The sequence below is a fragment of the Rhodococcus sp. C1 genome (assembly GCF_020809065.1).
Classification (GTDB): Bacteria; Actinomycetota; Actinomycetes; order Mycobacteriales; family Mycobacteriaceae; genus Rhodococcus_F; species Rhodococcus_F qingshengii.
The window spans coordinates 3,851,685-3,909,355 of the sequence record NZ_CP078080.1; the positions used below are offsets into that span (position 1 = coordinate 3,851,685).

The following is a 57,671-nucleotide window of genomic DNA, read 5'->3' on the forward strand; positions in this document are numbered from 1 at the left end:
AGGGTCTGGAAGATTTTGTCGATCACGTGATTCCGGTGCTGCAGGCGCGTGGGTTGTTCCGTCGCGAATACGAGGGAGCGACTCTGCGAGAAAACCTCACCTAGTCCGGCAGTAGCGGCACCGACAGGTCCGGATCGCGTCCCAGGAGCACTCCCCTCGTGAGGGCCGCGGAGCCGAACTTCTTCCGGACACTGTCCATTGCCGAGTCGAGGGCGGCAGTGTCCGGACCCGCGAATCCTGGACCGTCGAAGGGCAATTCGAGTTGTTCGGCGCCGTCCCGATCCAGGTTGGAGACAGCGACACCGATCAACGTGATGCCCTTGTCCGCGATCATCGGTATCGCTTCGTCCAGCAGCACCATCGAGGCGCTCAGCAATTCCGCTGTGTCGGCGGTGGACCGGCGCAGCGTGTGAGATCGAGTTGCCCGCGTGAAATCCGCGAAGCGGAGCCGGAGCGTGACCGTGCGCCCCGTCCGCTGCGCCGAACGCATGCGTCGACTGACACGGTCGACAAGGGACATCAACGACGCATCGAGTTCTGCGCGGGGATGGAATCCGCGACCCAGCGCATGCTGAGCACCCATCGAACTGCGGCCACGATAGGCGCGGACGGGGCGCGGATCTCGATTGTGTGAGAGTGCGTAGAGATGGCGACCGGCGCCGCCCCCGAGAATCGAGACGATCGAGGATTCGTCGTGCCGAGCGATGTCACCCACCGTCACGATGTCGAAGTTTCGCAGCTTCTGGGCCGTGATCTTGCCGACGCCCCACAGCTTCTCGACCGGCAAGGGATGCAGGAACTCGGTCTCGCCCTCCGGCGGCACTCGCAGCAATCCGTCGGGTTTCGCGAATGCACTGGCGACCTTGGCCAGGAACTTGGTGCGTGCGATTCCGACCGTGATCGGTAGTCCGACCTGCTCGGCCACATCGCGTCTGAGGTTGGCTCCGATCTGCAGCGGGTTTCCCACGATCTTGGCGAGCCCGCCGACCTCGAGAAAGGCCTCGTCTATGGAGATTCCTTCGACCAGCGGCGACGTGTCGTGAAAGACGTCGAACACGTCTTTGCTCGCCTGCGAGTACGCCGACATTCGCGGAGGGACGACTATCGCCTGAGGACACAGTGATCGGGCCTGACCACCGCTCATGGCTGTGCGAACCCCGAACGCCTTGGCCTCGTAGCTTGCCGCCAAGACCACCCCACCACCGACGATGACCGGCCTGCCGGCCAGAGTCGGGTCGTCGCGTTGCTCGACTGATGCGTAGAACGAATCGAGGTCCGCATGCAGGATTGTTGCGTCACCTGTGGACCGACTACCGCCAGAATGATTACCGCCGGAACGAGCACCGCCAGGGTGATTACCTGGCGTTTCTTGATCCAGCGGTTCATGCGACACGAACATATGTTCCCATGCGCCACCGACACAATGAAAGGCCGCAAATAGATTCCATGGAATTAATCACGAATCGGGCGTACGGTGAGAAAATGATTCCACGGAATGCATATCGGTTCGGAGTCTGCTCGTGACCAGATCAGCCCTGAGCAGGCACTTCGACAACCTCGTCCGCTTCGAAACCGAACTGTGGACGGCCGTCGACCAGCGACTCCGAATCGAGCACGACCTGCCACTGAGTCGATTCGAGCCGATGCAGATCATCGACAGGCTCGGCTCCTGTCGGGTCTTCGACATCGCCGAGGCCCTCGCGATCACCGTCGGTGGCACGAGCAAGCTGGTGGATCGAATCGAAGCGGCTGGACACTGCCGTCGAAAATCCAATCCCACCGACAAACGATCCTCACTCATCGAGTTGACTCCCGAGGGCAATGAGCTGTTGCGGCGGGCGAAGGCAACGTTCGACGGCGAATTGGAGCGCCGTCTCGGTTCCGTGCTGACGCCCGACGCTCTCGATCGATTCGGCGCCACACTGGCCACGCTGCGTGAAGCCAATCGAAACCTGACACCGACCACGAAGGAAAAAGCATGACCGACACAATGCGCGCAATCGTGCTCGACGCCCCCGGCCCGCCAGAAGCATTGACTATCAAAGTGATTCCGATACCCGTGCCGATTGCGGGCTGGGTACTGGTCCGGGTGAAGGCTTTCGGCCTCAATCGATCCGAACTTCACACCCGCCTCGGCCTCGCCGAAGGCGTGACATTCCCGAGGGTGCTGGGCATCGAGGCCGTCGGCGAAGTGGTGAACTGCCCCGGCGGGGAGCTCACCGAAGGCCGGCAAGTCGCCGCCATGATGGGTGGGATGGGGAGGACGTTCGACGGCGGTTATGCCGAGTACACGTGCGTTCCCGTCAGTCAGGTCGTTCCCTTCTCGAGCGAACTGGACTGGTCGACAGTGGGAGCTGTTCCCGAGATGCTGCAGACGTCCTGCGGCTCGCTGACGGTAGGACTGGACGCGAAATCCGGTCAATCCCTGTTGATCCGGGGAGGAACCTCCTCGGTCGGCATGGCAACCGCAGTCCTGGCGAAGCAGTGGGGACTCACTGTCCTTGCGACCACCCGAGATGCGAACAAAGCGTCGTCGTTGACCGCGATCGGGGTTGACCACGTTATCGTCGACGACGGTGCTGTGGCCGGCCAGGTTCGAGACATCCTCCCGGGCGGTGTTGATCTGGCCCTCGAATTGGTCGGAACACCAACACTTCCCGACACGTTGCGCGCGACCCGCGTTCACGGCACCGTGTGTTTCACGGGAATGCTGTCCAACGAGTGGACAGTCAAAGACTTTTATCCGATCGACTACATTCCACGCGGAGTGCGATTGACCTCGTACGGTGGGGACGCGTCCGACCTGCCTGCCGGCGTACTGCAAGACTTCCTCTCCGCTGTGGCGTCAGGCGAGGCGGTGGTACCGATCGACGAGGTGTTCGCGTTCGAGGACGTCGCGCGAGCACATGCCAAGATGGAAGCCGGTACGGCACGTGGCAAATTGGTAGTTGTGCTCTGACCTGGCTTCTCACACCACGAATCGATAACCCATTCCTGCCTCGGTGATCAGATGCTTGGGGTTCGCCGGGTCATCCTCGAGCTTCCGACGAAGTTGAGCCAGGTAGACACGTAGATAGTGGGTCTCGGTGTCGTACGCCGGTCCCCACACTTCCCGAAGCAACTCCTTCTGCCCGACCAGCTTTCCGCGGTTGCGCACAAGCATCTCGAGCATGCCCCACTCGGTCGGAGTCAGGTGCACCTGTTCACCGCGCCGACTCACTGTTTTCGCAGCCAAGTCCACCGTGAAGGACGCGGTCTCGACCGACGGTTCCGAAGTGTCCGCCGCGGAGGTTCCCCGCCTCGCCGCAGCGCGCACGCGGGCCAGAAACTCGTCCATCCCGAAGGGCTTGGTGACGTAGTCGTCCGCACCGGCGTCGAGAGCCTCGACCTTGTCCGCGGAATCCGTGCGCGCCGACAGCACGATGACCGGCGCCGTGCACCAGCCACGCAGGCCGGCAAGCACTTCGGTGCCGTCCATGTCGGGCAGTCCGAGATCGAGTACCACGACGTCCGGTGGACGCTCGGCAGCAGCCCGCAAGGCACCGGCGCCCGTCGACGCGGTCACCACCTCGTACCCGCGCACCGAAAGATTGATACGCAGAGCTCGCAGAATCTGCGGTTCGTCGTCCACTACCAGGATTCGACTCATGATCCATTCCCATTCGTACCGGCCGCAGCCAACTCCACGATCATCGTCAATCCCCCACCAGGTGTGTCTGTGGCGCTGACCGTTCCGCCCATCGCATCGACAAATCCGCGCACCACGGAAAGTCCGAGGCCCACTCCGCCGGTGTTGTCGCGATCTCCCATCCGTTGGAACGGCTGGAACATCGTTTCGGCCTCACCTCGCGGAACACCTGGGCCCGTATCGGCAACACTGATCACCACACGATCACCGAGTTGCGCCGCCCCGACGCGCACCGGGGTTTCTCCCCCGTAGCGCAGAGCGTTGTCGACGATGTTCGCAATCACCCGCTCGAGCAGACCTTGATCTGCCTGCACTGCAACGGTACCCACGTCGACGACTACACTTCGAGCCCGCGAATCCGAGCGTCCACCGATGCCGAGGCCCAGCAACGCGCGGTGAACCACCTCGTCCAGATACACCGGCCGCAGCGTGGGTTTCACCACCCCGGCGGCAAGTCGGGACGAGTCGAGCAAGTTCCCGACCAGCGCCGTCAACTGATCCGCCGACTCCTCGATGGTTGCCAACAATTCAGCGGTGTCTTCGGGCGAGAACTCGATGTCGTCGCTGCGCAGACTCGACACCGCCGCCTTCACTCCGGCGAGAGGCGTTCGCAGGTCATGGCTTACCGCTGACAGCAGGGCTCGACGCAGTTGATCAGCCTCGGTGAGCGCGGCAGCCTTGCTCGCCTCGACTGTCAGTTTCTCCTGGCGGATCATCCCAACTGCTTGGTGAGCCACCACCGTCAGCACTCGTCGATCCCGCGCACTCAGGTCGGGCCCAGCCAACAACAGCGCGTATTCCCCGTCGTTGACCTCACAGACCGTATCCGCTTCGTCGTCCGTGGTCGGCGGCTGCGTACCCACGGCGGCGATGACTCCGTCGTCGTGATGAATGACGGAAACCCCTCGCTGGCGATAGATTTCGAGTGCCTTCGCCAGAAGTGTCGACAGATCCGCTCCGCGGAGAACTGATCCCGCGAACAGTGTGAGCAGTTCGGCTTCCTCGGATGCGCGCTTCGCCTCGCGGGCGCGCTTTGCTGCGGCGTCGACCAGAACGGCAACTGCCACAGCCACGATCAACAGCACGACAGTGGTGATGAAGTTGTCAGGTTCGGCGATGGTGAAGCTGTACCGCGGATCGGTGAAGAAGTAATTGAGCAGCAGTCCCGAGATCAGGGCCGACAATATCGCCGGGCCGACGCCGCCGAGGAGGGCGACCAGAACGACCACGACGAAGAACAGCGCGTTCTCGCCGTTGACCCCGGAGATTCGGTCGACGAGACCCATGATCGCGGCCGCGAGCGAAGGCACGACGATCGCCGCAATCCACGACAGGACCCGGCGCTCCGAGCGCCCCAGCACCGAAATGCGTCGTCGCGCCGTCGCTTCCTCGTGCGTGACCATGTGAACGTCGATACCACCGGACTGCTGAACCACCGCAGCGCCGATCCCCTCGTCGAGGATGCGAGCCAGGCGGGAACGCCGCGACGTTCCCAGCACCAACTGTGTGGCGTTCTCCTCACGCGCGAACTCGAGGAGCGTCGACGGTACGTCGTCACCGACAACGGTGTGAAGCGTGGCGCCGACTCCGACAGCCAACGCGCGCACCTTGCCCATCTCGGGGGCCGAGACGCCGGTGAGTCCGTCACCGCGTACGACGTGGACCACCATCAGCTCGGCGCTCGACTTCGACGCGATTCGAGATGCGCGTCGTACCAGGGTTTCCGACTCCGGTCCCCCGGTCACGGCAACGACGACACGCTCGCGCGCTTCCCAGGTATCGGTGATCTTGTTCTCGGCCCGGTATTTCGCCAGTGCGGCGTCCACCTGATCGGCCACCCACAGCAGAGCCAGTTCGCGTAGCGCCGTGAGGTTTCCGCGTCTGAAGTAATTGCCCAAGGCCGCATCGACCCGTTCTGGTGAATACACGTTTCCGTGAGAAAGTCTGCGGCGCAGCGCCTCCGGGGTGATGTCGACCAGCTCGACCTGCGCCGCACTACGCACTACCGCGTCCGGAACCGTCTCCTGCTGAACCACGCCGGTGATGTGCGCGACAACGTCGTTGAGGCTTTCGAGGTGTTGCACGTTGACCGTGGACAGAACGTCGATCCCGGCTTCGAGCAGTTCCTGTACGTCCTGCCAGCGCTTGTGATTCTTGCTCCCTGGCGTGTTGGTATGTGCCAACTCGTCCACCAGGACAAGGGCCGGACGCCGAGCCAACACGGCCTCGACGTCCAGTTCCGGCATCCGTGTTCCGCGATAATCCACCAGCTTGGGCGGCACTGTTTCGAGGTCTCCGATCTGCGCCGCGGTGCGGGCGCGGCCGTGTGTCTCCACGACGGCCGCGACCACGTCACAGCCACGATCTCGACGCCGATGAGCCTCACCGAGCATCGCGAAGGTCTTTCCGACGCCGGGCGCAGCGCCGAGGTAGATACGCAATTCACCACGTTTGCGTGCCCTACCGAAAGATTGACCGACCTTCTCCGAAGAACTCACGTGACAATCATCCACCAGTCGTCGGTGCAGCACACGTAGGTGCCGTCAATCCGAGTGCCAGGTTCAATTCCAGTACGTTGACTCGCTCGGCTCCGAGAAATCCGAGTTGCCGACCGTCGGTGTGCTCGGCCACCAAGTCCCGCACCTGGTCTTCCGAGATGCCGTTGTTGGCCGCCACCCTCGCGACCTGCAGTTCGGCGTACGCCGGACTGATGTGGGGATCGATACCCGAGCCCGAACCGGTGACTGCGTCGACGGGAACCGATGCCGGGTCGACACCCTCACGTGCCGCGATGGCTGCCCGGCGCTCGATGACGAATCCGGCCAGAATCTCGCTGCTCGGCCCCTGGTTGGACGGCAGTGCCGCAGCGGGATCACCGGTGGCAAACGGATCCTCGTCCGAAACGGATCCGACAACACGATTGTGGAAGAACGGGTCCTGCTGCCCTTCGGCGACCTGCGGATCGACACCCACCCAGGCACTGCCGACCACGCAACCGGCGGCATCGGTGACCGGTGAGCCTTCGGCAGATCCGGAGCTGATCCGGCTGACACCCCACACCGCGGCGGGATAGACCACACCGAGAACGACGGTGAGCGCGAGCAATACGAGCAAACCCGCCCACACCTGTTTGGCAAAACCGATAGTGAAACGCATGTCAGGTCACCCAATTCCAGGAATCAAACGTACGACGAGATCGATCAACCAGATACCGACGAACGGTGTGATCACACCGCCGAGACCGTAGACGAGCAGGTTACGTCCGAGCAACTGCGATGCCGTCGACGGTCGGTATCGAACACCCTTGAGTGCCAACGGAATCAAACCGATGATCACCAAGGCGTTGAAGATCACGGCCGAGACGATCGCCGATTCGGGGGTGGCGAGACGCATGATGTTCAACGCGTCCAGCTGCGGGTAGATGCCGCTGAACAAGGCCGGCAGGATTGCGAAATACTTCGCCAGGTCGTTCGCCAACGAGAATGTGGTCAACGCGCCGCGGGTGATCAGCAATTGCTTGCCGATTTCCACCACCTCGATCAGCTTGGTGGGATCGGAATCGAGATCGACCATGTTCCCGGCCTCTTTGGCTGCCGAGGTTCCCGTGTTCATCGCGACCCCGACATCCGCCTGGGCAAGGGCGGGAGCATCATTGGTCCCGTCACCGGTCATCGCGACGAGACGTCCGCCTTCCTGTTCCTTCCGGATCAGGGCCAGTTTGTCTTCCGGGGTGGCCTCCGCCATGAAGTCGTCGACGCCCGCCTCGTCGGCAATCGCCTTCGCGGTCAACGGATTGTCGCCGGTGATCATGATCGTGCGAATACCCATCGCCCGGAGTTCGGCGAACCTGTCAGCCATTCCCGGCTTGACGACGTCGGACAACGCGATCACGCCGAGGATCGAGGTACTCTCACCATGCTTGACGGCAACTACCAGCGGCGTTCCGCCCGCTTGGGCGATGTCGTTCACGGTGTCGGTCACCGCGCTCTCCGCGTGTCCACCGCCACTGACGACCCAGTTCATCACCGCATCTGCTGCACCCTTTCGGATTTGGCGTCCGGAGTGGTCGAGTCCGCTCATCCGGGTTTGTGCCGTGAACGGAACGAACTCTGCGCGTTCCTCGTCCAGCGTCGGCTCGGCAGCGAGACCGAACTCCGCTGCGCACAGCTCGACGATGCTCCGTCCCTCGGGAGTTCCGTCGGCAAGGCTCGACAAGCGAGCTGCCGCAGCAAGATCGTCGGCGGATACACCGGGCGCCGGATGGAGTGCGGTGGCCCGGCGGTTACCGAAAGTGATGGTTCCGGTCTTGTCCATCAACAGGGTGTCGATGTCGCCCGCAGCTTCCACCGCGCGCCCCGACATCGCGAGAACGTTGCGCTGGACGAGGCGGTCCATGCCCGCGATACCGATCGCCGAGAGCAGCGCTCCGATGGTCGTCGGGATCAGGCAGACGAGAAGTGCGATCAGCTTGATCGGATCCTGCTCGTGCCCCGCGTACAAGCCCATCGGGCCGATGGCTACGACGGCGAGGAGGAAGATGACGGTCAACGACGCGAGCAGGATGTTGAGCGCAATCTCGTTGGGTGTCTTCTGACGTGAAGCACCCTCGACGAGCGCGATCATCCGGTCCACGAACGAACTGCCCGGTGCTGCGGTGATTTCCACGACGATGCGGTCCGAGAGAACCGTCGTACCACCGGTGACGGCGCACCGGTCACCACCGGATTCACGGACCACCGGCGCGGATTCACCGGTGATCGCCGATTCGTCTACGGAGGCAATACCTTCGACCACGTCGCCGTCGCCGGGGATGACCTCGCCGGCAACCACTATCACCCGATCGCCGACCACCAGTTCGGTGCCGGAAACCGATTCGATCGCACCGCTCATCGTGATCCGATGTGCTGTGGTGTCCTGCTTCACCTTTCGCAGGCTCGCCGCCTGCGCCTTGCCGCGCCCTTCGGCCACGGATTCGGCGAGGTTCGCGAAGATCACCGTGAACCAGAGCCACAGGGTGATCACCCAGGAGAACACCGAGGGATCGGCGATCGCCATGACAGTGGTGATGACGGAACCGACGAACACCACGAACATGACCGGGTTGCGGGCGAGGTGGCGTGGGTCGAGTTTGCGCACGGCCCCCGGCAACGCGGTGATCATCTGCCGCGGGTTGAAAACGCCTGCGTGTACTTGACGGGACTGCCCTGGATCAGCCTTGTCGGCGGCGTCTTGCGCTACCACGGGTTTCTCACTGATACGCACGGTCATTGAAGAGCCTCCGCTAGCGGGCCCAGCGCGAGGGCCGGGAAGAATGTAAGTGCAGCAACAAGAACGACGGTGCCGGTCAACAAACCGGTGAACATCGGTCCGGACGTCGGGAGGGTGCCGGCCGTCGGCGCCACCTTCTTCTGCGAGGCAAGAGCACCGGCCAAAGCGAGAACGAAGATGATCGGCAGGAATCGGCCGAGAAGCATGCAGATTCCGAGAGACGACTGGAACCAGTCGCTGGTGACCGTCAGACCGCCGAAGGCGCTGCCGTTGTTGTTGGAGGCGGAGGCGAAGGCGTAAAGCACCTCACTGAACCCGTGGATCGATCCCGGCGTGCCCGGATCTCCCCCATTGCCTTGATAACCGGTGGTCGAACCGAGGATGACGGTGATGGCGGTACCGATCAAGACCAGCGCGGGCATGACCAGAATCGACAGCGCCGCAAGGGTGATCTCGCGTCGACCCAACTTCTTGCCGAGATATTCGGGCGTGCGACCGACCAGCAGTCCGCCGACGAACACTGCGATCAATGCCAGCACAAGAATCCCGTAGAGGCCGGTTCCGACTCCACCTGGCGCAATTTCGCCGAGCAACATGTTGAGCAGGACCGCGCCGCCGCCAAGGGGTGACATGCTGTCGTGGGCCGAGTTCACCGCGCCCGTCGACGTTCCCGTGGTCGCCACCGCGAACAACGCCGATCCGGGGATTCCGAAGCGAACTTCCTTGCCCTCCATCATCGAACCAGCTGCTGTGGCGGCAACACCGCGTGCGCCGGATTCGGCAGCGAGCGTGACTGCGAGCAGCCCGCTCCACAGGATTCCCATCACTGCCAGCAAGGTGAGGCCTTGCCTACGATCCCCGACGAGAGTTCCGAACGTTCGGGTGAGGCAGACCGGAATCAACAGGATCGCCAGGATCTCGACGACATTGCTCAACGGGGTGGGGTTCTCGAACGGGTGCGCCGAGTTGGCAGCCAAGATCCCGCCACCGTTGGTGCCGAGTTCCTTGATCGCTTCCTGGGACGCGACGGGGGCCAGTGCATTGGTCACCGCATTGCCGTCGAGGCCGGTGGAGGCGAAACCGCTGTGGAACGACTGGATCACACCCTGGCTCAACAGGATCAGGGCGATCACGAAGGCGAACGGGAGGAGGATGCGCAGAGAACCACGCGTCAGATCGACCCAGAAGTTGCCGATCTCGCCGCCCCTGGCCACCCGAATGAAGCCGCGAACCAATGCGATGGCCACCGCCATGCCGACCGCTGCCGAGACGAAGTTCTGCACCGCCAGACCGACGGGCTGAACGAAGTTGCTCATCGTCGTTTCCGGCGTGTACGACTGCCAGTTGGTGTTCGCCACAAACGAAATCGCGGTGTTGAACGCTACGGCGGGACTGACCCCGGACAGACCGTCACTGAGCGGCAGTACTCCCTGAATCCGTTGCAGGAAGTACAGGAACAATGCGCTGGCCAGCGAGAATCCGAGAACGCTTGCGGCGTAGCCGTACCACGTCTGCTCGGCCCTGGAGTCGATCCGACCGACGCGGTAGATCACACTCTCGACCCGAAGATCTCGCGTCGACGAGTAAACACGCGCCATGTAGTCGCCCACCGGGACGTAGGCGATTGCCAGAACGACGAGGACAAAAGCGATCTGCAGGCCGGCTGCAATAGCGGGCGACATCAGAACCTCTCAGGATCTACGAGTGCAACGAGCAGGTAAATGACCAATGCCGCGGCGACGGCGATCAGAACCACGCTGACCACACCGGCAACCGTCATTTGGGAGCGCTCGCCTGTAGGGCGCGCAGTACCAGCGCGCACACGAGAAAACCGCCGAGAATCAGAGCAACGTAGGCCAGATCGGCCATGAGCTTCCCTCTTCGAAATCTTTTGCCGTGCTGCTGTGCATCGCAGCCATGACGCGCGGTCGCCCTCGACCGGATGCGCTCTCTCAGCTTCGACCTCCGGAAAGGCCGATTCCGCGTCTCTGACGATCCGCTTACGCACTGACCTGGCGTCTTGACGCGATCTTGACGCGAAACCGAAGTTCACTAATACTGAAACAAGTTACTGTTCGTTCGAACGAACAGTTTTGCGAAGGGAACCTGATGACTTCTCGAACCGACCACGATCTCGCCCCCGGTCTTGTCGACCAGGTTGCGAGCCTGGCCTCGGGCGCTACCTCGTCCGTCGCGGCCACCGAGGCAACGCTGAGCCGGATCGAGGCCACTCAGCCTCACCTCAATGCGTTCAAGATCGTGCGGCGAGAGAAGGCACTCGAGGAAGCTGCCGAGGCCGACAGACGTCTCGCACGCGGCGAGCGTCTGCCGCTGCTCGGTGTGCCGATCGCAGTAAAGGACGACGTCGACATCACCGGCGAACCCACGGCCTTCGGTTGCCCTGGCGATTTCCCGGCCAAGACCGAGGACTCGGAGATGATTCGACGCCTCCGCGACGCCGGCGCAGTGATCGTGGGCAAGACCAACAGCCCGGAATTGGGCCAGTGGCCGCTCACGAGCGGTTCAGCCTTCGGTTACACGCGCAATCCGTGGTCGCGTCACCACACTCCAGGCGGATCGTCGGGCGGCACCGCCGCGGCCGTCGCCGCCGGATTGGTCAGCGCCGGAATCGGTTCCGACGGAGCCGGTTCCATCCGAATCCCCGCGGCCTGGACCAACCTCGTCGGAATCAAACCGCAGCGCGGGCGCATCTCAACCTGGCCCGACGCCGAAGCGTTCTACGGCCTGACGGTCAACGGACCGCTCGCTCGCACCGTCGCCGACGCGGCACTGTTGCTCGACGTCGCTGCCGGCAACCACGACGGCGACCTCCACAAGCCGACACCGGTGACGGTCAGCGACGCGGTGGGACGCGACCCCGGAAAGCTGAAAATCGCTCTTTCCCTTCGTAATCCGTTCACCGCCACTCCCGTGAAGCTGGACCCGGAAGTGCGCCTGGCCGTGCATTCGATCGCCGAAACGCTGCGGGAGCTCGGACACCACGTCGTCGTCGACGATCCCGCATACGGCCTGATCTTCGGCCTGAACTTTCTGCCCCGCTCGCTCGTCGGGGTCCACGACTGGCTCGGACGCGTTCCCGACCCGAAACTGGTCGATGCCAGAACACGCGGAAATGCCCAGAACGGCAAGCTACTTCGCGGCGCACCTCTGCGCGCGGCCCGCGCGGCCGAGCCGCGGATGCGAAAGCGGATCGGAGCGATCTTCGACACCTACGACGTCGTCCTGGCACCCACGACGGCAACTCCACCGATCATGGCGACCGCGATCGACGGCATCGGTGGCTGGGACACCGACAAGGTCATGACCGGCGCCTGCCCCTACGCGTGGCCGTGGAACGTCCTCGGCTGGCCCTCGGTCAACGTGCCGGCCGGATTCAGCAAGGCCGGCCTGCCCATCGGTGCGCAGTTGATGGGCAACGAGAACACCGAACCTCTGTTGGTCTCCCTCGCTTCACAGTTGGAATCGGTCCTGCGTTGGGATCAGGTCCGACCCGAGCCGTGGTGGTGACCCGATGAGTAACCGGGACGTTCGCGAGCGAATACTCGACGCCGTTCTGCACGTCGTCGGTACCGACGGCATCCCGGGTGTGAGCAACCGGCGCATCGCCGCGCAGGCCGGCGTCTCACTCGGATCGATCACGTATCACTTCGCCAGCCAGTCGGACATGCTGCGGGCCGCGCTGTCTCGTTTCGTGACCGACGAGACGACGCGCCTGCGCGCCTTGGCCGAGGAGTACCGCGACAAAGGTCTGAGCGTCGAGGACGCCGCGGCAATAGCCGAAAAGGTGACGCGAGATCTTTCGTTCTCGGCCGAGCGGATCGCGCCGTTCGAGATGTACATCGCCGCCGGGCGCGACCACGAACTCCACGAAGTCGCCGTCGAATGCTTCGCCGCCTACGACGATTTGACCGTCACGATTCTGACGGCACTCGGTGTACCTGATCCGGAGTCGATTGCATCGACGCTCGTCGCCGTCATCACCGGCCTCCAACTCCGACGCCTGGCCACCGGCGTCGACGAGCAGGACATCGGCGCGGCAATCCTCAGGGTCCTCCGGCCCTAGAAGCCCAGCCGGCCGAGCTGCTTCGGGTCGCGCTGCCAGTCCTTGGCGACCTTGACGTGCAGCTCCAGGAAGATCCGCACACCGAGCAGCTTCTCGATCTGCAGGCGCGCACTGGTACCGACTTCCCGCAGACGCGCTCCGCCCTTACCGATGACGATGCCCTTCTGACTGGGCCGCTCGACGTAGAGCAGTGCATGCACGTCGAGCATCTCGCCCTGCTTCTCGGTGCGTCCCTCGCGCGGGATGACCTCCTCGATCACCACAGCCAGGGAGTGCGGCAATTCTTCGCCGAGCCCCTCGAGCGCAGCCTCACGGATCAGTTCGGCCATGAGCACCTCTTCGGGCTCGTCCGTCAGTTCCCCGTCCGGGTAGAAGGCCGGGCCCTCGTCCATCAGACCGGCGAGGACGTCGACCAGGATCTCGACCTGTTCACCCGACTTCGCGGACACCGGAACGACCTCGGATTCGGGGCCGAGCAGGGTGGACAGCGCGAGCAACTGCTTTCCGACGGCGTCGCGGCTGACCTTGTCGATCTTGGTCACGATGCCGACAAGCTTGGTCTTGGGCGCCATCTGACGGACCTGCTGCACGATCCAGCGGTCTCCGGGCCCGATGGCCTCGTCGGCCGGGATGCACAGGCAGATGACGTCGACCTCGGAGTACGTGTCGCGAACCAGGTCATTGAGGCGCTGCCCGAGCAAAGTGCGGGGCTTGTGCAGTCCAGGGGTGTCCACCAGGATCAGCTGCGCATGCTCGCGGTGAACGATGCCGCGAATCGTGTGGCGCGTCGTCTGCGGGCGCGAGGACGTGATCGCGATCTTGCTGCCGACCAACGCGTTGGTCAGCGTGGACTTGCCCGTATTGGGTCGACCCACGAAACACACGAAGCCTGACCGGAATTCGTTCTTGCTCATAACTGCTCCTCGCTGAACTCTCGCTCAGTCATCGGTGTCTTCTGTCTCTTCGTCTTCGGACGGCGGGATGCGCTGCACGAACACCGTGCTGATGCGTACCCGGCCTCGGCCCGTATTGGTTCCCTCGCCGCGCAGGATCAAACCGTCGTACTCCACTTCGGAACCGGGAAGTGGCACTCGGCCGAGTACGTATCCGATCAGCCCGCCGACGGTCTCCACCTCGTCGAGTTCGAGTTCGAGATCGAACAATTCACCGAGGTCTTCGATGGGAAGTCTCGCGGATACGCGGAACATTCCGTCACCGAGATCCTCGATGGGCGGCGTCTCGTCCTCGTCGTACTCGTCGGCGATCTCACCGACGATCTCTTCGATGACGTCCTCGATCGTGACGAGCCCGGCGATTCCGCCGTACTCGTCGACGAGTATCGCCATGTGGTTGCGGTCGCGCTGCATCTCGGCCAGCAAGCTGTCGAGCGGCTTCGAGTCGGGAACGAAGACGGCGGGCCGCATGACGTCGCAGACGTTGACGTTCCGGCCGCCGTCGGGCAGGTGGTAGGTCTGCTTGACCAGATCCTTGAGGTAGACGACACCGAGCACGTCGTCGACGTTCTCCCCGATGACCGGCAGGCGCGAGTGACCACTGCGGACGGCCAACGACGTCGCCTGCCCGGCATTTTTGTCGTTCTCGATCCACACCATGTCGGTGCGCGGCACCATCACCTCGCGTGCCGACGTGTCTCCGAGCTCGAAGACGGACTGGATCATTCGGCGTTCTTCGTCGGCCACGACGCCACGTTCCTGCGCCATGTCCACGAGTTCACGCAACTCGATTTCCGACGCGAACGGGCCGTTGCGGAAGCCCTTACCCGGGGTCAATGCGTTACCCACGAGGATCAGGACGCGACTGATCGGCCCGAGCAGAACCCCGATCCACAGCAGTGGCAGCGACGCGGCCATCGCGATGGAGTACGCATGTTGGCGCCCAAGCGTTCTCGGTCCGACGCCGATGACCACGTACGAGACGAGAACCATGATCACCGCGGTGACGGTCAGTGCCCAGCCCAGCGAGAGGACGTCGATCAGGCCGCCCACGAGTACGACGGTGGCCGTGATCTCGCACAAAATGCGAAGCAGGACCATCAGATTCACGTATCGCGGACGATCGGTCAGGATGCGTTGCACTCGCGCGGCGCCGGCTCGCTCTTCCTTTGCCATCTCGTCGATCCGCGCCGACGAAATGGTGTTGAGCGCCGAGTCGACGGCCGCGAACACACCACCGACCGGGACAAGAGCAATCGCCAGAACAAAGAGCGCTATGGCGCTACTCACTACAGAACCCCCGGATAACTGTTATCGGTCCACTCCGTCGACGAAACCGGTCTTACCGAGCAGCTTCTGATCGCGTTCGGCCAGTGCTGCTTCGCGGTCGATACGGCGAAGGTCTTCGTACCACTCTTCGAGGAGGCTGTTCTGCAAGCCGAACATCTCCTTCTCCTCTTCCGGCTCCGCATGGTCGTAGCCGAGAAGGTGCAACACACCGTGGACGGTCAGGAGGGCAAGTTCGTGAGCCAGTGAATGCCCGGCCTTGTCAGCCTGATCCGCGGCAAAAGACGGACACAGCACGATGTCGCCGAGCATCGACGGCCCCGGCTCGGGGGAATCGGGACGGCCACCCGGCTCGAGTTCGTCCATCGGGAACGACATGACGTCGGTCGGACCCGGCAGGTCCATCCAGCGAACGTGCAGATCCGCCATCGTCGCGGAGTCGACGAGAACCATCGACAGCTCGGCCGCCGGATGGACATCCATCCGAGCGATCACGAAACGGGCAACGCTGATCAACTCCGGTTCGGAGATGTCCATGCCCGATTCGTTCGAGACCTCGATGCTCATGTGCGACGCTCTTTCCTGGGAAAAGTAGGGGTTGATGCGTCGCTCAGCCTACCGTCGCGGTGAATGAGCATGTGCAGCGCGGCGCTGCGCCCGGTTTCCGACCGCCAACTCGCCGGACCGATCCGATTCGTGACGCTCGTAAGCGTCGACGATGTGAGAGACCAGCCGATGACGTACGACGTCGCTGCTGTCGAGAGTGGCGAAATGAATATCGTCGATCCCGGTGAGGATTTCGGATGCCGCGCGCAGACCCGAACGGGCCCCGCCCGGCAGATCGACCTGGGTCACGTCTCCGGTGACCACGATCTTGGAACCGAACCCGAGGCGGGTCAGGAACATCTTCATCTGCTCGGCCGTGGTGTTCTGCGCTTCGTCCAAGATGATGAAGGCGTCGTTGAGCGTCCGGCCACGCATGTAGGCGAGCGGAGCGACCTCGATGACTCCGGCCTGCATCAACTTCGGAATCGCCTCGGGATCCATCATGTCGTGCAATGCGTCGTGCAGCGGGCGGAGATACGGATCGATCTTCTCGTGCAGCGTGCCGGGCAGAAAGCCCAGTCGCTCCCCGGCCTCGACTGCCGGCCTGGTCAAGATGATCCGAGAGACCTGCTTGGCCTGCAACGCCTGAACGGCCTTGGCCATGGCGAGGTAGGTCTTGCCGGTACCGGCCGGGCCGACTCCGAACACGATGGTGTTCTCGTCGATGGCGTCGACGTAGCGTTTCTGGTTGAGGGTCTTCGGCCGAATCGTCTTGCCCCGACGCGAAAGAATGTCGAGGGAGAGCACCTCGGCCGGAGACTCGCCGACCTCGTTGGTGAGCATGCCGATGGTTCGTCGAACAGCGTCCGGAGCAATGGGCTGCCCCCGACCGGCCAGCGACGCCAATTCACTGAACACACGTTCTGCCAGCGCCACGTCTGCAGCCGTCCCCGATAAGGAGATGGTTCCGCCACGTACATGAATGTCGGCACGAAGCTCACGTTCGATCGCGGTGAGATTCTCGTCCGTCGCCCCCAGGATTTGACGCACGGTCTCCGGCGCCAGATCCATACTCGAACGGACGGTGCGCTCTGCGGGCAGAGCGCGCTCGGTGATGGTGGTTACACGGTTCCCGTCGAGTTCACTGTGTTCACTCACGTGGTGAATATGGCCTGCTTTCTGGTCCGATCAGCCCACTCGACTCGTGAGCCTCGATACTTCGAAGTCTAGCGCCAGAGTCGGACACGGCCCACTTGTTAATCGTCCCGGCCTAATCCTCGCGGCGACCGGACGGCAGCGATTCGCGGATCCACTCCGACGCTTCGGCGACGATCTCGGAGCTTCTGTCCGGACTGATACCCGCGATGACCAGGCACACGGCGGCAAAGGATTCGCCCGAGTCCGTGATGAGCCCACTGTTGGCCTGATCGAACAAAGTGATCGTGATCGCCTCGGTCATCGCTACCAGAGTCTCGGCCGGCAGGTATTTCGAGAAGGTTCCGTCACGCTGACCGCGCTCGACGACGCTGATACTCACGGCGCGCGCGGGCTCCATCAGATCGAGAATCCGCTGCTCCCCCAACTCTTTGCGAGCAAAGCTGAGCAGCATCCGGAAGCGATCACCGACCGGCCATGACAGCAATGCCAGTACGGCAGTCGCCAGATCCGGGCGCTCGGGCGGCTCGCCGGCTTGGCTCAGCGCAGCTACGAGATCGGTCGACGCCTCGTCCACGATGCCGTTGATCAGCGCCTCTCGGCTGTCGAAATGCGCGTACACGGTTCGCCTGACCACACCGGCGGCCTTTGCGACGTCGTCCATGCTCGCATCCGGATCAGCAGCGAACGCCGTGATCGCCGCCTCGATGATGCGATTGCGATTGGCCGCGGCCTGACTACGACGCTGCCGTCCGCCCGATTCGGCAGTTCCCGAAACGACTGTGCCCGAATGCGTCAACGCGCGTTCCACCTCTTTCGACTGCCCAACTGTGATCTAGGTCAATCATAGTTGCACATCGGTGTGCAAGTTATTAACTTACACATCAGTGTGCAAATAGATCGAGGAGTGTCTTCGATCATCAGGAACGGAGTCGCGTCATGACGACACTCATGAGCAAACCTGTCTCGGAGATGGACCAGCCGTACTCACGGCGGTGGGCCGCGCTCGGGGTGTTGTGCCTGAGTCTGCTGATCGTCGTGATGGCGAATACCGCGCTGATCGTCGCGGCGCCGGACATGACCAGAGACCTCGGCCTCACCAGCACGCAACTTCAATGGGTCATCGACGGCTACACCGTCCCCTACGCCGCATTGATGCTGCTGTTCGGCGTGATCGGTGACAAGTACAGTCGCCGCGGCGCACTTCTCGCCGGACTCGCCGTGTTCGCCGGCGGCGCCGTCTTCGGCAGCATCGCGGACACCACCAACGCCGTCATCGCGGCACGAATGATCATGGGCGTCGGCGCCGCGATCATCATGCCCGCGACGCTTTCGCTTCTGGTCGCTACCTTTCCCAAAGCGGAGCGATCACGCGCCATCGCGGCGTGGGCGGCGACATCGGGTCTCGCGATTGCACTCGGTCCGCTGTTGGCCGGATGGATTCTCGACAGTCATTCCTGGAGCATCACTTTCCTGATCAACGTCCCGATCGCCGCAGTCGCTGCCGTCGCCGCCGTAATTCTGGTGCCGCCGAGCAAGGCCGAGCACCTGGGCCGGATCGACTGGATCGGCGGCGCACTCTCGGTGGTCACCATTGGCTCGCTCGTGTACTCGATCATCAACGGATTCCACTTCGGGTGGACCGGCGGACCCATCGGTGCCGCCGTACTCGCTGCGATCGGCCTCGTCTCGTTCGTCGTCTGGGAACTGCGTCACCCGCAGCCACTGCTCGACGTCCGTAAGCTCGGCCAGCGCATGGTCGGCGGCGCGACGCTCGCCGTACTTCTGCTGTTCCTGGCCGCCTTCGGCGCCATCTACTTCATCTCACAGCAGTTCCAGTTCATCCTCGGCTACGGCGCACTCGAAACCGGTGTTCGTCTGCTGCCCTTGGCAATTGCCGTTTCGATCGGCGCCGTTGTCAGTGGGCGGATCACTCCGCTGATCGGCGTCCGGGCATCCATCGTCGGCGGCATGGTGGTCGCCGCGATCGGCGTTCTGATTCTCACGCAGGTCGACGGCGATTCGGGCTACTGGATGTTCGCAGTCCCACTGATCCTGCTCGGCCTGGGCATCGGTCTCAGCGAACCGCCGGCCACCGACGCCATCATGGACAACTTCTCCGAGGACGATCTCGGTGCTGCGGGTGGCCTCAACGACACCGCCATCGAACTCGGCGGCTCGCTGGGTATCGCGATCCTCGGCTCGATCCTCGCTGCGAGCTACAAGGATTCGATTGCCGGATTCATCGATGGAATGCAGGTTCCGCAGTTGACGGGCGAACTTGCACAACAGGCCGCGTACGCGATGGAGGTGTCGGGCGAATCCGTCGGCGGCGCTTCGTTGGTCGCCGAAGAGATGGCAGGCAACCCGTTGGCTGCAGCTCAGGCAGGGCCGTTGCTCGACGCCGCAGGCAGTGCCTACGCCGACGCGATTTCGGCGGCCAGTTGGGCGGGCGGTCTTGCACTGTTCGTGGGGGCAGTTGTCGTGGCGTTCATCCTGCCGGGCAAGAAGGCCCCTGTGGAAGTGGACCCCGCGTCAGTCTGACGTGCTCGGAGCCAGCGGGTCTTCGGCGAGAACCAACTCGCGGGAGACCCGCCACGACTCGGTCGAGGGTGAGAGAAATGCGTCGTGTCCTTCGCCCTCGATCACACGCAGTGCCACGGGATCACCAGCCGCTTCCGCGGCTTTCGCGTACCGGGAGCTCACCTTGGCCGGCACCTGCAGATCCTCCGCACCCGTGACGCACACAACGGGGACGCCGATCGGCAATCGATGCTGCGGCGACGCACTGCGATACAGATCCGGGTCCGCGTCGAACGGAACGCCGAACAGATCCTCGATGAAGCTGATCCGTCGTCCACGCTCGCCTGCCGACGCCAGATCGAGTGCGGCCGCCTGTGCGATGACCCGTTCAGGCCGGGTGAACGTGTCCTTCTCCCCCGCCAGCCACACTGCAAGATGTCCTCCGGCCGAATGCCCGAGCAAGCGAATCTGATTCAGATCCAATTCGGCCGAGGACTTCCCGGCAACCAGTCCGGGGATTTCGTCGTACGCCGTTTTCACGTCGGCGGACATCTCCGGCCAACCACCGCCCGCCCCGAGACGGCGGTATTCGATGTTCCACACCGCGACGCCGTGCCGCGCGAGTTCGACGGCAAATGCGGTGCCCAGAGTCAATCCGTACTGCCCGCTCCAGAAGCCGCCGTGGATCTGCATGACGACCGGGATCGGGCCGTCAGCGACTCCGTCGGGAACGTAGAGATGCCCGAACTGCTGCTCGTGTCGGCCGTACGGAATCTTGAATCGAGGCACCGAGGAAATCTATCTCAGGCGAGGGCGCTGCCTGCGGCCCAGTCTGCCCAGGAAAGGGTCCAGTCGCCGTTCTGCCACACCTCCAGCGGAGCGCCGCCGGTGTTCTTGATCTCGACGACATCTCCCGGCTGCGAGAAATCGAAGAACCATTTGGCATTGGCCGCACTGAGATTGAGGCAACCGTGCGAGGTGTCGGTGTTTCCCTGCGCCCAGACGGTGCTCTCCAACTCGTGAAGATAGATACCGTCGGTGCTGATGCGGGTGGCCCAGTTGATGGATTCCTTGTAGCCGAGGCGCGAGTTGATCGGCAGACCGTAGGTCGACGAATCCATGATGACGGGGTTGGCCTTGTCCATCACGGTGTACGTGCCGGGCTGGGTCCAGAACGAGAGCGTCGTGCCGCCGATCGTCTCGGTGCCGCCCATTCCCATCGAGGTCGGCATTTCCTTGATCACCTGACCGTTTTCGTAGACGGTCACCATCTTGGTGTTGTCGTCGGCGACCGAGACGTGGGAGTCGCCGATTTTGAAGGACACGGTGTCGTCCTGCTGGCCGTACAGTCCGTTGCCGAGCTGCTTGCCGTAGATGTTCGCATTCACCGAGACCGTCGTGCCTGGTGCGTAGTAGTTCTGCGGTCGCCAGTGAACGTTCTGACCGTCGACCCAGTACCACGATCCCTGTACGGGCGGATTGGTTGTGACCAGCAGAGACTTCTCGGCCGCGGCCTTGTCACCGATCAACTCGTCGAAATGAACGGCGACGACGGTGCCGACACCGTACGTGCCACCGTCCGATATCGAGGCGCCACCGGTGGTGTTGATGTACGCCCGGGTCTGGTTACTCGGCGCGACGGTGGTCAGCGTCGTGTTCTTGGTCGTGGCAACACCATTCGCGTCGACGACGTCGACGACCAGCTTGTAAGTCTTGCCGTATCCGAGTGGTTCGCTCGGTTTCCAGGACGTCTTGTCCGGCGTGGTGATACCGGCGACTTCCTTACCCTCGGGATTGGTCAGCGCGACGGTCGTCAGTGTTCCCTTCGCGACCTGGACCTCGATGGGGTCGAGTGGACTCACCGGAGTTCCGCCGTCCGCCGGTGTGACGGTGACGAGCGCCTCGCTGGTCGGGGTAGTGGTGACGGCGCTGCTGGAGGAACCCGTGTTGTCTCCGGTGGAGACCGTGCACCCCGCGACGAGCATCAACGCCGCCGCGGCACACACCGCTCCAACGATTCGCATATGCGCACGTGACAACATCTGGCCTCCTGAAATCCCCGAACCAACTCACGCCGAAGGCGACCCCCGACGTCCTTACGATAGTGCGCAAATCTGACACTTCGCTGAGCGCCGGATCCGATTCAGCTCGGGATCACAACAAGATCAGTGCAGTGGCCGTGGTCCCCAGCGATCGGTCAGCACTCCGATCGCGCCCAGAGCAACAGCCCCGGCGGTCGACGTGCGCAGGACCGTCGGGCCGAGAAGCACCGGAGTGGCCCCGGCCTCCGACAACGCGTTGATCTCCGAATCGTCCAGCCCACCTTCGGGACCGACAACCAGAAATACCTCGTCCGCGCTCGCCAGCGGCAAACCGGCCAACGGCGTCGTCGCCGATTCGTGAAGCACCGCAACCACAGCGCCACGGGCAACGGCGTCACGAACCAACGCGATCACCGCCGGCGTCTTGTGCAGTTCCGCAATTTCCGGGACGAACGCGCGTCTGGACTGCTTTGCCGCAGACACTGCCGCACTTCGCCAGCGTGCGACGCCCTTGGCGAGCTTGGGGCCCTCCCACTTGGCGACACAACGCAAGGACTGCCACGGGATCACCGCGTCGATCCCCGCCTCGGTCGCCAGTTCGACGGCCAACTCGGAACGCTCGGCCTTGGGAAGTGCCTGAACGAGGGTCACCAACGGCTTGGGCTGCTCGAGAACCTGAACGTCACTGACCAACAGTTCCAGGCGGTCCTTGCCGACGCTCGTCACCTCGGCGTCGGCCACCCGGCCACGGCCGTCGGCCAACACCAATCGCTCGCCGACGCCGATCCGGCGGACAGTGGCCGCGTGGCGACCCTCCTGTCCGTCCAGAACTGCGATTTCACCGACGCCGGGAACCGGGTCGAGAAAGAAGACCGTTGCGGCCACCGTCAGCGGCCGCTGAATGCTTCGCGAAGACGCGAGAACAATCCACCGCTGTTCTGCGAGGCCGTCGAGACAACCTCGGCCTCGTCACGATCGCGGAGCAGCTTGAATTCCTTGAGCAGCTTGGACTGCTTGTGATCGAGACGGCTCGGGATGACCACCTCGAGGTGAGCGTGCACGTCGCCGCGCACTCCCGACCGCAGTTTCGGCATGCCATGACCGCGAAGAACAGCAACGTGTCCGGGCTGGGTGCCTGGCTCGATGGTGATTTCCTTGGGGCCGTCGATGATGGTGTCGACGGTGACAGTCGTACCGAGCGCTGCGTCGACCATCGGAACGCGGATCGTGCAGTGCAGGTCTTCACCGTCTCGAACGAAGACGTCGTGCTGCTGCTCGACGATCTCGACGTAGAGGTCGCCGGGGTGTCCGCCGCCCGGGCCCACTTCACCCTGCGCGGTCAAACGGATACGCATGCCACCGGCGACGCCCGCGGGAACCTTCACGGTGATGTCACGCTTGGCCCGAACTCGGCCGTCGCCGCCACACTTGTGGCAGGGATCCGGGATGGTCTCACCGGCACCGCGGCACGTCGGGCAGGGACGCGAGGTCATGACCTGACCGAGGAACGAGCGCTGGATGGATTGAACTTCGCCGGCACCGTTGCAGGTCTCACAGCGGACAGGCTTGGAGTCGCCGTTGGTTCCGGCTCCGGTGCAGCTGTCGCACAGAATGGCCGTCTCGACGGTCACGTGCTTGCTGACTCCCGTCGCACATTCTGCGAGGGTCAGCTTGGTGCGAAGCAACGAGTCGGCTCCGGGCTGAACGCGACCGCGCGGCCCACGACCTGCGCCGCCACCGCCGCCGAAGAATGCTTCGAAGACGTCGCCGAGGCCGCCGCCACCGAATCCGCCGCCGAAGCCACCACCGCCGCCACCACCGGACTCGAGCGGGTCTCCGCCGAGATCGACGATGCGACGCTTCTCCGGGTCGGTCAGGACCTCGTAGGCCGTCGAGATCTCCTTGAACTTGGCCTGCGCCGCCTCGTCAGGGTTGACGTCCGGGTGCAGTTCGCGTGCCAGCTTGCGGTAAGCGCGCTTGAGCTCCTGGTCTGTCGCGTTCTTGTCGACGCCGAGCAATCCGTAGTAATCCCGTGCCACGTTGAGTCTCTCGTCCTTCTCTTACTTCTAGGTTTTCCTCAGTCCTCGCGAGGAGGCGTGCCGACGAATGTCGACGTCCGTCATCGCTCGGAGAGAACTTCGCCGATGTATCTGGCAACGGCGGCAACCGATGCAATTGTTCCCGGATAGTCCATCCGAGTGGGTCCGAGCACACCGACACCACCGAAAACGGTACCGGCCGCGCCGTAGCCAGTCGAAATCACGGAGGTTCCGCGCATCTGTTCGACCTGCGTCTCTTCACCGATCTGAACGGTGACCGTGCCGGAGTTCTGCGTCGCAGCGAGCAGTTTGAGGACCACTACCTGCTCTTCCAGTGCTTCGAGCACTGCGCGCAGCGAACCGGGGAAGCCGGCCAGACCGGAGAAATCGGCGGCGTTGCGCGTGAGATTCGAGGTTCCGCCCAGAACGAGGCGATCTTCCGGATGCTCGACCAGGGTCTCGACCAGAACCGTTGCCGAGCGGATCACGGCGTCGCGAAGGTCGGCCGGAGACTCGTCGGCCAGTTCCGCCACGGCAATCGACGCGGCGGCCAGGCGCTTTCCTTCCAGTGCTCCGCCGAGAAGCGTGCGCAACCGGGAAAGGTCTTCGTCTTCGAGGACGTCTCCGAGTTCGACGATTCGCTGATCGACGCGGCCGGAATCGGTGATGAGAACGAGAAGCAGGCGCGCCGGCGTCAAAGCGACCACCTCGAGGTGGCGAACCGACGACGCGGACAGCGACGGGTACTGGACAACCGCGACCTGACGGGTCAGTTGCGCGAGCAGTCGCACACCACGACGCAGAACGTCGTCGAGGTCGACACCCGACTCCAAGAACTCGAGGATCGCTCGACGCTCGGGCCCGGACATGGGCTTGACGTCGGCGATGCGATCGACGAATTCGCGGTATCCCTTGTCGGTGGGGACGCGGCCGGAACTGGTGTGCGGTTGGGCGATGTAGCCCTCGGCCTCGAGGAATGCCATGTCGTTGCGCACAGTGGCGCTCGACACTCCGAGGTTGTGACGCTCGACCAGTGCCTTGGATCCCACCGGGTCCTGGGTGGAGACGTAATCGGCCACGATTGCACGTAAGACCTCGAAACGCCTGTCGTCGGTACTCGACATCGTTGCCACCTCCGTTTCCTGAAAAGAACGAACGCCGACATTTACACATCGGTTTCCACTGGCAGTCTAATCGCCCGAGCGCCAGAGACGGCTGTTGCCCTTACTGTGGAGTGAGATCGGCGAAAGGTCGATCGCACAACCATGGACAAGGCGGCACATGATCTTCAAAGGCGTGATGGACGGCAAACCGTATCCCGATCACGGACTGTCTCTACGCGACTGGTCGAAGTTCCCTCCACGTCAGGTTCGACTCGACGAGATCGTGACCACCACGAAGGTCCTCGAACTCGATCGCCTGCTGTCGGAGGACTCGACCTTCTACGGCGATCTGTTCCCGCACGCAGTGCAGTGGCGCGGCACTCTCTACCTCGAGGACGGTCTGCACCGAGCGGTTCGTTCGGCCCTGCGAAACCGCGTCGTGCTGCACGCGCGTGTCTTCGACTTCGACGCGATGCCCGGTGTCATCGAGGGAGTCCGCTGACGCTCACGCGACTCGGGTACCGAGACTCAACCGACGAACGCGAGCAGTGCGGGATTCGTCTGCCCCGGCCAGGTTCCGGTGAGCGTTGCCGAGCCTGACACTCGATCTGCGTCGATCACTCTCGCCACAGTCAGTTCCAGGCTTCCCGCGCGGATGATCGTGTCGGTGCCGACTGTCGAGCAGGTCACGGATTCCACTGCCGGTACGGAAGCGCCGGCCGTACCGCTGCCTACTACGTGAGCCGTCACGGGGATGTGATCGGCGGTGTCCGCGAAGACCAGTTCGACTCCGGCCCCACCCGTCAGAATCGCGGTCGCCACCGCGCTGACGTAGACCGGATCACAGCATGCGTCGTACACCCACCGTTCGCCGAGTACCGAATGATCCATGGTCGCGATCAGCGCGGTCTCCGCCCCGTCCAGCGGAGCACCACGATAAGTGAGCGGGACCTGAAGAATTCGACCGTCGGCAGAGCGCATCAGGTGCGTCTCGATTCCGACCTCACCGTCCGGGTCGTCGAAACGATAGGCGTCGACGCGTTCGAGCGTCGAACAGTCGACCGACCCGAGCCACGGCTGCTTGGGCACCCACGCTCGGAGCAGGTCGTTCTTGGACGGATTCAGCTGCGCACGATGAATGATGGCCACCACGGCCACGTTACGCGGCGAAGGATGGTTGCGCGTCAGGTCAGGATCGTGCGAATCACCGCATCGGCGAGCAGGCGACCACGGTCGGTGAGAACCACGTGATCGTTCTCGATCACGGCCAACCCGTCGACTACCACCTGTTCGGCCGAAAGACGTTCGGATGCAGACAGTTCCGACAACGGAAGTCCCGTACGCAACCGTGCGGTCAGCATGACTCGCTCCATGTGTTCGTCCTCGGCGGTCAGTTCTTCGCTGCCGCCGACGGGAAGTTCGCCGAGCGCCAACTGTTCCGCGTACCGCGCCGGGTGCTTGACGTTCCACCACCGCACTCCGCCGACGTGGCTGTGCGCGCCCGGACCGGCACCCCACCAGTCACCGCCGTCCCAGTAGCCGAGGTTGTGACGACACCGGGTGTCACCGGAGTCCGCGGTTTCCGCCTTTGCCCAGTTGGAGACCTCGTACCACCGCAAGCCTGCCTCGGACAGGCGTGAATCGATTCGTTCGTACCGCGAGGCCAGCACGTCGTCGTCCGGGGCGGGCAGCTCGCCGCGCCTGACCTTGCGAGCCATGGCGGTGCCGTCCTCGACGATCAACGCGTAGGCCGAGACGTGATCGACATCGGCGGAGAGAACCGCATCGAGAGAGGCGTCCAGATCTTGATCGCGCTCCCCTGGCGTTCCATAGATCAAATCCAAGTTCACGTGCGAAAAACCAGCTGCGCGAGCCTCTTTCGCGGCAGCGACGGCGCGACCGGGAGTGTGGGTGCGGTCGAGGATCTTCAGAACGTGCTGGGCGGCCGACTGCATGCCGAGGGAAATCCGGGTGAATCCCGCACTGCGGAGAGCACCGAAGAACTCCGGCGACGTCGATTCGGGGTTCGATTCCGTGGTCACTTCGGCGCCGGACGCCAAGCCGAAGCTGCTCCGCACCGCCGACAGCACGTCGGACAATCCGTCGCCACCGAGCAGCGACGGCGTTCCACCGCCCACGAACACCGTCTCCGCCGCCGGGGCGCCCGTCATCTCGGCCGCGAGATCGAGTTCGCGCCGCAGACCCTCCAGCCACGACTGCGGCGACGCCGAGGTTCCGAGCTCACCGGCCGTGTAGGTGTTGAAATCGCAGTACCCACACCTGGTGGCACAGAACGGGACGTGGATGTAGATCCCGAACGGCCGTTTCCCGACACCCTCGAGCGATCGCGCGGGCAAGGCGAAGGGCGTCGCCTCGCTCTGTCGAGTGGGAGTCGTGCTGGTGGCATTCACACCTCCAGTGTCCCAGCATCCGGAACGCACACCTATTCAGCCTGCGATGCAGGTCGGCGTACGGCTTGAACTCGATATTTCCCCCGTTTTTCGTGGAAATATGCGCCCGAGTCGGAATTATCGAGTTGACGTGGCACAATGGACCGCATGACCGGACTCGGAGTGCGACTTGTGGCGCGTCGCCATGTCGACTTCAAGCGTGTGTGCAGCTCGTCGTGTCTGCACCTGTGTAGCTGTTGATCTTTCACTGATCTTCCAGCCTTTCCCGCTCATCTCCATCTGCTTCACCGAAACACTCTCTGCAGAGACATGCCTTTTCAGGGACGCAGCTTCTCCAGCTGTTCGTTTTCGTGAGCACACCTGCCGGCCGCGAGCTTTCCGAGACCGAGGACAGCCCCCTCGATTTCCGACACGGACCGGTGCGTCCCGATCAGACACCGCCACAGTTCATCGATAGTGCGTGCCGCGTGCCGATCAACCGCCCAGATCCAGGAGTTCATCGATGACGTCGACCACCGACGCCGCCACACCCGCCGATTCGGCAGCAGCTGCCGAAGCCCGGCCTGCACGCGCTGCGCGTCCCGCCAAGCGTCGCGCCGAAGGTCAGTGGGCCCTCGGTTACCGCGAGCCTCTCAACGCCAACGAGCAGGCCAAGAAGGACGACAACCCGCTCAACGTTCGGGCCCGCATCGAGAACATCTACTCCAAGCAGGGCTTCGACAGCATCGACAAGGGCGACCTTCGCGGCCGCTTCCGCTGGTGGGGTCTCTACACCCAGCGCGAAGAAGGCTACGACGGCACCTTCACCGGCGACGAGAACATTGACCTGCTCGAGGCCAAGTACTTCATGATGCGCGTGCGTTGCGACGCCGGCGCTCTGAACGTCGAGCAGCTGCGCACCATCGCCGGTATCTCGAAGGAATTCGGCCGGAACACCGCCGACCTGTCGGACCGTGAGAACGTTCAGTTCCACTGGATCGAAGTCGAGAACGTCCCGGAGATCTGGAAGCGCCTCGAAGCCGTCGGGCTCAAGACCACCGAAGCGTGCGGTGACTGCCCTCGCGTCGTCCTCGGTTCTCCCCTGGCCGGCGAATCGCTCGACGAGGTCCTCGATCCCACCCCGGCGATCGACGAGATCGTGCGCCGCTACATCGGCGACCCCAAGTACTCCAACCTGCCGCGCAAGTTCAAGACCGCTATCTCCGGTCAGCAGGATGTTGTTCACGAGATCAACGACATCGCCTTCATCGGCGTGAACCACCCCGAGCACGGCCCGGGCCTCGACCTCTGGGTCGGCGGCGGACTGTCCACCAACCCGATGCTGGCGCAGCGCGTCGGCGCCTGGATTCCGCTCGACGAGGTCCCCGATGTCTGGGAGGGCGTCGTCTCGATCTTCCGTGACTACGGCTACCGCCGTCTGCGCGCGAAGGCCAGGCTCAAGTTCCTCGTCAAGGACTGGGGTATCGAGAAGTTCCGCGAGGTTCTCGAGACCGAGTACCTGAAGCGTCCGCTCATCGACGGCCCCGCGCCCGAGAAGCCCAAGCGCCCGATCGATCACGTCGGTATCCAGAAGACCCGCAACGGCCACAACGCAGTCGGTTTCGCTCCGATCGCCGGCCGCGTCTCGGGAGACATCCTGGCTCAGGTCGCCGACGCCGCCGAGAAGGCCGGCAGCGACCGGATCCGCTTCACTCCGTACCAGAAGCTGATCATCCTCGACGTCGCCGACGAGACGCTCGAGCCGCTCATCGCCGATCTCGACGCGCTGGGTCTTCCCGCCCGTCCGTCGCACTGGCGCAAGAACCTGATGGCCTGCTCCGGCATCGAGTTCTGCAAGCTCTCGTTCGCCGAGACCCGCAAGCGTTCGCAGGTGCTCGTGCCCGAACTCGAACAGCGTCTTGCCGACATCAACAGCCAGCTCGACGTGCCGATCACCATCAACATCAACGGTTGCCCCAACTCCTGCGCTCGCTCGCAGATCGCCGACATCGGCTTCAAGGGCCAGCTCGTCGACGACGGTGAGGGGAATCAAGTCGAGGGTTTCCAGGTTCACCTGGGAGGCAGCCTCGGATTCGACAGCGCCTTCGGACGCAAGCTGCGCCAGCACAAGGTCACCAGCGTCGAGATGGGTGACTACATCGACCGCGTCGTACGTCAGTTCGTCAAGAACCGCAACGAAGGTGAACGGTTCGCCGAATGGGCAGTGCGCGCAGACGAAGGAGATTTGCGATGACAGTGGACATTTCGCGAGCAACTGCCGACGAGCTTCGGTCCATCGCCGAGCGCGGTGCAATAGAACTCGACGGAGCCAGCGCACAGGAACTGTTGCAGTGGACCGAGGACACGTTCGGTGACTCGTACATCGTGGCGTCGAACATGCAGGACGGGGTGTTGGTTCACCTTGCCGCACAGGTGCATCCGGGCGTCGACGTACTCTTCCTCGACACCGGCTACCACTTCCCGGAAACCATCGGCACGCGTGACGCGGTCGAGCAGGTGTACGGCGTCAACGTCATCAACGCTCGTGCGCTGGCAAGCGTCGCCGAGCAGGATGTCGCCGAGGGCAAGGATCTGTTCGCCCGTGATCCCAACCGCTGCTGCGCACTACGCAAAGTCGCGCCGCTCAAGCAGACACTGTCCGGGTACAGCGCGTGGGTGACCGGCATCCGCCGCGTCGAAGCGCCCACCCGCGCCAACGCTCCCCTGATCTCCTTCGACGAAGCCTTCGGACTCGTGAAGATCAACCCGATCGCTCCCTGGTCGGACGAGGAGATGCAGAACTACATCGATACCAATTCCATCCTCGTCAATCCCCTTGTCGACGAGGGATATCCGTCCATCGGCTGCGCACCCTGCACCAGCAAGCCAGCCCCCGGCAGCGATCCGCGTAGCGGTCGTTGGGCCGGTGCCTCCAAGACAGAATGCGGGTTGCACGCATCATGACAGTTGACTTGACACCTTCGCGGCCTCAGCTCGACGGCACACAGTTCGATACTCTCGATGCCCTCGAGTCCGAAGCGATCCACATCTTCCGAGAGGTGGCCGGCGAGTTCGAACGCCCGGTCATTCTCTTCTCGGGCGGTAAGGACTCCACCGTGCTGCTGCACCTGGCGATCAAGGCATTCTGGCCTGCGCCGTTGCCGTTCACCCTGCTGCATGTCGACACCGGCCACAACCTGCAGGAAGTCCTCGACTTCCGCGACCACGTGGTGGCCAAGTACAACCTGCGCCTGCACGTGGCCAGCGTCGAGGAGTACATCGCGGACGGCCGCCTCACCGAGCGTCCCGACGGTATCCGCAATCCTCTGCAGACCGTGCCGTTGCTGGACGCGATCTCCGAGAACCGCTTCGACGCCGTCTTCGGTGGCGCTCGCCGCGACGAGGAGCGGGCCCGCGCCAAGGAGCGGATCTTCTCGCTGCGCAACGCTTTCGGTCAGTGGGACCCCAAGAAGCAGCGCCCGGAACTGTGGAACCTGTACAACGGTCGCCACTCCCCCGGCGAGCAGGTGCGCGTCTTCCCGCTCAGCAACTTCACCGAGCTGGACATCTGGCGTTACATCGCCCGCGACAACGTCGAACTCGCCAGCATCTACTACGCCCACCAGCGTCCGGTGTACCAGCGCGACGGCATGTGGATGACGCCCGGCGTCTGGGGTGGACCGGCTGACGGCGAAGAGCTGCAGACCCTTTCGGTGCGTTACCGCACCGTCGGCGACGGTTCGACCACCGGCGCAGTCCTCTCCGATGCCGCTGACAACGAGGCCATCCTGGCCGAGGTTGCGGCATCACGTTTGACCGAGCGCGGCGCGACCCGTGGCGACGACCGAGTTTCCGAAGCGGCCATGGAAGACCGCAAGCGAGAGGGCTACTTCTGATGAGCGATCTGCTCAGACTGGCAACTGCCGGCAGCGTCGACGACGGAAAGTCCACCCTCGTGGGCCGTCTGTTGTACGACACGAAATCCGTTCTCGCCGACCAGATCGACGCCGTGACCCGTGCGTCGGTGGACCGCGGTCTCGACACCCCTGACCTCTCGCTCCTGGTGGACGGACTGCGCGCCGAGCGTGAGCAGGGCATCACCATCGACGTGGCGTACCGCTACTTTGCGACCCCCAAGCGCACCTTCGTGCTCGCCGATACACCGGGCCACGTGCAGTACACCCGCAACACGGTCTCCGGTGCCTCGACGGCTCAGCTCGTGATCCTGCTGGTCGATGCTCGCAAGGGCGTCATCGCGCAGACTCGCAGGCACGCAGCGGTTCTCGCGTTGCTCGGTGTCCCGAAGCTCGTTCTCGCCGTGAACAAGATCGACCTCGTCGAGAACCCCGAAGAGGTCTTCACCTCGATCTCCGCCGAGTTCAACGAACTCACCAGCTCACTTGGCTGGGCAAGCGAAGACGTCGTCGAGATCCCGGTGTCGGCACTGCACGGTGACAACGTCGCCATCCGCTCCGACAAGACCCCGTACTACACCGGCCCCACACTGATCGAGCACCTCGAGTCGATTCCGGTCGACGCCGAGCCACATCGCGTCGGTCTGCGTTTCCCGGTGCAGTACGTGATCCGCCCCCGCACCGCAGAGTTCCTCGACTACCGCGGCTACGCCGGTCAGGTCGCTGCCGGTTCCGTCGTGCCCGGCGACGAAGTGGTGATCCTGCCCTCGGGTACGCGCACCACCGTCACACGTATCGACACGGCCGACGGCGAACTGGACGTCGCCCACGCCGGACGCAGCGTCACGCTGATCCTGGCCGACGACGTCGACGTCTCACGCGGCGACACCATCGCATCGCCGTCCGACGCACCCGAGCCGATCGGCGAATTCGACGCCACTGTCTGCTGGCTGGCCGAGAAGTCGCTGCGCCCCGGTGCACGTCTGCTGCTCAAGCACGGCACGCGAACGACGCAGGCCATCGTGGGCAGCTTGGTGGAACGCTTCAACGAGCAGGACCTCACCACGGATCAGGGCCCGGACACTCTCGAGCTCAACGAGATCGGCAAGATCTCGATCCGGGTGGCCGAGCCGATCGTGGCTGACGACTACGCCGTCAACCGCCACACCGGCAGCTTCCTGCTGATCGATCCCGCTGGTGGAAACACTCTCGCAGCCGGCCTGGTGGGCGACGTCATTTCCGCTGTCGAATTGGGCGAGCGCGTCTAAGTCGATGGTTCCGCTCATCGCTGTTGCGCACGGCAGCCGTGACCCCCGTTCTGCTCGGGTGATCGCGGCTGCTGTGGCAGCTCTTCGTGAAGTCCGGCCAGACCTCGATGTCCGGCTGGCGTTCCTCGACCTCAATGCACCGTCCATCGATCAGGTCCTGGACGGAGTTGCACACGACGGCCACACTCACGCCGTTGTTGTTCCGATGCTGCTGGGCAATGCCTTCCACGCCCGGGTAGATCTGCCCGGACTCTTGGCCGCTGCCGCGACACGCCACCCCCAGTTGACCGTGTTCCAAGCAGACGTGCTGGGTCGCGATGCTCGGCTGATCGAGGCAGTACGCGAGCGAATTCTCGAAGTGGGTGCCCGGCCGGACGATCCGTCGGTCGGTGTCGCTCTTGCGGCAGTCGGCTCGTCCGACGCGCGCGCCAATGCCGCGACCGCAGAATTGGCGTCCACTCTCCTCGGCGGAACCAACTGGTCGGGCGTTCGAATCTGTTTCGCGACATCCGCGGAACCGACAGTTACCCAGGCGATCTCCGCACTCGAGCAGGACGGCGCCGAACGTGTTGTCGTCGCGCCGTGGTTCTTGGCTCCCGGCCTACTGACCGATCGACTCAGCGCTGCCGCAGCAACTGCATGTCCGCGCGCGCGTTTCGCCGACACGATCGGTGGGCACTCTCTACTGATCGAAACGATGATCGACCGTTACCGACAAGTCGCTGATACACTACCCGGCCGTCTGGTCCGCTCCGCCTGATCCGGTTTCACAGGCCGTTATCAGATTGTTACCGTAGTGTTGGATCTGTCCAGCTCGCGAAGGTACCTCCTTCGCCTGCGAAACAGATCTTTGGGTGCAATCCCCTCAGAGCGCCGCGAGAGGGAACACCATCACTCACAATCTTCGCCTCGGCACAGCCGGCATCGCATGGGTCCTGTCGGTGCTCTACCTGCTTGTCGAAATCTTCACAGCCGGAGCATGGAAGACGCCGTACAGCTTCGCGCGCGACTCCATCAGTTCGCTGGGCGTGACGACATGCAGCGTGGATTCATGTTCGCCGATGCACGACGTGATGAACGCGGCCTTCATGATCCTCGGTGCGCTCACCATCCTCGGTGCGGCCTTGCTGCACAAGTACATTCCGGACGGTCGTGCGAAGAAGTGGATTCTCGGTCTTGCCGTCGTCGTTGCATTGAGCACCGCGGCCACCGGCCTCTTCCCGGCGAACGACGGGACCTTCGTTCATTGGACCGCCGTACTTCCCGGCTTCGTCGCACGTCATGCCGTTCTCGTCCTCATGGCAATTCAATTCTGGAAGCACAGCAAATGGATCGCAGTGTGGTCAGGGCTGTGCGCGGCTACCGGAATCGTCGGTGCCGTACTGCTTCTCGGACGAACCCTCACTTTCGGCCTTGGTGAACGCCTGACGCTGTACCCGCTGCCTATGTGGATGGCCGTCACCGGCGTCGCGGCCCTGCTCGCGTTGATGCGCCGAACCGTGTTGAAGAACGTGGAACTGACACTGTCCGGTAACGGATTCATCACCGCTCTGTTGTCGTTGCGCCCGCGTCGATCTCGCGCGGCAGTGCCCACCGACGTTCTCGCACCACGGGAGCTGACCGGTTTGTAGCGAACCGGGGGTGAGCAGGGACACACTGGTAAGGAGGCGACGCGAGGAGACTTCCATGACCAGTGCATCTGTTCGACACGGAATCGTGGCCGGTATCGACGGCTCGGCAAGCGCGGTCAACGCCGCGAGGTGGGCAGCTTCGGCTGCAAAGAGATTCGACGAACCACTTCGCCTGACCCACGTGCTGCCAGGACAACCCGAGTCCGGTGGCGGTACCAACGTCACCGACGAAGAGATGTTCGACCACCACCTTCGCGTCGAGGGTGCAAAACTGCTCGACGAGGCCGAGGACGCCATCCGCGATGATCACACCGACGTCACCGTCGAACGTGGCCTCGTGACCGGTACTCCCGCAACCACACTCGTCGAACTCTCGAAGTCGGCTCGCATCGTTGCACTGGGTCAGGCCGGCACCAGCGAAATGCAGTCCGTGTTTCTCGGATCCGACACCATTCGGGTGGTCAACCGCGCGCACTGTCCCGTGGCCGTATTCCGCGGTACGGGTGATCACGCGATGGCCGACACCAGGCCCATCGTCGTCGGCGTCGACGGGAGCAAGCTCAGCGAACTCGCCGTCGCGCATGCCTTCGAATTTGCCGCGTTCCTCGGCGCACCTTTGGTTGCGGTCCACACGTGGAACGAGCACGCCTCGCTGGGCGGGTACTCCGAAGCCAGGCGCTTCGTCGACTGGGGACCGTACGAACAGCATGAGCATGCACTGCTGTCCGAGTGCCTCGCCGGCTGGACGGAGAAGTACCCCGATGTCGAAGTCACCCGGAGTGTCCAGCGCAGCGGACCGATGAAGGCACTGCTCGAGCACTCGGCGGAAGCGCAACTCGTAGTCGTCGGTAGCCACGGCCGCAGCCCGTTCATGGCGTCGATAGTCGGATCGACCAGTCAGAGCCTCATCCACCACGCCCAGTGCCCGGTCCTCGTCTGCCGAGAGGGCTGAACTCGTCTCGCTGTTGCCCGACCCCCACCTCTGAGCGAACGGCACTTTCGGCGCCATCAGGAGTCCGAAAGTGCCGTTCGCTCAAACAGGAGTGGGGGTACAACAGGTCGAACAGGGCGAGCGGGTCATACCTGGCCGACCACGCTCACCGTGACCGGCTCCTGCACCGGCGTCGACACCGGGGTCTCCGGCAGATCCGGCACCCGGGTAGCACGCGCGTACACCGTCTCCCCCGCCTCGAGGTGCAGCGCTGCACTGTCACCGCGCGTGACCTGAGCCGAGAAGAGCTCGCCGGTTGCCTCGTTGCGCAGGTCCACTCGAACCTCGAAGCCGAGGTACACGACGCGCTCGACTGTTGCGCGTGTGACGCCGAGCGACTCGGCCGTTCCGGATTCCTGCGCGAGAGCCATGCTCGGATCGCGGCCGAGGCGGATGTCGTGCGGACGGACCAACTGCCCGTTGAGCTTCGCGACGGATCCGAGGAAGGACATCACGAAGTCGTTGGACGGGCGGTCGTACAGGTCGGCAGGTTCACCGATCTGCTCGATCCGCCCCTTGTTCAGCACCGCGATGCGGTCGGCGACGTCGAGAGCCTCTTCCTGGTCGTGGGTGACCAGGACGGTGGTGACGTGCACCTCGTCGTGCAGGCGACGCAACCACGTGCGCAGGTCGGCACGCACCTTCGCGTCGAGCGCGCCGAAGGGCTCGTCGAGCAGGAGCACCTGTGGATCCACAGCCAGAGCGCGCGCCAACGCCATGCGCTGACGCTGACCGCCGGAGAGCTGCGCGGGGTACCGATGCTGAAACCCGTCGAGACCGACGATCCCCAGTAGTTCGTTGACCTTCTTCTCGATCTCCGGCTTCGGGCGCTTGCGGATCTTGAGCCCGAACGCCACGTTGTCCCGCACGGTCATGTGCTTGAACGCCGCGTAGTGCTGGAACACGAAACCGATGTCACGCTTCTGCGGCGAGACGCCGGTGACGTCCTTGCCTGCGATGGTGATGGTTCCCGAATCGAGTTCTTCGAGCCCTGCGATCGAACGCAGCAACGTCGACTTTCCCGAGCCACTGGGCCCGAGCAATGCCGTCAACGAACCCGAGGGAATGTTGACCGTCACGTCGTCGAGCGCCGCGAAATCACCGTAGTTCTTGCGGGCCCCGGTCACTGTGATCATGTGGTGCTCCTCTTACGGTCCAGCAGCGTCATCAGCAACAGGACAATGATGGCGATGCCCATCAGCAGCGTTGCCGCCGAATACGCACCAAAGGTGTTGTGGTCGTCGATGTATCGCGAGTGCACCAGCAATGTCAGTGTCTGGGATACCCCCGGGAAGCCGGAAGAGACCATGATGACTGCGCCGAATTCACCGAGCGAACGCGCCACCGTCAACACGATTCCGTACGTCAGGCCCCAACGGATCGCGGGCAATGTGATCCGCCAGAACGTCTGCCAGCCCGAGGCACCGAGCGTCGCGGCTGCTTGTTCCTGCTCGTCGCCGATCTCGTGAAGTACGGGTTCGACTTCCCGGACGACGAAGGGCAGCGTCACGAAAATCGTCGCGATCACCATGCCTGGCAACCCGAAGATGACTTTGAACCCCAACGATTCGATGCCGCCGAACCAACCGTTGGCACCCCACAGGAGAATCAACGACACACCGACGACGACGGGCGAGACCGCGAAGGGCAGGTCGACCACCGACTGCAGAACTCCGCGGCCCGGGAAACGCCCACGCACGAGTGCCAGAGCCGTGACGACACCGAACACCACGTTGATCGGAACCACGATCGCCACGATGATCAGCGAAAGATTCAGCGCGGAAATCGCTGCCGGTGTCGTGATCGATTCGAGAAACGGGCCGATTCCGTTCTCGAACGTTCGCGTCAGGATCACACCGATCGGCACGACCAGCAACACGAACAGGTAGACGAGAGCGATGGTCCGCAGACCGATCTTCGATCCTCTGGACACGTTCATCGGGAACTCTCCTCACGTCGCTGTCCCCGCGAGGCGAAGATTCGCAGGACGAACAGCGTCACGAATGCGATGGCCAGCAACGCTACCGAGACGGCAGCGGCGTTGGTCGGACGATCGATCTCGATCTGCTGCTGAATGTACTGCGACGTCATCTGTGTCACGCGTGGGATGTTGCCGCCGATCAGAACGACCGAGCCGTATTCACCGATCGCTCTGGCGAACGCGAGGCCCGCACCGGAGATGACGGCAGGCGCCAACGTCGGGAGAACAACCGAGCGAAAGATCGTCCAGTTGGAAGCTCCCAACGACGCAGCGGCTTCCTCGACTTCGCGGTCGACCTCCATCAGCACCGGCTGCACGGAACGGACGACGAACGGCAAGGTCACGAAGGCCAATGCCACGATCAGTCCGGGCTGAGTTGCATTGAGATGGATGTCGATCGGTGACTGCGGGCCGTAGAGGGACAGCAGCACGATCGATGCCACGATGGTCGGTAGCGCGAACGGCAGATCGATCATCGAGTTGACGATGCGCTTGCCCGGGAAGTCGTCCCGGACCAGCACCCACGCGATGATCGTGCCCATCACGACGTTGATCAATGCCACGATCACCGAGACCAACAACGTCACGCGCAACGACGCCAAGGCGACGGGTGCGGTGACGGCGTCCCAGAATCCGGAGATCCCCTCGTCGAACGCGGTGGCGGTCAACGCGGCGAGCGGAAGCAGAACGATGACGGAGAGCCACAGGGTGGCCACTCCGATTCCGAGCGGCCCCACACTCCCCGTGACCCGCGCGAGTTTTCGCCGACGAGCCACGGGGGTGGGGTCAATAGTGTCAGTCACGTCAGTCTTACTTGGTCGCGTTGTCGTAGATCACTGCGATCGAACCGGTGTCCTTGGTGAACAGAGCACTGTCCACGGCCTTCCAGCCGCCGAGGTCTGCAATGGTCCACAGCTTGGTCGGCTCGGGGAACTTGTCGGTGAACTTGGCAGCGACGGCGGGATCCACGGGACGGAATCCTGCTTCGGCCCAGAGCGTCTGACCCTCGGTCGTGTACAGGTAGTCCTTGAACGCGGTCGCCTTGTCGAGGACCTTGCTGTTCGAGATCACGGCAACGGGGTTCTCGATCTTGAAGGTCGTGGGCGGGGTGACGTGCTCGACCGGGTCGCCGTTGCCTTCGATGAACAGTGCCTCGTTCTCGTAACTGATCAGAACGTCACCGCTACCCTGCAGGAAGGCTTCCGAAGCCTCGCGTCCCGACTTGGGCTGGATCTTGACGTGGTCGTTGACCAAGGCGGTGACGTAGTCGAGACCCGCCTGCGGGTTCTTGCCACCGTCGCTCTTGGCGGCGTACGGCGCCAAGAGGTTCCACTTGGCCGAGCCGGAGCTGAACGGGTTCGGCGTGACGACCTCGAGGCCGGGCTGAAGCAGGTCGTCCCAGTCCTTGATGCCCTTCGGGTTGCCCGGACGCGTCACGATGGTGACTACCGATCCGAACGGAATTCCGTTGTAGGCGTCCTGGTTCCAGTTCTGATCTACCAGACCGGCATCGACCAGACGGGTGATGTCGGGCTCGACGGAGAAGTTGACGAAGTCTGCCTCGGCACCGTCCTTCACCTTGCGCGACTGGTCGCCCGAGGCGCCGTAGGAAGGATTGAAGTTGACGTTCTTGCCCTCGTCGGTCGCCTGGAAGGCTGCGGTGAGCTTGTCGAAGCCAGGCTTCGGCACGGCGTAGGCGAACAGGTTGATCGTGCCGGCGCTACCGTCGCTGGCGGCGCTGTCACCACCCACGGTGTCGCTCGAGCCACCACTGCACGCTGTGAGTACCACGGCCCCCATGGTCGCGATAGCAGTGAGAAGTGTGCGGGAACGGCGTTTCATTGCAGATACCTTCCTGAAAGGACTGACAAACGAGGGTTGGTCAAACGACAAGTCCGAGACCTCTGGGGCTGATTCCATCGGGATGTTCAGACATGGAGAGCCGACGGGCGATGAGCCCTGAATCGGGGGCGCGAGTTACGCGCAGAGAAGTTCGAGTGGGGTGCGCAGCACCACCGGAGAGGTCGAACTCAGGAAATCAACAACAGGCGACGTCAGCGACGTCGAGCATGCCGACAGCAATCAACGCCAACTGGTGGCGGATTACGGGAGCTGTTGCTTCGGACACGCGGTGGACTTTAGCAGAGCACCGGCGCCCGCTCTAATCGGGAGAACTAACGGGTGAGAAGCCACGCGACGATCACGAGGAGAATCAGGGCTATCAGGGCGAGAGTGACCCGTGAGCGGGGCATCAGCTTTCCTCTACTTCTCGAGAATTCCTACGCAACCAGCCGAAGAGCGGCAGAGCGAGAACGGCGGCCAACACGCGATCCAGACCGATGGCCACCAGGCGGCACAGCGGAACGACGACGATCAGGACCAACGCGACCTGCGGGATGAACGGGAGCCCCGCCATCCACAGCTCGAAGCTGTCCCACCAATCCGCAATCCGATCCACGCCAACACCCTATCCTTCGGACGATACGGTCCCGACAGCGTGTGGATTGGACGTGTGCCGATTCTGGCCGGATGATGGCCGAATGAGTGCTGACGACGAAGTGGTGCAGACGATTCCTCCCGCCTCCACGGGTCACCATCGAAGCAACTTTCCCCCGATCGACGACTATGCGTTTCTTTCCGATTGCGAAACCTCGTGCCTGATTGCCCGTAACGGATCTGTCGAGTGGATGTGCGTTCCCCGCCCGGACTCCCCCAGCGTGTTCGGTGCCATCCTCGACCGCAGCGCAGGCCATTTCCGTATCGGCCCCTACGGCCAGAACGTGCCGGCCGCTCGGCGCTATCTGCCGGGTGGACTCATTCTCGAGACCACCTGGCAGACCGAGACCGGCTGGCTCGTCGTCCGCGACGCCCTGGTTCTCGGTCCCTGGCACAACGTCGACAAGCGATCGAACACGCACAAGCGCACACCGACCGACTGGGATGCCGAACACACCCTTCTCCGTACGGTCAAATGCGTCAGCGGCACCGTCGAACTCGAGATGAGCTGTGAGCCCGCGTTCGACTATCACCGTGGCACGGCGAATTGGGAGTACACCGGAAAGGTCTACGAGGAAGCAACGGCAACGTGTCGCTCCGCCAAGCCCGGAGACCATCCCACTCTGCGCTTGACCACCGACCTACGACTGGGTCTGGAAGGTCGTGAAGCACGAGCGCGGACGCGACTGGTCGAAGGCGACAACGTGTACGTCGCGCTCTCGTGGTCGGATCTTCCCGCGCCGCAGACGTTCGACGAGGCCGCCGACAAGATGTGGCAGACGTCCAAGTCCTGGCGTGAGTGGGTGACGATCGGCAAGTTCCCCGATCACCCGTGGCGCGGATACCTACAGCGCAGTGCGCTCACACTCAAGGGGCTCACCTACGCACCGACCGGAGCCCTACTCGCGGCTTCGACGACCTCGCTACCGGAAACACCAGGCGGAGAACGCAACTGGGACTATCGCTACGCGTGGGTTCGCGATTCCACCTTCGCGCTGTGGGGCCTCTACACGCTCGGGTTGGACCGTGAGGCCAACGACTTCTTCAACTTCATCTACGACGTGTCGAGTTCGGACAACGGTCAGCCGCATCCTTTGCAGGTGATGTACGGCATCGGCGGCGAGCGCACGCTCGAGGAATCCGAACTCAACCATCTGTCCGGCTACGACGGCGCCCGTCCGGTGCGTATCGGCAACGGGGCGTTCGATCAACAGCAGCACGACATCTGGGGCACCATGCTCGACTCGGTGTACCTCCACATCCGTACCCGCGAGCGCGTCCCCGAGGCGTTGTGGCCGCTGCTCAAGAAGCAGGTCGAGGAAGCGATCAAGCATTGGCGCCAGCCCGACCGCGGGATCTGGGAGGTGCGCGGTGAACCGCAGCACTTCACGTCGTCGAAGATCATGTGCTGGGTCGCTCTCGATCGCGGCGCCAAGCTGGCAGAGATGCAGGGCGAGAAGAGCTTTGCACAGCAATGGACAGCCATCGCGGACGAGATCAAGGCCGACATCCTCGCGCACGGTGTCGACTCGCGCGGAGTTCTGACGCAGCGGTACGGCCACGATTCACTCGACGCGTCGCTCTTGTTGGCACCGCTGCTGCGCTTCCTGCCGGCCGACGATCCGCGCATCCGGGCGACGGTGCTGGCGATCGCCGACGAGCTCACCGAAGAGGGGTTGGTCCTGCGCTATCGCGTCGACACCACCGACGACGGATTGAGCGGAGAAGAGGGCACGTTCACCATCTGCTCCTTCTGGCTCGTCTCCGCCCTCGTCGAGATCGGCGAACTGGATCGGGCAAAGCATCTCTGCGAGCGTCTGCTCGGGTTCGCGAGCCCGCTCAAGCTGTACGCGGAGGAGATCGACGCGCACACCGGTCGCCATCTGGGTAACTTCCCGCAGGCGTTCACACACCTGGCGCTGATCAACGCCGTGGTCCACGTGATCCGCGCCGAGGAAGCTGCCGAAGCCGGAGCTTTCCAGCCCGCGCACAACGCGACCTAGACCCCCTGCTGTGCGCCTTTATTAACCGCCCGCGGTTAATAAAGGCGCACAGCAGGTCTAGCCGGCCACCGCTTCGAGCTGCGGCGTGATCGATTCGAGCGAGTACTTCAGCGACAGCGACGACGGAGTGTTCAGGCCGGCAACAGTCGGATAGTCGACGATGGCCAATCCGCCACCCTTGACTGCAGGCAGGTCGGCAAACCCCGGCAGCTTCATCATGTCGTCGAGCGACCCGCCGTTGGGCAGCAGCACCACGACGTCGGCGCTGAGAGCGTCGACCCGTTCCGGGCTGAGTATCAGCCGGCCACCGGTCACACCGGCCTCGTCGACCAGCTTGGGCGGCAACGACATTCCCAGACGCGTGAACAGTCCCGAAGCACCGTCCTTGGGATCAGCGACGATCACCAACTGCGACGTCGGGAAGACGTACTGCGACAAAAGAGCGGTCTTACCCTTCAGCCCCGGCAACCGCTGCGCGAGCGCATCGATCTGCCCGTTTGTCGCCTCGACGATCTCGTCGGCTCGCGACTCCTTGTCGAGAACCCGGCCGAGAATCTCCACCTGGTCCTGCCACGGATCGACCTGGACGTCGGACAGACCGGCAATTGTCGGAGCGATCTTGCTCAACTGGTCGAAATCGTCCTGATCGGCGACGGAGAACCCGCCGAGAATCAGATCGGGATCCAAGGCTGCAATTTCTTCAGCTTTGAGCGGGACACCGAACTGCTGGATCGCCGAGCGATCGAGTTCCTTCGCCGACGCGTCCACGCCACTCTCCCACGGGAACAGACCACGCTCGTCGCCCATCGGGCCGGCAGCCAGGTACCCCACCGGCTGGATTCCGAGTTCGAGCAGAGCGTCGAGCCACTGGGTGTCGGCCGCGACGATGCGCGTCGGCGTCCCGGTGATCGTGGTGGCGCCGAACTTGTGGTCGATCGTGGTGACCCGACCGCCCGCGATCTCGTCGGCGTCCGAGGACGAACATCCGCTGATACCTACGACCAGCGCTCCCAAGAGAGCCACCGCCGAAAACTTCATCGCACGCACGAAAATACTCCTCCACTAGTTAGCAGAGGCTTACCTTCTCATATGGGACCCGGCTGTGTCCGACCTTGCTTTCAGGCGAAACGAGAGAGCAGGCGCTCCGCATCGGCGCCGATGCGTCGAACCACGTCGCCGGCCGGATGGGTTCCGTGTACGAGTCCGACAGCTTCTCCGGCGTAGACGACTCCGCTGTGGGGATCCGACGGGTCGTACGCCTTCGCCAGCATTTCCTCATCGGCGTCGACTCCGTGCCAGGCGGCAGTGAACTCGTTGGCCACCGCGCGGCCACCCCACCGCTGCGGCCACGGTTGACTGCGCGCTCGGTCGAACACCGAGGTGTAAATCGTGTCGGCACTTCCGGCTTCGACGACGCGGTCGCGGGCATAGTCCGGCCCGACCGTCTCCGGGCTGGCGAGCAGCGCCGTTCCGATCATCACGCCTTCCCCGCCGGCTGCCAGGACTGCGGCCAAACCGCGGCCGGTCCCGATTCCGCCGGCCGCCAGTACTGGAAGTGATGTCGTTTCGAGGATCTCCTGCAGCAGCGGCAAGGTTCCGATTCGGCCCGTGTGACCGCCTGCCTCACCGCCTTGCGCGATCACGCCGTCGACACCCGCGGCCTCGACAATGCGAAGGTCTTCGAGCGTATTGATCTGTGACACAACGGGAATGCCCGCATCGTGGATTCGTCCGACATACGAGGCGGGATCACCGAAAGACAAGGTGATCATGGTCGGCTCGACGGCAATCGCGGCGTCGAGCATCAACTCGTTCTCGGGCAGCGACCACGTCATCAGGCCGACGCCGAACTTTCCGCCGATCGAGCGGGCCACTTCAGCTTCGGCCTCGATCCACTCCGGTGTGTTGTACCGAGCCGCGCCGAGCAGACCCAACCCGCCGGCCGCCGATACAGCTCCGGCGAGCGCGCCGCCCGCGCGACCACCCATGGGCGCCCCGAGAACCGGGATTTCGATTCCGAACTCTCGGGACAACCAGGTGGTGACCATGCGCTCCTACTTCTTGGGCTTCTCGCCGACCGATTCCGATGTCAGGGCCGCCACGAATGCTTCCTGCGGCACCTCGACGCGACCGATGGTCTTCATGCGCTTCTTGCCTTCCTTCTGCTTCTCGAGCAGCTTGCGCTTACGGCTGATGTCGCCGCCGTAGCACTTGGCAAGAACGTCCTTGCGGATTGCGCGAATGTTCTCGCGCGAGATGATCTTCGCGCCGATCGCGGCCTGAATCGGAACCTCGAACTGCTGGCGAGGAATCAGCTCGCGAAGCTTCGACGTCATGCGTCCGCCGTAAGCACCAGCGTTGGAGCGGTGCACGATCGACGAGAACGCGTCGACGGCCTCGCCCTGCAGAAGGATGTCGACCTTCACCAGGTCGGCCTGCTGCTCACCGGCCTCCTCGTAATCGAGGCTGGCGTATCCCTTGGTGCGGGACTTGAGGGCGTCGAAGAAGTCGAACATGATCTCGCCCATGGGCAGTTCGTAGCGCAGTTCGACGCGAGTCTCGGAGAGGTAGTCCATGCCGCCGAGCTCACCGCGACGGGACTGGCACAGCTCCATGATGGCGCCGACGTACTCACTCGGGGCGATGACGGTGCATTTGGCGACGGGCTCGTAGACCTCGCGAACCTTGCCTTCCGGCCAGTACGACGGGTTGGTGACGATGACCTCGGCCCCGTCCTCCATCACGACGCGGTAGACGACGTTGGGCGCGGTGGAAATCAGTTCGAGGCCGAACTCACGCTCGAGGCGGTCGCGGGTGATCTCCATGTGGAGCAGGCCGAGGAAGCCGCAGCGGAAGCCGAATCCGAGGGCAACCGACGTCTCGGGTTCATACGCCAGGGCCGCGTCGTTGAGACGGAGCTTGTCGAGGGCATCGCGCAGCACGGGGTAGTCCGAGCCGTCCATCGGGTAGAGGCCCGAGTAGACCATCGGCTTGGGATCGCGGTAGCCGACCAGCGGTTCGGTCGCGCCGTTGCGGGTGGTGGTGACGGTGTCACCGACGCGCGACTGACGGACGTCCTTCACACCGGTGATGAGGTAGCCCACCTCGCCGACGCCCAGACCGATACTGGCCTTCGGCTCGGGGGAAATGATGCCGACCTCGAGCAGTTCGTGTGTAGTGCCCGTGGACATCATCGTGATCTTCTCGCGGGGACGGATCCGACCGTCGACCACACGCACGTAAGTGACCACGCCGCGGTAGGCGTCGTAGACGGAGTCGAAGATCATCGCGCGGGCGGGACCGTCAGCATCGCCGACAGGCGCAGGTACCTGCTTGATCACCTCGTCGAGCAGTTCCTTGACGCCCATACCGGTCTTACCCGAGACGCGCAGGACATCACCGGGCTCGCAGCCCGTGATGTGCGCGATCTCTTCGGCATAGCGGTCGGGATCCGCGGCCGGGAGGTCGATCTTGTTGAGGACGGGAATGATCTTGAGATCCTTCTCCATCGCCAGGTAGAGGTTCGCCAGCGTCTGAGCTTCGATGCCCTGAGCAGCGTCGACCAGCAGAATTGCGCCCTCGCATGCTTCGAGCGCACGGGAGACCTCGTACGTGAAGTCGACGTGGCCGGGAGTGTCGATGAGGTGGAGGACGAACTCTTCGCCGTCGACGGTCCAGGGCAGACGAACGTTCTGAGCCTTGATGGTGATGCCGCGTTCACGCTCGATGTCCATGCGGTCCAGGTACTGCGCACGCATCGCCCGCTCTTCGACCACACCGGTGAGCTGAAGCATGCGATCTGCCAGCGTCGACTTACCGTGGTCGATGTGCGCGATGATGCAGAAGTTCCGGATCTGCGCAGGATCCGTGAACGTCTTGTCGGCGAAGCTGCTGATGGGAGACCCCTTAGTCGGACCGGCACCGGCCCGGATCCGGGCCACTGTCAACCCTCAGGATATCCAAGTCTCGGCGCCGCCGTACCAGGGGTTCCCACGGGTGGGTGATTATGCTCGAACGCTATGGCAAGCATGTGGAAGCAGATCGGCAGAACCCTCGGCGCCCTCGCGGTGGAGAAGGGCCCTGCGTTGCTGCGCCAGCTGCAGTCGTCCACGTCCCAGTCGTCTGCCTCGAAGCCGGGTCCGTCCGGCCGCCCGATCGCCGCGCGGACGTCTCCGACCGCACATCGCGCCCGCAAGGTCGAGTACTCCCCCGACCTCGACGGCAAGGCCGATCCGGGCGAAATCGTCTGGACCTGGGTTGCCTACGAGGAGGATCCGACCCAAGGCAAAGACCGCCCGGTGCTGGTTGTCGGCCGCGACGGCAACACGCTGCTCGGTTTGATGCTGTCCTCGCAGAGCAAACGCGAAGGCGAGCGTGATTGGCTCGCAATCGGTTCGGGTCCATGGGACGGCGAGGGAAGGCCCAGCTGGGTCCGGCTCGACCGGGTGCTCGACGTTCCCGAGAGCGGGATCCGGCGCGAGGGCGCCGTCATGGATCACAAAAAGTTCGACGCGGTCGCGGCAAAACTTCGGGCCGACTTCAGCTGGAGCTGAAGCCGACCCGGACGATGGAAACAGTGTCGATCAGCTGTCCAGACGGTTGAACCGTCCGAAGAGTGCTCGATAGATGAGTGCACCGAGCGCACCGCCGATGAGCGGGAACACGATGAACAACCACACTTGACCTAATGCACCGTCCTGGAACGGTGCGACAGCGAGGCTTCGAGCGGGGTTGACGGAGGTGTTGTCGATCGGGATCGAGATCAGGTGAATGACGGCCAGCGTGAAGCCGATGGACACCCCGGCGAGCGGCACGTCGGAGATCTGGTCGGTCGACGCGAGAACGACGAATACCAGCAGTGCTGTCAGCAGGATCTCGATGATCATGGCGGCACCGATGCCGTAGCCGTCGGAAACCACATTTCCGAGAAGATTCTTCTCGGCAGACGGACTGTGTGCGCCCCAACCGTTTGCACCCAAACCGTCAGCAGCACGGTTGTACGCCGGGAGACTGTTGGCCACCGTGTAGATCACGACGCCTGCGACCAAGCCGCCGATCACTTGCGCGACAACGTAAATCGCCGCATTGACGGCTGAGATTCGCCCGATCACGAATTGGCCGAGAGTCACGGCTGGGTTGACGTGGCAACCGGAAATCGGGCCGATCGCATATACGAGGAACAGCAGGGTCAGGCCGAATGCGAAGGCAACTCCGAGATTGCCGACTTTCGCACCTGCAAAGACGGCAGTTCCGACTGCGGAGAACACGAGAACAAATGTTCCCACCGCTTCGGCCGCATACTTCTTCACATCCGAGATCGGTTCGATCTCAGTCAATTCCTGTGCAGTTGGAGACATATTCCCACCTTCTTCTCATCGAACGGTAGTAATGCTCACGCGCCTAGATTTGCCGGACTTTACGCAAGCCTGGTGATCTCCACAACAACTTCGAGATCTGTGGAACGTCCACCGGAAAAGATTCCCTTCAAAGGCGGCACATCCGAATAGTCCCTTCCTATTCCGACCGAGACATGCTGTTCATTCACAGCTATCGCATTGGTCGGGTCGTATCCCCACCACGCGCCGGTCCACGCTTCGATCCACGCGTGCGATTCCCCGACCACCGTGTCCCCGACTGCCGCATCACGTTTGGGGTGGAGATAGCCGGAAACGTATCGACACGGTATCCCCATCGTTCGAAGCAACACCAAGGTCAGATGCGCATAGTCCTGGCAGACACCTTTCCTGGCCGACCAGGCCTCCACCGCCGACGTATGCACTCCGGTCGTACCCGGCACATATGACATTTCGCCGTAAACCCATTGCGACGCAGCCACTACTGCATCTTCAGGTGATTTATCTTTGCGCAATTCCTTGGCAATTGTCGCCAGCTTACGATCACGCGGAACATATCTCGTGAAACTCAGTTGTTCGTTGAATCGATCTTTAATCGCGTTTCCCGACAATTCATCCCAGTCGACGGTTTCCTCGGGCTGAACAAACGGTTCCGTCTCCACCACCGACAGCCCGGTCACTTCCAGCTCCGTGTGCGGCGCGTGCAAGTCGAAGGCGGTCACCGCGGTGCCCCAGTAATCGGTGTATCGGTAGGAACGCGTTGCCGGCTGGGTTTCGACGCGCGTGAGTATCACCGTCTGCCTGGTGTCGCCGCGAGGTGTCAATCGCGCTTCGTTGTACGACGACGTCACCGGGGCGTCGTACGCATATCCCGTGGTGTGCACGACCCTCATTCGCCAGCTCACAGCTCTCCCTCCACCGTCGACTCCGCATACGCGGCGCCGGCATCCGTCCACGCGACCCACGGCGCAGCGTGGAAGTACTGCAATGCAATCGCCTCACCCAGTTCGCGGCAGGTCTCCTGCCAACCGAGCAACCGTCCCTGCAGATCCTCGAGCAACACGCCCTGCGGCAGGAACTCCAGTTCGCTACGTGCGCGGCCCAGAAGCCGCGGCGCCTCCGCCCGGATTCCGACGCGACTGCCCGGCTGCGGGTCGAGCTCCTGCAGGCACTTCTCGGCCTGCCTGATCGAGTGGAACACCGAGCGCGGAAAGAGCCTGTCCAACAAGATGAACTCGACGACGCGATTGGCGTCGAGCGCTCCGCGATACGTACGCAGATACGTGTCATGTGCGCCCGCCGAGCGAAGAACACTGACCCATGCCGGCGACGACGGGCGGTCACCGGCGCGCGCCAGAAGCATCCGCACGATCATGTCGACACGTTCGATCGACCTGCCCAGCAGAAGGAACCGATAGCCGTCGTCGCGACTGAGCGTGGAATCCGCCAGGCCCGCGAACATCGCTGCGCGTTCCTCCACATAGCGGAAGAACTCGTGTGGCCCCAGCCTGCGTGAGGCACGTTCACGCTCGGCCAGTCCGTTGTACGTGGTGTTCAGGCACTCCCACATCTCACTCGACGTGACCTCACGCGCCCCGCGAGCATTCTCACGAGCACTTGCCAGCGAGTCCACGATCGAACCAACCTGGTTGCGGCTGAACGCAACCAGATCGGTGAGCGAGCGCACGTCGAGCTTGCCCTCCGGCGCCTCGATGCCGAGGACACGCAGGAGCAGACGCGACGTGCGGTCCGGGTCGACGGTGGCGTCGTCGAGCAATTGATGGACGGCGACGTCGAGGATCCGAGCAGTGTCGTCGGCGCGCTCGACGTAGCGGCCGATCCAGTAGAGGGACTCTGCGTTGCGAGCAAGCATCGGTCACCACGCTCCGTTCACTGATAGTTCTTGGTAGCTGGGCACTTCCGAGGTGTTCACTGTTGCTGCTGCTGTTGTTGCTGCGAGGTGCTCAGTTCGGGACCCTGCACCGGCTCCGCGGATTCCGGGGGCTCGGACACCAGTTCCTCGCCTGACAACTCTGGGTCTTCGTCAGAGGTGCGACTCGCAAGCACCCACGTGTCCTTGCTTCCGCCGCCCTGGCTGGAGTTGACCACCAGCGAACCTTCCGGAAGTGCCACCCGGGTCAGGCCGCCGGGCAACACCCACACGTCCTCACCGTCGTTGACGGCAAAGGGCCGCAAGTCCACGTGGCGCGGCGAGAGAACATCGTCGATCTTGGTCGGCACCGTGGACAACTGCACGAGTGGCTGCGCAATCCACCCGCGCGGGTCTGCCTTGATCTTGCGGGTGATCGCGGCCAGTTCCTTGGGGCTCGCGTCGGGTCCGAAGACGATTCCATAGCCGCCGGACCCTTCCACCGGCTTGATGACCAGTTCGGCGACGCGGTCGAGGACTTGCTCGCACTCCTCGTCCAACCAACAGCGGAACGTGTCGACGTTCTGCAAGAGCGGCTTCTCACCGAGGTAGTAGTCGATGATCTGCGGAACGTAGGTATAGACGAGTTTGTCGTCACCGACTCCGTTGCCGACGGCGCTCGAGATCACCACGTTGCCCGCCCGCGCCGCATTCAGTAGGCCTGCGACGCCGAGAATCGAATCCGGACGGAAGTGCATCGGGTCGAGATACTCGTCGTCGATGCGGCGATAGATGACATCGACCTGGCGCTCGCCTTCCGTCGTGCGCATATACACCATGTTGTCGCGGCAGAACAGGTCGCGACCTTCGACGAGTTCCACACCCATCTGACGAGCGAGCAACGAATGCTCGAAATAGGCGGAATTGGCGATACCCGGTGTGAGAACAACCACTGTCGGGTCCGCTTCGTTGAGTGCAGCACCCGCACGCAGCGCCCTCAGCAGATGTGTTGCGTAATCACCGACCGCCCGCACCTTGTGGGACATGAACAGATCCGGGAACACCCGAGTCATGGTGCGACGGTTTTCCATCACATAGGAGACACCGGACGGAGATCGCAGATTGTCCTCGAGAACTCGGAACTCTCCCGCCTCGTCTCGGACCAGGTCGATACCCGCGACGTGAATTCGCACACCGTTGGGCGGCACGATGCCTGCCGCTTCACGGTGGAAGTGCTCACACGAGGTGACCAGGCGGCGCGGCAACACGTGATCGCGCAGGATTCGCTGCTCTCCGTAAATGTCCGCGAGAAACAACTCGAGCGCCTTCACCCGCTGTTTGATGCCCTTTTCCAGCCGCGACCACTCCTGGGCAGCGATGACGCGTGGCACCAGATCCAACGGGAAGGGTCGTTCCTGCCCGGACAGCGAAAACGTCACACCTTGGTCGATGAATGCGCGTCCGAGTGCGTCGGCACGCGCGGCGAGGTCGGCGCTGCTCGTCGGCGCCAGGGCTTTGTACACACCCTTGTACGGACCACGCACCGAGCCGTCGGGCTCGAACATCTCGTCGAAAGCCAACTCGTAGCGACCGATGTCTGAATATCCGTCGAACACTGCGGCAGGACGCGCTCGGGTGGTGGTCGAACCTGTTTTACTCGAACTTTTCGAAGGCGGCGGCGTCATAGGGCAACATGCTGCTACAAGTGGGGCTATTCGGCAGCGCGGCGAGAAATCGGGCGCTCGGTGTACCCTTCTCGACAGACGCAACGTGCGACGGTTTGGGTTCTTGGGCCCTCGGCTGGTAATCTTGCCAGTCGGTGCATCAGTGCGCCCACAGCTTTCTCGACCGTAACCAGCTAAAGACGACAAGGATTTTACGCGTGGCCAACATCAAGTCCCAGGTGAAGCGAATCCGTACCAACGAGGCGGCCCGACTCCGTAACCAGTCGGTGAAGTCCTCGCTGCGTACCGCGATCCGTTCATTCCGCGAGGCTGCGGCAGCCGGTGACAAGGACAAGGCCAACGAGCTCCTCGTCTCCACCAGCCGCAAGCTCGACAAGGCAGCCAGCAAGGGCGTCATTCACGCCAACCAGGCTGCCAACAAGAAGTCTGCACTCTCGCAGGCTGCCAACAAGCTCTGACGTTTCCACTGTGACGGTTCGCCGTCATACTGGTTCGTCTCGATAGCCGCCAGGTCGAAAGACCAGGCGGCTATTTTGCGTTCTCGATCGGGCTGAAGGGACGGGTGGCTCGGCGGTCGCGGGACTACTGCCGACCAACCTCGTTCTGAGACATCGTGTCCTCAGTTTTTCCGCAGTGCACACACTTTCCGCACTGCTATCTCCAGCGCGAAGGACGAGTCGACTGCGGCGCCCTTCACGTCGGCATTGAGGGCGGCGACGATCTGCATTGCAGCGCCGATCGACGTGGGATCCCAGCCGCCGACTTCCTTGATCGCCTTCTTGACCTTCCACGGCGGCATCCCGAGATCCGACGCCAGCCGGAACGGGTCACCGCCCCGCGCAAACGGGCCGACCTTCGCGATGGTGTGGACTGCGTCGGCGAGGGCATCAGCGAGCAGAACATGGGCAGTTCCGATCTGATCGGCCCATCGCAGAGCCTCGAGTGCACCCCGGGTATCACCGACGATGACTTTGTCGGCCACGTCGAAGCCGGAGACCTCGGCCTTGCCCGAGTAGTACTTGTGGACTGCTTCGACGTCGATCTTGCCGCCGGTATCTGCCGCCAATTGTGAGCAGGCCGATGCCAGTTCGCGGAGGTTGGAGCCGACACTTTCGATCATCGCTGCGATCGCGTCGGGCGCAACCCTGACGTCGGCGGTCCGGAACTCACCGCGAACGAAGTCGACCAGCTGACTCTTGTTCAGTTTTCCGCAGCTGTGCACCGTGGCACCGAGCTTCTCGAGCGCGGGTGCCAACGCCTTCGCGCGACCACCGCCCGAGTGCACGACGATCAGAACCACACCTTCCGCAGGCTCGCGCGCCGCTTCGAGTACAAGAGCTACGGCATCCTTGCCTGCTTCTGCTGCCGATTCCAAGACGATCACACGATCTTCGGCAAAAAGAGAAGGGCTGAGCAGCTCAGCCAACTCGGGAGCATTGGTGTCTCCGGCACGCATCTTGGTTACCGGGAGATCCGAAATGCCCTGGCCGCGGTCACCGCGGACGGCTCTGATGAGCTGCGATACCGTGCGGTCGATGAGGAACTCGTCGTCCCCCAGAACAAGATGCAGCGGATCGACTCCAGACGGATTACTCACCCGAAGATGGTCCCACGAGGAACCGACACGATCGACACAGACCCGCCGCCCCCGCCGTACACCGCGACAGTGCCGTCGACGTCCGTCCGAACCACCGCCCCACCCAACGACGCCAGTTCGTCGAGAACCTCAGCATTCGGGTGCCCGAAACCGTTGCCGGCGCCGACGCTGATCATCGTCAACCTCGGACGCACCGCTTCCAGAAATGCCGACGACGTGGTCCGGGAACCGTGATGGGGCAGCTTCAACACATCGGCCCTCACGTCCGTTCCCGATCGGAGGATGGCCTCCTCCCCCGCAACTTCGGCATCGCCCGTCAACAGAATTCGACCCGCGCCCGTGTGCGCCATCACCACCAGCGACTGATCGTTGGCAGCATCCGCGGCGTAGACGGAATCGCGGGGAGCCGGAACCAACGGACCGAGAACCTCCATGCGCACCGATCCCAACGTCAACTCTGCATCCGCCCGCAACGAGACAACCGGAACGGCCTGCGAGTCGGCAGCACTCTTCACCGACCGAAAACCTGACTCCGGCAACAACATCGACCCGACTCCGATCGCAGCGACCGAACGCCCACCCAGAACTGCTTCCAATCCTCCGATGTGATCGGCGTGAAAATGACTGATCACGAGCAACGCGATGTCGCTGACGTCCAACATGTTCAGGCAACGATCCATCGACGTGGGATCAGGACCGACATCGACGACGATCACCCTGCCGTCGCCGGTCGAGAGCACAAGACCGTCCCCCTGACCGACGTCGCACATCACCAGTACCCACCCCGGAGCAATACGACCACCCCCGAACACGTGTTGAAAGACGAGCGCTAGAACAACTCCCAGAACGAGGACGCCGACCACCCATCTCGAGATCCGATTCCACAGCGTCAGTGCTACGACCAGTAAGACGCCCACGACGACGAGAGCGCCGATGAGTCCTGACGGCACCACCACCGACGCTCCGGGAAGCGCCGCCGCTCGCTCGGACACGTACAGCAGCCACCCCATCGGAGGCCGGACGAGCGGAGCAATGAACACGGCAATCGATGGACTGATCAGCGCGCACAGAGCAATCACCGCACCGAACACCGTGACAATTCCGATCACCGGAGCTACTGCCATGTTCGCGGCAATCGTGACGACACTGATTGTTCCCGCCATGGCGCCCACCAACGGTGCAGTCACGACAAACGCAGCACTCGAGACGGCTGTCATCTCCGCGAGCCATCGAGGCCAACTTCGTCGACGGAGAACATCCACCCACACGAGGGCAATGACCACCAGTGCTCCGGTGGCCGTGGTCGAGAGCGCAAATCCCCAGTCGACGGCAAGCTCGGGCATCACGCCAACCAGAACGATGACGGCGGCGGCAAGAGCAGGCAGTGCCTGTTTGCGACGACCGGTGACCAAACTGAGCAGGCCGATCAGGCCCATCACCGACGCACGCAGAACACTCGGCGACGGCCTCGCGACGACAACAAAAGCGACGAGGGCCATCAGTGCCAAGACGGCGCCGACCCGCGGACTCAGCGCCGCTGCTCTGACCAACAGCAGAACGGCCCCGAGCAGAATGCTGATGTTGGCGCCGGATACCGCGGTGAGGTGGGAAAGCCCGGCAACGGTGAAGTTATCCTTCACCACCGGCGACAACGCCGACGTGTCTCCGACGACGAGGCCAGGCAGCAGACCTGCCTGATCCGGCGGGAGTGCAGCCGAGCACGCGGCCGCGAAACGAGTGCGCACCACGCTCGCCCATCGCTGGTACCAGGGCAGTTCTCCCACCGCGACGGGAGGCCCTTCGGACGTGATCACGGCGAGCGTGGAATCGCTACGCCAGGGCTGACCCGCCCGGCCGCGAACCGTGAGGCTCTGCCCTGGAACAACTTCGAGCCACGACGAACTGGGCGCCCGGATGGTGACCGAGCCGCCTCCGGAGTAGCTGTCGTTGTGTGCAGTCACCAAATTGACGGTTGCCCGAAAGAAGACCTGACCTTGACCCGCCGCGCCGGAGACCACGTGCGGATCCTCAGTGGGTTCCACTTCGACACTCACCCAGGCTCCTTCGCGGGCAGCTCGGGCCAGTGGGTGACTCTCCGCCTCGGACGCCCGCCATCCGCTGACGACACTGCATCCGGCACCGAACAGTAATGCCGCCAACATGATTCGTGCCCACCCCGCAGATGTCCGGCGCACAGCCACGACAGTCAGGATTGCCGCTGGAACCGAACATGCCGCCAGCACCCACGCAGTGGTCGCACCGTACAAGGTCCCCACCGCGCTGCTCCCCCACACTGCGACGGCAGACGGAAGCAGTCGAGCGTCGAGAACGGGCCGGACCTCCGATTCGTTCATACCGACACCAGCACTCGCAGCTTTGCCAACCTTGCCGGGCCGATCCCGTCGACTTCCCCCAATTGCTCGATGTCCGTGAACTTTCCGTTGGAGGTGCGCCAGGAAACAATCGCCGCAGCCGTTACCGGCCCCACCCCGGGAAGCTCGTCCAATTCGGCCTCGGTAGCGGTGTTGAGGTTCACCATGCCGGCCCCGCCCGTTTCACCTGCAGCGGCAACGCCGGTACTTCCCGCGGTGGTGCTCGAACTCGGCGAAACACCGCCGAGCTGATCGGCCGCACCCACCAATATCTGATCACCGTCGGCAAGCTTCTGCGCCAGATTCAGGCCCACCGTCTCCGCGCCGTCGACCACGCCGCCTGCCGCGGCGAGCGCGTCGGCAATGCGCGAGCCCGGAGGTAGGTTGACAAGACCCGGCGTGCGCACGAGTCCGACAACACTGACCACCAGAGCCTCAGGCCGCTGCTCTGCTACGACACCGGAAGGTACGGGACTGGCTGATTCACCATCGTCGGCAGCGACAGTCGGCGCCGTGACATTCTGGGGCGAGGGCAGCGGTGGGACCGCCTGCATACTCGGAGAATCCCACCACACGGTGAACAAGCCGATAGCCGTGGCCAGTGCAGCGACGATCGCCAACACCCAGGTCGCCGATCGACTCGGGCGCCAACGCGTTCCGCGCCAACGCTCGGGCAGTCGATCGAACCGTGACGAGTCGAGTTGAGCTTCGTACTCGTCCTCGTCGAAGTCCTGAAGCCACTCGGGGGATCTCTCGAATGGCTGCGGGGACCTCTCGAAAGACGCTGAATCCTCGAATTCGTCGACGTCCTCATGTCGCCGCCTGTAGTTGCCGTCCATCGCCGCGAGGCGATCACGCGCCCGCTCGCGCTCCTCGCTGATCCTCATGACTGGACGCTAACGAGAGACCTCGCCGCCAACGACGAACAATTTCAAGCTGTGGAGAACTCGAGGGTTGTGGAGAATTCGTCTCGCGGTTGGTTGTGGTCACCGAGTGATCCGGCTGGAGAATGCCTAGGCGAAAGCGCTCAGTACTACATAGACGCCGACGGCTGTGATCACCAGGCCCATCGACCTGAAGACACGCTGTCGAATTCGTGCGTCGCTCAGTTTCTTCGACATGAAGGCTGCGCCCAATGCAAGAATTCCAAGCCATCCGAATGCCACCGCGGCATCGACAATTCCGAGACTGAGAACGGAGTACACCGTCAATGGCTGCGCATACTGCGGCGCCACGAGTAGAAAGAACAATCCGACCTTCGGATTGAGGATGCACGAAACGAAGCCCTGAGCGAATGCACGCCATCCAGTTGATTGTGCCTGCAGAGCAATTGAATCCAATTCGATGTCGGAAGTGTCCCGATAGAGAAACTCCCGGACACCCAGGTACATCAAATACAGACCACCCGCGACATGGAGTGCTGCTGCCGCCATTGGAGTGTGCGCCAGGAAACTTGCCGCTCCCACCGCAACAAGTGCTGCCCATGCAATCGATCCGATTGCGGATCCCGCAGCCACCATGAACCCGAACAATCGACGTTCAAGCGCAAGTTTGATCACCAGTAGTGAATCGGGACCCGGCGATATCGACAACGCCAGGCAAAGAACTGCGAAACTCGCCAGGTTGCCAATCTGCATGCGACTTCTCTCCCCCTGCGCCCCGAATGCTCTGCGAAGAGTCGTCCCCCGACCCATTCCGACAGCGGTAACCATGAAGTTCGAGCTATCGGGTCACGATCGAGAATGATACGAGCGAACGAACTTCTCCGCGATCGATTTGTTTTGATGCATCGACATCAGCACAGTGATCGAGCCACAATGCATAGTTCAAGACCGCTCAGGCGCTCGTGTCGATGTCCGGCAGCGGGCACACCACCACACCGATCGCGCCGACACCGACGTGCGCTCCGATGACCGCGCTGAAGTCAGTGACCACGGATTCCGCTACATCGGGGATGCGCTCGGCCAACTGTTCCGCGATCCCGTCCGCACGCTCTCGCGCTCGCATGTGATGCACGGCTATCGCCACACGACCGAGACCAGCGCGCTCGACGGCCGAATCCACCAAGCGTGCAAGCGCTTTGGTGGTGGTACGTGTTTTCTCGCCGAGCACCAGCTTGCCGTCCACCAGATGCAGGATCGGCTTCATCGCCAATGCAGTGCCCAGCAACGCTGCTGCGGTTCCGATTCGTCCGCCCCGGCGCAATTGATCAAGTTTGTCGACGACGATGTAGCAGCGCCCACGACTTGCAACGTCGACCGCCCGGCCATATGCCTCTTCGAGTGAAGCGCCCTTCTCGGCCAAGCGCGCAGCTTCGAGAGCGGGATATCCCAAACCCATTCCGGCGGACTGTGAATCGACGATCCGAACAGCGCCACCGAACTCCTGGGCCGCGACTCGTCCGGCTTCCCACGTTCCCGACAGTTGGCGTGAAATATGAACGGCGAGGACACCGTCACCGTCGCTCATCTCCAGGGCGCGTGCGTACGCTTCGGACAACTCGGCGGGCGACGCTCCGGCCGTTGTCACTCCCGACAGATCGTTCGGCATTGCGTCGACGCCCTCTCGCAAGTCGCACCCGTCACGGAGCACGTGGAGCGGAACAACCTGAATGCCACATGCGTCGGCCGACTCCTGCGGAATGCAGGCGGAGGAATCCGTGACGACGACGACCGGCATTCTGCTACCCGACTTCGCTCGGCGGTGCTACCAGTTCCGGCGAAACCACTTTCTGCGCCTCGACCCCGCGAATCGCAGCGATCATCGCGCGGGCTACGCCGACGTGACCGTCCCAACCCCAGTGAATGCCGTCAGGATTGCCGTTCTCGGAAAAGACGTTGTCACGCACTGCATCCGCAAGGTCGACTACGGGAACGTCTTTCTCCGTAGCCCACTCGGTGATCGCGGACACCGCGGCAGGCCGTCCGGCATGCACGCTCGCGTAGGCATCGCTGCGGTGCACTGACGGCAGGGTCGCGATCATCGGCAGTTCCGGCCGCATGTACTCCAACGCATTTCGCGAGCTTTCCAGATACTCGACGCTCAGCTTGGGCGGAAGTGCGACCGGGCGGCCCAGAGGTGCAAGCCGCGGCTGCAGCCATTGATAACCCTCGCGCACCACGCGTCGAAGCGCGGGTGGCCGAACGTAGCGGATGGTCTCGCGGAGCGCGGTAGGCAATGGGGACGGCAGCGAGTCCATCCCGCCGACCGCGAACACGACGGCGCCGGCCCGCGGCACCGCCGCCCACACACGAGGATCCTGAGTCAGTGCCCACCACGCGTCGCGACACGTCCATCCGATACGGGCGACCAACTCGACGTCCCAGCCGAGTTCGTCGGCCACGATGTTGGGCCAGATGCGTGGATGATCTGCCGCGAGGCCGCCTTTGGGGCCGAAATACGACAGCGAATCCGCGAGTACGAGGAGGACG

General features: G+C 63.4%; 55 protein-coding genes (2 of these 55 cut by a window edge). 17 read left to right on the forward strand and 38 right to left on the reverse strand.

Going from position 1 to position 57,671, the window contains the following annotated elements:
- On the forward strand, window positions 1-104 hold the final stretch of the coding sequence (locus tag KTR60_RS17580) for an LLM class flavin-dependent oxidoreductase (RefSeq protein ID WP_065456295.1). The gene continues 1,177 nt to the left of window position 1, outside the view; the window shows 104 of its 1,281 coding nt (coding positions 1,178-1,281); its start codon lies off the left edge, out of view; the stop codon is at window positions 102-104.
- On the opposite strand, the gene dinB is transcribed toward KTR60_RS17580, so the two are convergent.
- Window positions 101-1,399 carry a DNA polymerase IV gene (gene dinB, locus KTR60_RS17585; RefSeq protein WP_228401092.1) on the reverse strand — a complete coding sequence of 433 codons (1,299 nt, stop codon included), beginning with the start codon at window positions 1,397-1,399 and terminating at the stop codon, window positions 101-103. The two genes, KTR60_RS17580 and dinB, sit on opposite strands and share 4 nt — an antisense overlap.
- Before the next feature lie 121 nt (window positions 1,400-1,520).
- On the opposite strand from dinB, the gene KTR60_RS17590 reads away from it, so the two are divergent.
- The gene (locus tag KTR60_RS17590; protein ID WP_007731082.1) at window positions 1,521-1,982 is read left to right on the forward strand and encodes a MarR family winged helix-turn-helix transcriptional regulator; all 462 of its coding nucleotides are present in this window, start codon (window positions 1,521-1,523) and stop codon (window positions 1,980-1,982) included.
- Window positions 1,979-2,959: a zinc-binding alcohol dehydrogenase family protein gene (locus KTR60_RS17595; protein ID WP_228401093.1), complete on the forward strand. Its 981-nt coding sequence runs from the start codon at window positions 1,979-1,981 to the stop codon at window positions 2,957-2,959. Before KTR60_RS17590 ends, KTR60_RS17595 begins: the two co-directional genes overlap by 4 nt.
- 9 nt (window positions 2,960-2,968) lie before the next feature.
- On the opposite strand, the gene KTR60_RS17600 is transcribed toward KTR60_RS17595, so the two are convergent.
- The 6 genes from KTR60_RS17600 to kdpF are packed head-to-tail and all read right to left on the reverse strand — an operon-like array spanning window position 2,969 to window position 10,736.
- On the reverse strand, window positions 2,969-3,649 hold the full coding sequence (locus KTR60_RS17600; RefSeq protein ID WP_003944545.1) for a response regulator: 681 nt from the start codon (window positions 3,647-3,649) through the stop codon (window positions 2,969-2,971).
- Complete coding sequence (locus tag KTR60_RS17605) at window positions 3,646-6,186, reverse strand: sensor histidine kinase (RefSeq protein WP_003944466.1); 2,541 nt, start codon at window positions 6,184-6,186, stop codon at window positions 3,646-3,648. The genes KTR60_RS17600 and KTR60_RS17605 overlap by 4 nt, the downstream gene beginning before the upstream one ends.
- Before the next feature lie 7 nt (window positions 6,187-6,193).
- Window positions 6,194-6,844 (reverse strand): potassium-transporting ATPase subunit C, encoded by a 651-nt coding sequence (locus KTR60_RS17610; protein WP_007731080.1) that lies wholly within the window; start codon window positions 6,842-6,844, stop codon window positions 6,194-6,196.
- A gap of 6 nt (window positions 6,845-6,850) precedes the next feature.
- Window positions 6,851-8,956, reverse strand: coding sequence for a potassium-transporting ATPase subunit KdpB (gene kdpB / locus KTR60_RS17615; protein ID WP_228401094.1), 2,106 nt, complete (start codon window positions 8,954-8,956; stop codon window positions 6,851-6,853).
- Entirely contained in the window at window positions 8,953-10,638 is a 1,686-nt protein-coding gene (gene kdpA, locus KTR60_RS17620; RefSeq protein WP_228401095.1) for a potassium-transporting ATPase subunit KdpA, read from the reverse strand. The genes kdpB and kdpA overlap by 4 nt, the downstream gene beginning before the upstream one ends.
- On the reverse strand, window positions 10,638-10,736 hold the full coding sequence (gene kdpF, locus KTR60_RS17625) for a K(+)-transporting ATPase subunit F (protein ID WP_007731078.1): 99 nt from the start codon (window positions 10,734-10,736) through the stop codon (window positions 10,638-10,640). Before kdpF ends, kdpA begins: the two co-directional genes overlap by 1 nt.
- A gap of 329 nt (window positions 10,737-11,065) precedes the next feature.
- Between kdpF and KTR60_RS17630 the strand changes: the two genes are divergently transcribed.
- Window positions 11,066-12,484 carry an amidase gene (locus tag KTR60_RS17630; protein WP_228401096.1) on the forward strand — a complete coding sequence of 473 codons (1,419 nt, stop codon included), beginning with the start codon at window positions 11,066-11,068 and terminating at the stop codon, window positions 12,482-12,484.
- 4 nt (window positions 12,485-12,488) lie between these two features.
- A complete protein-coding gene (locus tag KTR60_RS17635; protein WP_030536607.1) occupies window positions 12,489-13,040 on the forward strand; it encodes a TetR/AcrR family transcriptional regulator in 552 nt (183 codons plus the stop codon).
- Here KTR60_RS17635 and era read toward each other — a convergent pair.
- From era to KTR60_RS17660, 5 genes are all read right to left on the reverse strand, one after another.
- Complete coding sequence (era, locus tag KTR60_RS17640) at window positions 13,037-13,954, reverse strand: GTPase Era (protein ID WP_003944451.1); 918 nt, start codon at window positions 13,952-13,954, stop codon at window positions 13,037-13,039. The genes KTR60_RS17635 and era overlap by 4 nt on opposite strands.
- Before the next feature lie 24 nt (window positions 13,955-13,978).
- Window positions 13,979-15,283: a hemolysin family protein gene (locus tag KTR60_RS17645; protein WP_003944509.1), complete on the reverse strand. Its 1,305-nt coding sequence runs from the start codon at window positions 15,281-15,283 to the stop codon at window positions 13,979-13,981.
- A 21-nt stretch (window positions 15,284-15,304) separates the two neighbouring features.
- Window positions 15,305-15,847: an rRNA maturation RNase YbeY gene (ybeY, locus tag KTR60_RS17650; RefSeq protein ID WP_003944525.1), complete on the reverse strand. Its 543-nt coding sequence runs from the start codon at window positions 15,845-15,847 to the stop codon at window positions 15,305-15,307.
- Window positions 15,848-15,895: 48 nt separating this feature from the next.
- Window positions 15,896-16,984, reverse strand: coding sequence for a PhoH family protein (locus KTR60_RS17655; protein ID WP_003944580.1), 1,089 nt, complete (start codon window positions 16,982-16,984; stop codon window positions 15,896-15,898).
- Between the two features lie 112 nt (window positions 16,985-17,096).
- Window positions 17,097-17,792 (reverse strand): TetR/AcrR family transcriptional regulator, encoded by a 696-nt coding sequence (locus KTR60_RS17660; RefSeq protein WP_007731067.1) that lies wholly within the window; start codon window positions 17,790-17,792, stop codon window positions 17,097-17,099.
- A 128-nt stretch (window positions 17,793-17,920) separates the two neighbouring features.
- Here KTR60_RS17660 and KTR60_RS17665 point away from each other — a divergent pair, with 128 nt between their 5' ends.
- A complete protein-coding gene (locus tag KTR60_RS17665; RefSeq protein WP_054187677.1) occupies window positions 17,921-19,525 on the forward strand; it encodes an MFS transporter in 1,605 nt (534 codons plus the stop codon).
- On the opposite strand, the gene KTR60_RS17670 is transcribed toward KTR60_RS17665, so the two are convergent.
- The 5 genes from KTR60_RS17670 to hrcA all read right to left on the reverse strand — a co-directional run bounded on the left by KTR60_RS17670 (window position 19,517) and on the right by hrcA (window position 24,709).
- Window positions 19,517-20,293, reverse strand: coding sequence for an alpha/beta hydrolase family protein (locus KTR60_RS17670; protein WP_042924086.1), 777 nt, complete (start codon window positions 20,291-20,293; stop codon window positions 19,517-19,519). The genes KTR60_RS17665 and KTR60_RS17670 overlap by 9 nt on opposite strands.
- A 14-nt stretch (window positions 20,294-20,307) precedes the next feature.
- Window positions 20,308-21,546, reverse strand: a complete 1,239-nt coding sequence (locus KTR60_RS17675; protein WP_054187678.1) for a L,D-transpeptidase — start codon at window positions 21,544-21,546, stop codon at window positions 20,308-20,310.
- Between the two features lie 123 nt (window positions 21,547-21,669).
- Window positions 21,670-22,431, reverse strand: coding sequence for a 16S rRNA (uracil(1498)-N(3))-methyltransferase (locus KTR60_RS17680; RefSeq protein WP_125051435.1), 762 nt, complete (start codon window positions 22,429-22,431; stop codon window positions 21,670-21,672).
- A gap of 2 nt (window positions 22,432-22,433) precedes the next feature.
- Complete coding sequence (gene dnaJ / locus KTR60_RS17685; protein WP_003944460.1) at window positions 22,434-23,585, reverse strand: molecular chaperone DnaJ; 1,152 nt, start codon at window positions 23,583-23,585, stop codon at window positions 22,434-22,436.
- 80 nt (window positions 23,586-23,665) lie between these two features.
- On the reverse strand, window positions 23,666-24,709 hold the full coding sequence (hrcA, locus tag KTR60_RS17690) for a heat-inducible transcriptional repressor HrcA (protein WP_003944583.1): 1,044 nt from the start codon (window positions 24,707-24,709) through the stop codon (window positions 23,666-23,668).
- Window positions 24,710-24,866: 157 nt separating this feature from the next.
- On the opposite strand from hrcA, the gene KTR60_RS17695 reads away from it, so the two are divergent.
- Window positions 24,867-25,190, forward strand: a complete 324-nt coding sequence (locus tag KTR60_RS17695) for a type II toxin-antitoxin system VapB family antitoxin (protein WP_003944521.1) — start codon at window positions 24,867-24,869, stop codon at window positions 25,188-25,190.
- A gap of 26 nt (window positions 25,191-25,216) precedes the next feature.
- Here KTR60_RS17695 and KTR60_RS17700 read toward each other — a convergent pair whose 3' ends face one another.
- Window positions 25,217-25,837: a CG0192-related protein gene (locus KTR60_RS17700; protein WP_054187696.1), complete on the reverse strand. Its 621-nt coding sequence runs from the start codon at window positions 25,835-25,837 to the stop codon at window positions 25,217-25,219.
- A gap of 35 nt (window positions 25,838-25,872) precedes the next feature.
- Window positions 25,873-27,099 carry a radical SAM family heme chaperone HemW gene (gene hemW, locus KTR60_RS17705; RefSeq protein WP_042450186.1) on the reverse strand — a complete coding sequence of 409 codons (1,227 nt, stop codon included), beginning with the start codon at window positions 27,097-27,099 and terminating at the stop codon, window positions 25,873-25,875.
- Window positions 27,100-27,601: 502 nt separating this feature from the next.
- Between hemW and KTR60_RS17710 the strand changes: the two genes are divergently transcribed.
- From KTR60_RS17710 to KTR60_RS17740, 7 genes are all read left to right on the forward strand, one after another.
- The gene (locus KTR60_RS17710) at window positions 27,602-29,332 is read left to right on the forward strand and encodes a nitrite/sulfite reductase (RefSeq protein WP_042450188.1); all 1,731 of its coding nucleotides are present in this window, start codon (window positions 27,602-27,604) and stop codon (window positions 29,330-29,332) included.
- On the forward strand, window positions 29,329-30,042 hold the full coding sequence (locus tag KTR60_RS17715) for a phosphoadenylyl-sulfate reductase (RefSeq protein WP_047270796.1): 714 nt from the start codon (window positions 29,329-29,331) through the stop codon (window positions 30,040-30,042). Before KTR60_RS17710 ends, KTR60_RS17715 begins: the two co-directional genes overlap by 4 nt.
- Window positions 30,039-30,974, forward strand: coding sequence for a sulfate adenylyltransferase subunit CysD (gene cysD, locus KTR60_RS17720; RefSeq protein ID WP_007731054.1), 936 nt, complete (start codon window positions 30,039-30,041; stop codon window positions 30,972-30,974). Before KTR60_RS17715 ends, cysD begins: the two co-directional genes overlap by 4 nt.
- A complete protein-coding gene (locus tag KTR60_RS17725) occupies window positions 30,974-32,260 on the forward strand; it encodes a sulfate adenylyltransferase subunit 1 (RefSeq protein WP_020969973.1) in 1,287 nt (428 codons plus the stop codon). Before cysD ends, KTR60_RS17725 begins: the two co-directional genes overlap by 1 nt.
- Window positions 32,261-32,264: 4 nt before the next feature.
- On the forward strand, window positions 32,265-33,020 hold the full coding sequence (locus KTR60_RS17730) for a sirohydrochlorin chelatase (RefSeq protein ID WP_228401097.1): 756 nt from the start codon (window positions 32,265-32,267) through the stop codon (window positions 33,018-33,020).
- Window positions 33,021-33,114: 94 nt separating this feature from the next.
- Entirely contained in the window at window positions 33,115-33,891 is a 777-nt protein-coding gene (locus KTR60_RS17735) for a DUF998 domain-containing protein (protein WP_030536614.1), read from the forward strand.
- 55 nt (window positions 33,892-33,946) lie between these two features.
- On the forward strand, window positions 33,947-34,843 hold the full coding sequence (locus tag KTR60_RS17740) for a universal stress protein (RefSeq protein ID WP_003944544.1): 897 nt from the start codon (window positions 33,947-33,949) through the stop codon (window positions 34,841-34,843).
- Between the two features lie 125 nt (window positions 34,844-34,968).
- Here KTR60_RS17740 and KTR60_RS17745 read toward each other — a convergent pair whose 3' ends face one another.
- From KTR60_RS17745 to KTR60_RS17765, 6 genes are all read right to left on the reverse strand, one after another.
- Window positions 34,969-36,018, reverse strand: coding sequence for a sulfate/molybdate ABC transporter ATP-binding protein (locus KTR60_RS17745; protein ID WP_007731046.1), 1,050 nt, complete (start codon window positions 36,016-36,018; stop codon window positions 34,969-34,971).
- Window positions 36,015-36,821, reverse strand: coding sequence for a sulfate ABC transporter permease subunit CysW (gene cysW, locus KTR60_RS17750; protein ID WP_003944503.1), 807 nt, complete (start codon window positions 36,819-36,821; stop codon window positions 36,015-36,017). The genes KTR60_RS17745 and cysW overlap by 4 nt, the downstream gene beginning before the upstream one ends.
- Window positions 36,818-37,666 (reverse strand): sulfate ABC transporter permease subunit CysT, encoded by an 849-nt coding sequence (cysT, locus tag KTR60_RS17755; protein ID WP_030536617.1) that lies wholly within the window; start codon window positions 37,664-37,666, stop codon window positions 36,818-36,820. The genes cysW and cysT overlap by 4 nt, the downstream gene beginning before the upstream one ends.
- A 7-nt stretch (window positions 37,667-37,673) precedes the next feature.
- On the reverse strand, window positions 37,674-38,705 hold the full coding sequence (locus tag KTR60_RS17760) for a sulfate ABC transporter substrate-binding protein (protein ID WP_003944569.1): 1,032 nt from the start codon (window positions 38,703-38,705) through the stop codon (window positions 37,674-37,676).
- A gap of 196 nt (window positions 38,706-38,901) precedes the next feature.
- Entirely contained in the window at window positions 38,902-38,991 is a 90-nt protein-coding gene (locus KTR60_RS29260; RefSeq protein WP_309599318.1) for an Ms4533A family Cys-rich leader peptide, read from the reverse strand.
- Between the two features lie 123 nt (window positions 38,992-39,114).
- Window positions 39,115-39,321: a hypothetical protein gene (locus KTR60_RS17765; RefSeq protein ID WP_007731042.1), complete on the reverse strand. Its 207-nt coding sequence runs from the start codon at window positions 39,319-39,321 to the stop codon at window positions 39,115-39,117.
- Between the two features lie 82 nt (window positions 39,322-39,403).
- Between KTR60_RS17765 and KTR60_RS17770 the strand changes: the two genes are divergently transcribed.
- Window positions 39,404-41,362, forward strand: coding sequence for a glycoside hydrolase family 15 protein (locus KTR60_RS17770; protein WP_003944557.1), 1,959 nt, complete (start codon window positions 39,404-39,406; stop codon window positions 41,360-41,362).
- A gap of 57 nt (window positions 41,363-41,419) precedes the next feature.
- On the opposite strand, the gene KTR60_RS17775 is transcribed toward KTR60_RS17770, so the two are convergent.
- The 3 genes from KTR60_RS17775 to lepA form a co-directional block, all read right to left on the reverse strand.
- Window positions 41,420-42,400, reverse strand: a complete 981-nt coding sequence (locus KTR60_RS17775; protein ID WP_207624322.1) for an ABC transporter substrate-binding protein — start codon at window positions 42,398-42,400, stop codon at window positions 41,420-41,422.
- Window positions 42,401-42,480: 80 nt separating this feature from the next.
- Window positions 42,481-43,410: an NAD(P)H-dependent flavin oxidoreductase gene (locus KTR60_RS17780; protein ID WP_030536619.1), complete on the reverse strand. Its 930-nt coding sequence runs from the start codon at window positions 43,408-43,410 to the stop codon at window positions 42,481-42,483.
- A 6-nt stretch (window positions 43,411-43,416) separates the two neighbouring features.
- Window positions 43,417-45,309 carry a translation elongation factor 4 gene (lepA, locus tag KTR60_RS17785; RefSeq protein ID WP_003944564.1) on the reverse strand — a complete coding sequence of 631 codons (1,893 nt, stop codon included), beginning with the start codon at window positions 45,307-45,309 and terminating at the stop codon, window positions 43,417-43,419.
- 72 nt (window positions 45,310-45,381) lie between these two features.
- Between lepA and KTR60_RS17790 the strand changes: the two genes are divergently transcribed.
- Window positions 45,382-45,915 carry a type II toxin-antitoxin system PemK/MazF family toxin gene (locus KTR60_RS17790; protein WP_020969977.1) on the forward strand — a complete coding sequence of 178 codons (534 nt, stop codon included), beginning with the start codon at window positions 45,382-45,384 and terminating at the stop codon, window positions 45,913-45,915.
- A gap of 30 nt (window positions 45,916-45,945) precedes the next feature.
- Here the strand turns inward: KTR60_RS17790 and KTR60_RS17795 are convergent, their stop codons facing one another.
- Genes KTR60_RS17795 through KTR60_RS17810 form a run of 4 tightly spaced genes read right to left on the reverse strand, consistent with a single transcriptional unit; the run spans window position 45,946 to window position 50,271 of the window.
- Window positions 45,946-46,719: an aquaporin gene (locus tag KTR60_RS17795; protein ID WP_058039402.1), complete on the reverse strand. Its 774-nt coding sequence runs from the start codon at window positions 46,717-46,719 to the stop codon at window positions 45,946-45,948.
- Window positions 46,720-46,778: 59 nt separating this feature from the next.
- A complete protein-coding gene (locus KTR60_RS17800) occupies window positions 46,779-47,609 on the reverse strand; it encodes a transglutaminase family protein (protein WP_007731033.1) in 831 nt (276 codons plus the stop codon).
- Window positions 47,610-47,617: 8 nt separating this feature from the next.
- Window positions 47,618-48,589 (reverse strand): alpha-E domain-containing protein, encoded by a 972-nt coding sequence (locus tag KTR60_RS17805; protein WP_003944483.1) that lies wholly within the window; start codon window positions 48,587-48,589, stop codon window positions 47,618-47,620.
- Between the two features lie 56 nt (window positions 48,590-48,645).
- The gene (locus KTR60_RS17810) at window positions 48,646-50,271 is read right to left on the reverse strand and encodes a circularly permuted type 2 ATP-grasp protein (RefSeq protein ID WP_003944471.1); all 1,626 of its coding nucleotides are present in this window, start codon (window positions 50,269-50,271) and stop codon (window positions 48,646-48,648) included.
- 197 nt (window positions 50,272-50,468) lie between these two features.
- Between KTR60_RS17810 and rpsT the strand changes: the two genes are divergently transcribed.
- Window positions 50,469-50,729 carry a 30S ribosomal protein S20 gene (rpsT, locus tag KTR60_RS17815; RefSeq protein WP_003944567.1) on the forward strand — a complete coding sequence of 87 codons (261 nt, stop codon included), beginning with the start codon at window positions 50,469-50,471 and terminating at the stop codon, window positions 50,727-50,729.
- 161 nt (window positions 50,730-50,890) lie between these two features.
- Here the strand turns inward: rpsT and holA are convergent, their stop codons facing one another.
- The 6 genes from holA to octT form a co-directional block, all read right to left on the reverse strand.
- On the reverse strand, window positions 50,891-51,868 hold the full coding sequence (holA, locus tag KTR60_RS17820) for a DNA polymerase III subunit delta (protein ID WP_228401098.1): 978 nt from the start codon (window positions 51,866-51,868) through the stop codon (window positions 50,891-50,893).
- Complete coding sequence (locus tag KTR60_RS17825) at window positions 51,865-54,222, reverse strand: ComEC/Rec2 family competence protein (protein WP_228401099.1); 2,358 nt, start codon at window positions 54,220-54,222, stop codon at window positions 51,865-51,867. The genes holA and KTR60_RS17825 overlap by 4 nt, the downstream gene beginning before the upstream one ends.
- Window positions 54,219-55,127: a ComEA family DNA-binding protein gene (locus KTR60_RS17830; RefSeq protein ID WP_228401100.1), complete on the reverse strand. Its 909-nt coding sequence runs from the start codon at window positions 55,125-55,127 to the stop codon at window positions 54,219-54,221. The genes KTR60_RS17825 and KTR60_RS17830 overlap by 4 nt, the downstream gene beginning before the upstream one ends.
- 126 nt (window positions 55,128-55,253) lie before the next feature.
- Window positions 55,254-55,877, reverse strand: coding sequence for a LysE family translocator (locus tag KTR60_RS17835; protein WP_228401101.1), 624 nt, complete (start codon window positions 55,875-55,877; stop codon window positions 55,254-55,256).
- A gap of 199 nt (window positions 55,878-56,076) precedes the next feature.
- Window positions 56,077-56,919 carry a DegV family protein gene (locus KTR60_RS17840; protein ID WP_228401102.1) on the reverse strand — a complete coding sequence of 281 codons (843 nt, stop codon included), beginning with the start codon at window positions 56,917-56,919 and terminating at the stop codon, window positions 56,077-56,079.
- A gap of 4 nt (window positions 56,920-56,923) precedes the next feature.
- Window positions 56,924-57,671, reverse strand: partial view of a diglucosylglycerate octanoyltransferase gene (gene octT / locus KTR60_RS17845; RefSeq protein ID WP_030536627.1) — the 3' portion only. 35 nt of this gene lie beyond the right edge of the window; the window shows 748 of its 783 coding nt (coding positions 36-783); the start codon falls outside the window, past its right edge — the gene reads right to left on this strand; its stop codon occupies window positions 56,924-56,926.

What these genes read in the sequence shown, in the direction of transcription:
- dinB (WP_228401092.1), bottom strand. Translation starts at nt 1,399, where the DNA reads ATGTTCGTGTCGCATGAACCGCTGGATCAAGAAACGCCAGGTAATCAC.
- KTR60_RS17595 (WP_228401093.1), top strand. Translation starts at nt 1,979, where the DNA reads ATGACCGACACAATGCGCGCAATCGTGCTCGACGCCCCCGGCCCGCCA.
- KTR60_RS17600 (WP_003944545.1), bottom strand. Translation starts at nt 3,649, where the DNA reads ATGAGTCGAATCCTGGTAGTGGACGACGAACCGCAGATTCTGCGAGCT.
- KTR60_RS17610 (WP_007731080.1), bottom strand. Translation starts at nt 6,844, where the DNA reads ATGCGTTTCACTATCGGTTTTGCCAAACAGGTGTGGGCGGGTTTGCTC.
- kdpB (WP_228401094.1), bottom strand. Translation starts at nt 8,956, where the DNA reads ATGACCGTGCGTATCAGTGAGAAACCCGTGGTAGCGCAAGACGCCGCC.
- kdpA (WP_228401095.1), bottom strand. Translation starts at nt 10,638, where the DNA reads ATGTCGCCCGCTATTGCAGCCGGCCTGCAGATCGCTTTTGTCCTCGTC.
- kdpF (WP_007731078.1), bottom strand. Translation starts at nt 10,736, where the DNA reads ATGACGGTTGCCGGTGTGGTCAGCGTGGTTCTGATCGCCGTCGCCGCG.
- KTR60_RS17630 (WP_228401096.1), top strand. Translation starts at nt 11,066, where the DNA reads ATGACTTCTCGAACCGACCACGATCTCGCCCCCGGTCTTGTCGACCAG.
- KTR60_RS17635 (WP_030536607.1), top strand. Translation starts at nt 12,489, where the DNA reads ATGAGTAACCGGGACGTTCGCGAGCGAATACTCGACGCCGTTCTGCAC.
- era (WP_003944451.1), bottom strand. Translation starts at nt 13,954, where the DNA reads ATGAGCAAGAACGAATTCCGGTCAGGCTTCGTGTGTTTCGTGGGTCGA.
- ybeY (WP_003944525.1), bottom strand. Translation starts at nt 15,847, where the DNA reads ATGAGCATCGAGGTCTCGAACGAATCGGGCATGGACATCTCCGAACCG.
- KTR60_RS17665 (WP_054187677.1), top strand. Translation starts at nt 17,921, where the DNA reads ATGACGACACTCATGAGCAAACCTGTCTCGGAGATGGACCAGCCGTAC.
- KTR60_RS17675 (WP_054187678.1), bottom strand. Translation starts at nt 21,546, where the DNA reads ATGTTGTCACGTGCGCATATGCGAATCGTTGGAGCGGTGTGTGCCGCG.
- hrcA (WP_003944583.1), bottom strand. Translation starts at nt 24,709, where the DNA reads ATGTCGAGTACCGACGACAGGCGTTTCGAGGTCTTACGTGCAATCGTG.
- KTR60_RS17695 (WP_003944521.1), top strand. Translation starts at nt 24,867, where the DNA reads ATGATCTTCAAAGGCGTGATGGACGGCAAACCGTATCCCGATCACGGA.
- KTR60_RS17710 (WP_042450188.1), top strand. Translation starts at nt 27,602, where the DNA reads ATGACGTCGACCACCGACGCCGCCACACCCGCCGATTCGGCAGCAGCT.
- KTR60_RS17715 (WP_047270796.1), top strand. Translation starts at nt 29,329, where the DNA reads ATGACAGTGGACATTTCGCGAGCAACTGCCGACGAGCTTCGGTCCATC.
- cysD (WP_007731054.1), top strand. Translation starts at nt 30,039, where the DNA reads ATGACAGTTGACTTGACACCTTCGCGGCCTCAGCTCGACGGCACACAG.
- KTR60_RS17725 (WP_020969973.1), top strand. Translation starts at nt 30,974, where the DNA reads ATGAGCGATCTGCTCAGACTGGCAACTGCCGGCAGCGTCGACGACGGA.
- KTR60_RS17730 (WP_228401097.1), top strand. Translation starts at nt 32,265, where the DNA reads ATGGTTCCGCTCATCGCTGTTGCGCACGGCAGCCGTGACCCCCGTTCT.
- KTR60_RS17740 (WP_003944544.1), top strand. Translation starts at nt 33,947, where the DNA reads ATGACCAGTGCATCTGTTCGACACGGAATCGTGGCCGGTATCGACGGC.
- KTR60_RS17745 (WP_007731046.1), bottom strand. Translation starts at nt 36,018, where the DNA reads ATGATCACAGTGACCGGGGCCCGCAAGAACTACGGTGATTTCGCGGCG.
- cysW (WP_003944503.1), bottom strand. Translation starts at nt 36,821, where the DNA reads ATGAACGTGTCCAGAGGATCGAAGATCGGTCTGCGGACCATCGCTCTC.
- KTR60_RS17760 (WP_003944569.1), bottom strand. Translation starts at nt 38,705, where the DNA reads ATGAAACGCCGTTCCCGCACACTTCTCACTGCTATCGCGACCATGGGG.
- KTR60_RS17770 (WP_003944557.1), top strand. Translation starts at nt 39,404, where the DNA reads ATGAGTGCTGACGACGAAGTGGTGCAGACGATTCCTCCCGCCTCCACG.
- KTR60_RS17775 (WP_207624322.1), bottom strand. Translation starts at nt 42,400, where the DNA reads ATGAAGTTTTCGGCGGTGGCTCTCTTGGGAGCGCTGGTCGTAGGTATC.
- KTR60_RS17780 (WP_030536619.1), bottom strand. Translation starts at nt 43,410, where the DNA reads ATGGTCACCACCTGGTTGTCCCGAGAGTTCGGAATCGAAATCCCGGTT.
- KTR60_RS17790 (WP_020969977.1), top strand. Translation starts at nt 45,382, where the DNA reads ATGGCAAGCATGTGGAAGCAGATCGGCAGAACCCTCGGCGCCCTCGCG.
- KTR60_RS17795 (WP_058039402.1), bottom strand. Translation starts at nt 46,719, where the DNA reads ATGTCTCCAACTGCACAGGAATTGACTGAGATCGAACCGATCTCGGAT.
- KTR60_RS17800 (WP_007731033.1), bottom strand. Translation starts at nt 47,609, where the DNA reads ATGAGGGTCGTGCACACCACGGGATATGCGTACGACGCCCCGGTGACG.
- KTR60_RS17805 (WP_003944483.1), bottom strand. Translation starts at nt 48,589, where the DNA reads ATGCTTGCTCGCAACGCAGAGTCCCTCTACTGGATCGGCCGCTACGTC.
- KTR60_RS17810 (WP_003944471.1), bottom strand. Translation starts at nt 50,271, where the DNA reads ATGACGCCGCCGCCTTCGAAAAGTTCGAGTAAAACAGGTTCGACCACC.
- KTR60_RS17825 (WP_228401099.1), bottom strand. Translation starts at nt 54,222, where the DNA reads ATGAACGAATCGGAGGTCCGGCCCGTTCTCGACGCTCGACTGCTTCCG.
- KTR60_RS17830 (WP_228401100.1), bottom strand. Translation starts at nt 55,127, where the DNA reads ATGAGGATCAGCGAGGAGCGCGAGCGGGCGCGTGATCGCCTCGCGGCG.
- KTR60_RS17835 (WP_228401101.1), bottom strand. Translation starts at nt 55,877, where the DNA reads ATGCAGATTGGCAACCTGGCGAGTTTCGCAGTTCTTTGCCTGGCGTTG.
- KTR60_RS17840 (WP_228401102.1), bottom strand. Translation starts at nt 56,919, where the DNA reads ATGCCGGTCGTCGTCGTCACGGATTCCTCCGCCTGCATTCCGCAGGAG.